Source organism: Halobaculum sp. MBLA0147, assembly GCF_041361345.1.
Classification (GTDB): Archaea; Halobacteriota; Halobacteria; order Halobacteriales; family Haloferacaceae; genus JAHENP01.
The window spans coordinates 1-56,766 of the sequence record NZ_JBGKAD010000001.1 but is presented as its reverse complement, the minus strand read 5'-3'; the positions used below and the strand labels follow the sequence as shown (position 1 = coordinate 56,766).

At 69.7% G+C, this 56,766-nt stretch carries 57 protein-coding genes (1 of these 57 only partly in view); 26 read left to right on the top strand and 31 right to left on the bottom strand.

The window, feature by feature from the left end; translation table 11 throughout:
• On the bottom strand, positions 1-1,703 hold the 5' portion of the coding sequence (locus RYH80_RS00285) for a DUF4397 domain-containing protein (protein ID WP_370901860.1). It extends 364 nt beyond the left edge of the window; 1,703 of the gene's 2,067 nt are visible here — the first part of the coding sequence; its start codon is at positions 1,701-1,703; the stop codon falls past the left edge of the window.
• A gap of 442 nt (positions 1,704-2,145) precedes the next feature.
• Between RYH80_RS00285 and RYH80_RS00280 the strand changes: the two genes are divergently transcribed.
• Together RYH80_RS00280 and RYH80_RS00275 are read left to right on the top strand one after the other, a co-directional pair.
• The gene (locus tag RYH80_RS00280) at positions 2,146-2,424 is read left to right on the top strand and encodes an ArsR/SmtB family transcription factor (protein ID WP_370901859.1); all 279 of its coding nucleotides are present in this window, start codon (positions 2,146-2,148) and stop codon (positions 2,422-2,424) included.
• 69 nt (positions 2,425-2,493) lie between these two features.
• Positions 2,494-2,775 (top strand): DUF8036 family membrane protein, encoded by a 282-nt coding sequence (locus RYH80_RS00275; protein ID WP_370901858.1) that lies wholly within the window; start codon positions 2,494-2,496, stop codon positions 2,773-2,775.
• A gap of 96 nt (positions 2,776-2,871) precedes the next feature.
• Here RYH80_RS00275 and RYH80_RS00270 read toward each other — a convergent pair whose 3' ends face one another.
• Genes RYH80_RS00270 through hisC form a run of 3 tightly spaced genes read right to left on the bottom strand, consistent with a single transcriptional unit; the run spans position 2,872 to position 5,269 of the window.
• Positions 2,872-3,492, bottom strand: coding sequence for a CDP-alcohol phosphatidyltransferase family protein (locus RYH80_RS00270; protein ID WP_370901857.1), 621 nt, complete (start codon positions 3,490-3,492; stop codon positions 2,872-2,874).
• Positions 3,489-4,019: an adenylate kinase family protein gene (locus RYH80_RS00265; RefSeq protein WP_370901856.1), complete on the bottom strand. Its 531-nt coding sequence runs from the start codon at positions 4,017-4,019 to the stop codon at positions 3,489-3,491. The genes RYH80_RS00270 and RYH80_RS00265 overlap by 4 nt, the downstream gene beginning before the upstream one ends.
• Positions 4,016-5,269, bottom strand: a complete 1,254-nt coding sequence (hisC, locus tag RYH80_RS00260; RefSeq protein ID WP_370901855.1) for a histidinol-phosphate transaminase — start codon at positions 5,267-5,269, stop codon at positions 4,016-4,018. Before hisC ends, RYH80_RS00265 begins: the two co-directional genes overlap by 4 nt.
• Before the next feature lie 195 nt (positions 5,270-5,464).
• Between hisC and RYH80_RS00255 the strand changes: the two genes are divergently transcribed.
• A complete protein-coding gene (locus RYH80_RS00255; protein WP_370901854.1) occupies positions 5,465-5,824 on the top strand; it encodes a hypothetical protein in 360 nt (119 codons plus the stop codon).
• Positions 5,825-5,877: 53 nt separating this feature from the next.
• Here RYH80_RS00255 and RYH80_RS00250 read toward each other — a convergent pair whose 3' ends face one another.
• Complete coding sequence (locus tag RYH80_RS00250; RefSeq protein ID WP_370901853.1) at positions 5,878-7,344, bottom strand: pentapeptide repeat-containing protein; 1,467 nt, start codon at positions 7,342-7,344, stop codon at positions 5,878-5,880.
• A gap of 415 nt (positions 7,345-7,759) precedes the next feature.
• On the opposite strand from RYH80_RS00250, the gene RYH80_RS00245 reads away from it, so the two are divergent.
• The 5 genes from RYH80_RS00245 to RYH80_RS00225 all read left to right on the top strand — a co-directional run bounded on the left by RYH80_RS00245 (position 7,760) and on the right by RYH80_RS00225 (position 12,063).
• Positions 7,760-8,554, top strand: coding sequence for a hypothetical protein (locus RYH80_RS00245; protein WP_370901852.1), 795 nt, complete (start codon positions 7,760-7,762; stop codon positions 8,552-8,554).
• Between the two features lie 156 nt (positions 8,555-8,710).
• Positions 8,711-9,703 carry an FKBP-type peptidyl-prolyl cis-trans isomerase gene (locus RYH80_RS00240; RefSeq protein WP_370901851.1) on the top strand — a complete coding sequence of 331 codons (993 nt, stop codon included), beginning with the start codon at positions 8,711-8,713 and terminating at the stop codon, positions 9,701-9,703.
• 129 nt (positions 9,704-9,832) lie between these two features.
• Positions 9,833-10,096: a DUF8049 family protein gene (locus RYH80_RS00235; protein ID WP_370901850.1), complete on the top strand. Its 264-nt coding sequence runs from the start codon at positions 9,833-9,835 to the stop codon at positions 10,094-10,096.
• Positions 10,097-10,216: 120 nt separating this feature from the next.
• Positions 10,217-10,660: a YlbF/YmcA family competence regulator gene (locus RYH80_RS00230; protein ID WP_370901849.1), complete on the top strand. Its 444-nt coding sequence runs from the start codon at positions 10,217-10,219 to the stop codon at positions 10,658-10,660.
• Between the two features lie 320 nt (positions 10,661-10,980).
• Positions 10,981-12,063, top strand: a complete 1,083-nt coding sequence (locus RYH80_RS00225; RefSeq protein WP_370901848.1) for a phytoene/squalene synthase family protein — start codon at positions 10,981-10,983, stop codon at positions 12,061-12,063.
• A gap of 105 nt (positions 12,064-12,168) precedes the next feature.
• Here the strand turns inward: RYH80_RS00225 and RYH80_RS00220 are convergent, their stop codons facing one another.
• The gene (locus tag RYH80_RS00220; protein WP_370901847.1) at positions 12,169-13,059 is read right to left on the bottom strand and encodes a hypothetical protein; all 891 of its coding nucleotides are present in this window, start codon (positions 13,057-13,059) and stop codon (positions 12,169-12,171) included.
• A 97-nt stretch (positions 13,060-13,156) separates the two neighbouring features.
• Between RYH80_RS00220 and RYH80_RS00215 the strand changes: the two genes are divergently transcribed.
• Complete coding sequence (locus RYH80_RS00215) at positions 13,157-14,188, top strand: AMP-binding protein (protein ID WP_370901846.1); 1,032 nt, start codon at positions 13,157-13,159, stop codon at positions 14,186-14,188.
• Between the two features lie 46 nt (positions 14,189-14,234).
• Here RYH80_RS00215 and RYH80_RS00210 read toward each other — a convergent pair whose 3' ends face one another.
• Entirely contained in the window at positions 14,235-14,981 is a 747-nt protein-coding gene (locus RYH80_RS00210; RefSeq protein ID WP_370901845.1) for a hypothetical protein, read from the bottom strand.
• A 98-nt stretch (positions 14,982-15,079) separates the two neighbouring features.
• Here RYH80_RS00210 and RYH80_RS00205 point away from each other — a divergent pair, with 98 nt between their 5' ends.
• Positions 15,080-15,301: a hypothetical protein gene (locus tag RYH80_RS00205; RefSeq protein ID WP_370901844.1), complete on the top strand. Its 222-nt coding sequence runs from the start codon at positions 15,080-15,082 to the stop codon at positions 15,299-15,301.
• An 85-nt stretch (positions 15,302-15,386) separates the two neighbouring features.
• On the opposite strand, the gene RYH80_RS00200 is transcribed toward RYH80_RS00205, so the two are convergent.
• The gene (locus RYH80_RS00200; RefSeq protein WP_370901843.1) at positions 15,387-16,022 is read right to left on the bottom strand and encodes a uracil-DNA glycosylase; all 636 of its coding nucleotides are present in this window, start codon (positions 16,020-16,022) and stop codon (positions 15,387-15,389) included.
• 138 nt (positions 16,023-16,160) lie between these two features.
• Here RYH80_RS00200 and RYH80_RS00195 point away from each other — a divergent pair, with 138 nt between their 5' ends.
• Positions 16,161-16,553 (top strand): PPOX class F420-dependent oxidoreductase, encoded by a 393-nt coding sequence (locus RYH80_RS00195; protein WP_370901842.1) that lies wholly within the window; start codon positions 16,161-16,163, stop codon positions 16,551-16,553.
• Positions 16,554-16,757: 204 nt separating this feature from the next.
• Positions 16,758-17,618 carry a class I SAM-dependent methyltransferase gene (locus RYH80_RS00190; RefSeq protein WP_370901841.1) on the top strand — a complete coding sequence of 287 codons (861 nt, stop codon included), beginning with the start codon at positions 16,758-16,760 and terminating at the stop codon, positions 17,616-17,618.
• A 197-nt stretch (positions 17,619-17,815) separates the two neighbouring features.
• Here RYH80_RS00190 and RYH80_RS00185 read toward each other — a convergent pair whose 3' ends face one another.
• Positions 17,816-18,211 carry a TRAM domain-containing protein gene (locus RYH80_RS00185; RefSeq protein WP_370901840.1) on the bottom strand — a complete coding sequence of 132 codons (396 nt, stop codon included), beginning with the start codon at positions 18,209-18,211 and terminating at the stop codon, positions 17,816-17,818.
• A gap of 161 nt (positions 18,212-18,372) precedes the next feature.
• Complete coding sequence (locus RYH80_RS00180; RefSeq protein WP_370901839.1) at positions 18,373-19,176, bottom strand: ZIP family metal transporter; 804 nt, start codon at positions 19,174-19,176, stop codon at positions 18,373-18,375.
• Between the two features lie 143 nt (positions 19,177-19,319).
• Here RYH80_RS00180 and RYH80_RS00175 point away from each other — a divergent pair, with 143 nt between their 5' ends.
• Positions 19,320-21,449 carry a PAS domain S-box protein gene (locus RYH80_RS00175; RefSeq protein WP_370901838.1) on the top strand — a complete coding sequence of 710 codons (2,130 nt, stop codon included), beginning with the start codon at positions 19,320-19,322 and terminating at the stop codon, positions 21,447-21,449.
• Between the two features lie 68 nt (positions 21,450-21,517).
• Positions 21,518-22,111, top strand: a complete 594-nt coding sequence (locus RYH80_RS00170; RefSeq protein ID WP_370901837.1) for a GTPase — start codon at positions 21,518-21,520, stop codon at positions 22,109-22,111.
• Positions 22,112-22,120: 9 nt separating this feature from the next.
• On the opposite strand, the gene RYH80_RS00165 is transcribed toward RYH80_RS00170, so the two are convergent.
• The 4 genes from RYH80_RS00165 to RYH80_RS00150 all read right to left on the bottom strand — a co-directional run bounded on the left by RYH80_RS00165 (position 22,121) and on the right by RYH80_RS00150 (position 28,252).
• Entirely contained in the window at positions 22,121-22,807 is a 687-nt protein-coding gene (locus tag RYH80_RS00165) for a hypothetical protein (RefSeq protein WP_370901836.1), read from the bottom strand.
• 64 nt (positions 22,808-22,871) lie between these two features.
• Complete coding sequence (locus tag RYH80_RS00160; RefSeq protein WP_370904616.1) at positions 22,872-23,981, bottom strand: M24 family metallopeptidase; 1,110 nt, start codon at positions 23,979-23,981, stop codon at positions 22,872-22,874.
• A 330-nt stretch (positions 23,982-24,311) separates the two neighbouring features.
• Complete coding sequence (locus tag RYH80_RS00155) at positions 24,312-26,786, bottom strand: DUF5059 domain-containing protein (RefSeq protein ID WP_370901835.1); 2,475 nt, start codon at positions 26,784-26,786, stop codon at positions 24,312-24,314.
• Between the two features lie 212 nt (positions 26,787-26,998).
• A complete protein-coding gene (locus tag RYH80_RS00150; protein WP_370901834.1) occupies positions 26,999-28,252 on the bottom strand; it encodes a carbohydrate kinase family protein in 1,254 nt (417 codons plus the stop codon).
• A 156-nt stretch (positions 28,253-28,408) separates the two neighbouring features.
• Between RYH80_RS00150 and gap the strand changes: the two genes are divergently transcribed.
• The 3 genes from gap to RYH80_RS00135 all read left to right on the top strand — a co-directional run bounded on the left by gap (position 28,409) and on the right by RYH80_RS00135 (position 31,090).
• On the top strand, positions 28,409-29,449 hold the full coding sequence (gap, locus tag RYH80_RS00145; RefSeq protein ID WP_370901833.1) for a type I glyceraldehyde-3-phosphate dehydrogenase: 1,041 nt from the start codon (positions 28,409-28,411) through the stop codon (positions 29,447-29,449).
• Between the two features lie 124 nt (positions 29,450-29,573).
• Entirely contained in the window at positions 29,574-29,900 is a 327-nt protein-coding gene (locus RYH80_RS00140) for a hypothetical protein (RefSeq protein ID WP_370901832.1), read from the top strand.
• Between the two features lie 113 nt (positions 29,901-30,013).
• Complete coding sequence (locus tag RYH80_RS00135) at positions 30,014-31,090, top strand: aminopeptidase (protein ID WP_370901831.1); 1,077 nt, start codon at positions 30,014-30,016, stop codon at positions 31,088-31,090.
• A 96-nt stretch (positions 31,091-31,186) separates the two neighbouring features.
• On the opposite strand, the gene RYH80_RS00130 is transcribed toward RYH80_RS00135, so the two are convergent.
• The 11 genes from RYH80_RS00130 to RYH80_RS00080 form a co-directional block, all read right to left on the bottom strand.
• A complete protein-coding gene (locus tag RYH80_RS00130) occupies positions 31,187-31,543 on the bottom strand; it encodes an RNA polymerase Rpb4 family protein (RefSeq protein ID WP_370901830.1) in 357 nt (118 codons plus the stop codon).
• Between the two features lie 6 nt (positions 31,544-31,549).
• On the bottom strand, positions 31,550-31,843 hold the full coding sequence (locus RYH80_RS00125; RefSeq protein ID WP_370901829.1) for a 50S ribosomal protein L21e: 294 nt from the start codon (positions 31,841-31,843) through the stop codon (positions 31,550-31,552).
• A 131-nt stretch (positions 31,844-31,974) separates the two neighbouring features.
• Positions 31,975-33,165, bottom strand: a complete 1,191-nt coding sequence (locus tag RYH80_RS00120; protein ID WP_370901828.1) for a PAS domain-containing protein — start codon at positions 33,163-33,165, stop codon at positions 31,975-31,977.
• 244 nt (positions 33,166-33,409) lie between these two features.
• Positions 33,410-34,666, bottom strand: coding sequence for an iron-containing alcohol dehydrogenase (locus RYH80_RS00115; RefSeq protein WP_370901827.1), 1,257 nt, complete (start codon positions 34,664-34,666; stop codon positions 33,410-33,412).
• Between the two features lie 111 nt (positions 34,667-34,777).
• A complete protein-coding gene (locus RYH80_RS00110) occupies positions 34,778-35,815 on the bottom strand; it encodes a 3-oxoacyl-ACP synthase (protein WP_370904615.1) in 1,038 nt (345 codons plus the stop codon).
• Positions 35,816-35,925: 110 nt separating this feature from the next.
• Positions 35,926-37,116 (bottom strand): branched-chain amino acid ABC transporter permease, encoded by a 1,191-nt coding sequence (locus RYH80_RS00105; RefSeq protein WP_370904614.1) that lies wholly within the window; start codon positions 37,114-37,116, stop codon positions 35,926-35,928.
• 277 nt (positions 37,117-37,393) lie between these two features.
• Complete coding sequence (locus tag RYH80_RS00100; RefSeq protein ID WP_370901826.1) at positions 37,394-38,407, bottom strand: branched-chain amino acid ABC transporter permease; 1,014 nt, start codon at positions 38,405-38,407, stop codon at positions 37,394-37,396.
• Positions 38,404-39,141 carry an ABC transporter ATP-binding protein gene (locus RYH80_RS00095; protein WP_370901825.1) on the bottom strand — a complete coding sequence of 246 codons (738 nt, stop codon included), beginning with the start codon at positions 39,139-39,141 and terminating at the stop codon, positions 38,404-38,406. Before RYH80_RS00095 ends, RYH80_RS00100 begins: the two co-directional genes overlap by 4 nt.
• A complete protein-coding gene (locus tag RYH80_RS00090; RefSeq protein WP_370901824.1) occupies positions 39,138-40,040 on the bottom strand; it encodes an ABC transporter ATP-binding protein in 903 nt (300 codons plus the stop codon). Before RYH80_RS00090 ends, RYH80_RS00095 begins: the two co-directional genes overlap by 4 nt.
• Before the next feature lies 1 nt (position 40,041).
• Positions 40,042-41,394 carry an ABC transporter substrate-binding protein gene (locus tag RYH80_RS00085; protein ID WP_370901823.1) on the bottom strand — a complete coding sequence of 451 codons (1,353 nt, stop codon included), beginning with the start codon at positions 41,392-41,394 and terminating at the stop codon, positions 40,042-40,044.
• Between the two features lie 236 nt (positions 41,395-41,630).
• Positions 41,631-42,803, bottom strand: a complete 1,173-nt coding sequence (locus RYH80_RS00080) for an Mrp/NBP35 family ATP-binding protein (RefSeq protein WP_370904613.1) — start codon at positions 42,801-42,803, stop codon at positions 41,631-41,633.
• 174 nt (positions 42,804-42,977) lie between these two features.
• On the opposite strand from RYH80_RS00080, the gene moaA reads away from it, so the two are divergent.
• The 4 genes from moaA (at position 42,978) to RYH80_RS00060 (ending at position 46,667) form a co-directional block, all read left to right on the top strand.
• Complete coding sequence (gene moaA / locus RYH80_RS00075; RefSeq protein WP_370901822.1) at positions 42,978-43,943, top strand: GTP 3',8-cyclase MoaA; 966 nt, start codon at positions 42,978-42,980, stop codon at positions 43,941-43,943.
• A gap of 95 nt (positions 43,944-44,038) precedes the next feature.
• The gene (locus tag RYH80_RS00070; protein WP_370901821.1) at positions 44,039-44,308 is read left to right on the top strand and encodes a hypothetical protein; all 270 of its coding nucleotides are present in this window, start codon (positions 44,039-44,041) and stop codon (positions 44,306-44,308) included.
• Positions 44,305-45,141: a beta-keto acid cleavage family enzyme gene (locus tag RYH80_RS00065; RefSeq protein ID WP_370901820.1), complete on the top strand. Its 837-nt coding sequence runs from the start codon at positions 44,305-44,307 to the stop codon at positions 45,139-45,141. The genes RYH80_RS00070 and RYH80_RS00065 overlap by 4 nt, the downstream gene beginning before the upstream one ends.
• Positions 45,138-46,667 (top strand): amidase, encoded by a 1,530-nt coding sequence (locus RYH80_RS00060; protein WP_370901819.1) that lies wholly within the window; start codon positions 45,138-45,140, stop codon positions 46,665-46,667. Before RYH80_RS00065 ends, RYH80_RS00060 begins: the two co-directional genes overlap by 4 nt.
• 91 nt (positions 46,668-46,758) lie before the next feature.
• On the opposite strand, the gene RYH80_RS00055 is transcribed toward RYH80_RS00060, so the two are convergent.
• Positions 46,759-49,293, bottom strand: a complete 2,535-nt coding sequence (locus tag RYH80_RS00055; RefSeq protein ID WP_370901818.1) for a tRNA(Met) cytidine acetyltransferase TmcA domain-containing protein — start codon at positions 49,291-49,293, stop codon at positions 46,759-46,761.
• 93 nt (positions 49,294-49,386) lie between these two features.
• Entirely contained in the window at positions 49,387-50,208 is an 822-nt protein-coding gene (locus tag RYH80_RS00050; protein ID WP_370901817.1) for a transcriptional regulator TbsP domain-containing protein, read from the bottom strand.
• A gap of 383 nt (positions 50,209-50,591) precedes the next feature.
• On the opposite strand from RYH80_RS00050, the gene rpl7ae reads away from it, so the two are divergent.
• From rpl7ae to ndk, 4 genes are read left to right on the top strand one after another with little or no spacing between them, the layout of a single operon-like run.
• Positions 50,592-50,954, top strand: coding sequence for a 50S ribosomal protein L7Ae (gene rpl7ae, locus RYH80_RS00045; RefSeq protein WP_370904612.1), 363 nt, complete (start codon positions 50,592-50,594; stop codon positions 50,952-50,954).
• A 6-nt stretch (positions 50,955-50,960) separates the two neighbouring features.
• Positions 50,961-51,188, top strand: a complete 228-nt coding sequence (locus RYH80_RS00040) for a 30S ribosomal protein S28e (RefSeq protein ID WP_370901816.1) — start codon at positions 50,961-50,963, stop codon at positions 51,186-51,188.
• 2 nt (positions 51,189-51,190) lie between these two features.
• Positions 51,191-51,361: a 50S ribosomal protein L24e gene (locus RYH80_RS00035; RefSeq protein WP_370901815.1), complete on the top strand. Its 171-nt coding sequence runs from the start codon at positions 51,191-51,193 to the stop codon at positions 51,359-51,361.
• Positions 51,362-51,367: 6 nt separating this feature from the next.
• Positions 51,368-51,832 (top strand): nucleoside-diphosphate kinase, encoded by a 465-nt coding sequence (gene ndk, locus RYH80_RS00030; protein ID WP_370901814.1) that lies wholly within the window; start codon positions 51,368-51,370, stop codon positions 51,830-51,832.
• A gap of 158 nt (positions 51,833-51,990) precedes the next feature.
• On the opposite strand, the gene RYH80_RS00025 is transcribed toward ndk, so the two are convergent.
• Together RYH80_RS00025 and RYH80_RS00020 are read right to left on the bottom strand one after the other, a co-directional pair.
• Complete coding sequence (locus RYH80_RS00025; protein ID WP_370901813.1) at positions 51,991-53,388, bottom strand: RNB domain-containing ribonuclease; 1,398 nt, start codon at positions 53,386-53,388, stop codon at positions 51,991-51,993.
• A 125-nt stretch (positions 53,389-53,513) separates the two neighbouring features.
• Entirely contained in the window at positions 53,514-54,485 is a 972-nt protein-coding gene (locus tag RYH80_RS00020) for a transcription initiation factor IIB (RefSeq protein ID WP_370901812.1), read from the bottom strand.
• Positions 54,486-54,744: 259 nt separating this feature from the next.
• Between RYH80_RS00020 and RYH80_RS00015 the strand changes: the two genes are divergently transcribed.
• A complete protein-coding gene (locus tag RYH80_RS00015) occupies positions 54,745-55,383 on the top strand; it encodes a DUF84 family protein (protein WP_370901811.1) in 639 nt (212 codons plus the stop codon).
• Between the two features lie 289 nt (positions 55,384-55,672).
• Here RYH80_RS00015 and RYH80_RS00010 read toward each other — a convergent pair whose 3' ends face one another.
• Together RYH80_RS00010 and RYH80_RS00005 are read right to left on the bottom strand one after the other, a co-directional pair.
• On the bottom strand, positions 55,673-56,293 hold the full coding sequence (locus RYH80_RS00010; RefSeq protein WP_370901810.1) for a 30S ribosomal protein S3ae: 621 nt from the start codon (positions 56,291-56,293) through the stop codon (positions 55,673-55,675).
• Positions 56,290-56,766 (bottom strand): KEOPS complex subunit Pcc1 (locus tag RYH80_RS00005; RefSeq protein WP_370901809.1); only part of this gene is annotated, 477 nt, incomplete at its 5' end. The genes RYH80_RS00005 and RYH80_RS00010, both read right to left, overlap by 4 nt.

The window sequence follows — 56,766 nt, the reverse complement described above, 5'->3', positions numbered from 1 at the left end:
TCGCCGGTCGCCGCGAGGGTGTACGGGGTGTCCGACTCGACGCTCACGCTCCCCGAGTACACCGGGGTGTCGCCGCCGGCCGGCGTGATCGTCACCGACCGCTCGCCGGGAGGCACGTCGAGGTACGCCGAGACGGCGCCGAACGGCACGTCCGAGCGGACCTGTGTCCCGTCGACGGCCACGTCGACGGTCGGCGCGTCCGGCGAGAGGTGCGCTACCCTGAGTCGTGCCGGCTTGTCGACGAGACCGCCCGCCGTCCCCTCGTTGTCGTTCGACAGCGCGATCGTGAACGGTGTGTCGCCGGGCTCGTCCTCGGGTGTGAGGTAGCCCCCCGCGAAGGCGGTGTACACCTGCCCGCCGCTCAACTGCACCTCGGAGGTGGCCACCACGTCCCCGTCGTTCGACTCGGTGGCGCCGCGTACCTGTAGCGTGTCCCCGCCGGACGGCACCTCGACCGTCGCCGTCTCCCCGAACGCCACCCCGTCGAAGACGGCCTCGCCGGTCGACGCGAGTGTCACGTCCACCGCCGGTGCGTCCGGCGACGCGTGGAGGAGTCTGATCCGCGCCGTCTCCTCGCCGGGGTCCCCGTCGTCGTCGCGCAACACGACCGGGGCGAACGACTCGTCGGCCTCCTCGCCCACCTCACCGGTCGCGACCAGCGTGTAGTCGACGCCGCTCGTCAGCGGGACGCGGTCGGCGAACAGGTCCGTGCTCGGGTCGTCGGCGGGGCGGATCTGGATCGGCCGACCGCCGGGCGTGAGTTCGCGGTACGCCGTCACTTGCCCGTACGCGAGGTCGTTCACGGCGAGCATCTGGTCGGTGAGCACGTCCACGCTCGGCGCGTTCGGCGCGAAGTGCGCGACACGCACCCGCGCCGGTGCGGGCGCCGCGGTCACCTCCCTCTCGCCCGTGTCGTCGATCAGTTCCACGTCGAACGGCGGATCGTCCGGTTCGTCGTCGGCCGTCAGGTAGCCGGTCGCGAACGCCGAGTAGACCCGGCCACCCGCCAGTTCCACGTCGAAGGCCGCCACCACGTCGCCGTCGTTCGACTCGGTGGTGCCGCGGACCTCTAGCCGGTACTCGCCGGCCGGCACCTCGACGGTCGCCGTCTCCCCGAACGCCACCCCGTCGAAGACGGCGTCGCCGGACGACGCCAGTGTCACGTCAACCGCCGGCGCGTCCGGTGACGCGTGGAGGAGTCCGACGCGCGCGGTGTCCGATCCGGGGTCATCGAGGTCGTCGGTCGTCACGACCGGGGCGAACGACTCGTCGGCCTCCTCGCCCACCTCGCCGGTCGCGGCCACCGTGTACGCCGAGTCCGCCGCGACGCTCACGGAGCCGGAGAACACCGCCGCGTCGCCCCCGACCGGCCGGATCTCGACCTCCCGGTCGCCGGCCGGCACCGCGAGGTACCCCGAGACGGTGCCGTACGGCACGTCCTCCAGGACCGCCGAGCCGTCGACGAACACGTCTACGTTCGGGGCGTTCGGCGAGAGGTGCGCTACCCGGATCGACCCGGTCGGGCCACTCGTCTCCGTCGCCGCCGTCGCGTCGGTCGCGGTCGAGTCGCTCGTCGGGGTCGCCTCGTCCGTGGGGGTTCCGGTCGCCGTCTCGCCGCCGTTGCTCCCGCAGCCGGCGAGCCCGGCGGTCACACTCGCGCCGATGCCGCCGAGCAGTCGCCGTCGCGTCGTGTCTCGGGCCATGCGCTCGAGGCGTCACCCGGGCGGCTCATAGGTCATTTCGGAGATCCGACGAGAGTCTCTCTCAATTTCGACTCGATTCCGTCGTGAGTCTCTCTCGCGTCCGTCTGCGGGCGTTCGGCGAAAGTGCTTTACCCTCGGTCCGGCGAGACGTGTACAGTGAGAGCGGACGGCTCTGGGGGGGTCTCGGCGGGAGGAGACGCCACCACGAGCGACGACGGGACGCGCCACCACGAGCGACGGCGAGACGCGTCCCCACGCGACGACGAGACGCGTCCCCACGCGACGACGGGACGCGCCACCGCGAGCGACGCCCGTCCGCGACGCGGAGCGCGTCCTGCCGGGGGACGGAGACGTTCGGTGGCGGTTCGGTCGCCCGCCCGGCGGTGGTCGTATGTCAGCGTGTCGGTGGATTCTTGTCTCGTCGCGCGGAACGAGGCGGCGAATGGACACGGTCCTCTGGCAGACGCTGGCGGGGACGCGCGGAGGACCGAACCGCGCCCGGCTGCTGGCGGCGCTCGACGAACGCCCACGCAACGCGAACCAACTCGCCGAGGAGTTGGATCTCGCGTACAACACGGTCCGGTACCACCTCGACGTGTTGGAGGACAACGGCGTCGTCACGAGCGGGGACACGGACTACGGCGCGGTGTACCTCCCCAGCGACCGGACGGAGGCGAACTGGGACACCGTCGAGCAGATCCTCTCACAGGTGGACGACTGACATGACCACACGCTACACCACGGAGTACCACGCCAAGACCGCCGACCGACGCCCACGGGGGGAGACCGCGTGAGTCTCCTCTTGGACGCCGCCCGCGTCGCGGCGGGTGTCAACGTCACCCTCCTGCTCGTCCTGTTGGGCATCTGGGCGCGCACCTACCGCGAGGTGCGCGCACCGCTCACGCTCGGCTCGATGGTGTTCGCGGCGTTCCTCCTCGCGGAGAACCTCGTCGCGCTGTGGTTCTACCTCACCGCCCCCGCGCTCCCGACCGTCGCCGTCCGCGTGATGATGGTCCTGCAGGTGTTGGAGACGGTCGGTATCGCCGCGTTGACGTACGTCACCTGGAAGTGAGGCGGTCCGTGCGGTGTCGTCCGAGCGAGTGGCCTGGCTCCGAAGGGTCGTGACCGGTCCCGAACGACTCCGCCAGATCGCACGAACTGTCGCCGACTACGACAGGTCGCGCCGGGCGCCCCAGAACCGTTGGAGTGCGGTCAAGTGGCCGACGACCGCGAACACGGCGAGCAGCAGCGTCACCGGCCCGAGGACACCGAGCAGCGGGACGCCGACGGCGACGCCGGGCACGACTGCGGCGACGACGCCGACGAGGCCGACGAGTGCGAGCCGGTCCGCGCGCCCGAGCAGCCCGCCGTAGTCGCGGCCGATCCCGACCGCCTGGATCTGCGTGCCGAGGTAGGAGGTCATCAACACGCCCGTGACGGCGGCGAAACCGACGCCGAAGCGACCGACGCCGGCCGTCAACCCGACGAGCACGGCGATGTCCGCGTAGCGGTCGAGTACGTGGTCGAGCAGGTCCCCACCGGCGGAGGCGACGTCCTGCTCGCGGGCGAGGGCGCCGTCCACCAGGTCGAGCCACCCGTTGAGGAACACGAGGAGACTGCCGGCGACGTACGCGAGTGGCGTCGCGACGGCGAAGACGACACCCGCGGCCACGGCACAGCCGAACGCGACGACGCTGATCCCGTCCGGCGACAGCCCGAGGCGGTCGGCGGCGACGACGAACGGGTCGAGCCCGCGCTCTGCCACGGGGCGGAGGCGATCCAGCGTCATACGTACTCGACGAAGTCGACGGTGCCCGCCGACGGCTCGCGGTCGCCGTCGATCACGGCTCGGATCACCGCCGCCGTCTCGCTCGGGTCGTGATCCGTCGCGTCCACCTCGTAGACGGCGTCGGCGCCGTGCCGCTCGACCGCCTCGCCGAGCACCACGTCCAGCGCCTCGCTCTCGCGGTTCTCGCGAGCGCTCGCCTCGCTCTCTCCGCGGTCCTGGAGCCGCTCCTCCAGCAGATCCGGGCGACACCGGAGTACGACCACCCGGTCGACAGCGAGTCTGTGTGCGAGGTGCGACTCGACGACGAGCGTGTCCCCGTCCGTCCCGTCGAGCAGGTCGCACTCGCGGTCCGCGACGAACTCGGCGGCGGCGTCCAGGTCGACGACGCGCGAGTCCCGCTCCTCGTCGTGGCCCGTCGTCAGGTCGTGCTCGCGGACGGCGTCGTTGAGGTGGACGACCGGCACGTCGAGTCGCTCGGTCGCGGTCGTCTTCCCGACGCCCGGCGTCCCGGTGACGGCGACTCTCACAGTTCCGCCTCCGGTTCGGTCGAGGACTCCTCCGCGGACGCTCCCGACCCCGTCTCCGCCGGGTCGAGTGCGTCCGCACGCGCCGCCTCGTCGATCGGCCCCGCGGCGGCGGGATCGTAGGCCGTCGCGTCCAGCGCGGCGAACACCTCGTCGAGGACGGCGACCGCCGTCCGCGTCTCCGCACGCGTGCCACAGGAGATCCGGACGTACTCCGGGAGACCGAACGACCCCGTGTCCCGGACGATCACGCCGCGGCGCTTGGCGGCCTCCGCGACCGCCTCGCCGGGTGCGGCGTCGGCCTCCACGCCGGCCACGCCGCTCGGGTCCACGTCACCGACGTGTGCCAACAGGAAGTTCCCGGCGCCGTCGACCGTCGGGACGCCCAGCCGCTCGTGCATGTACTCGCGGGCCCACGTCGCCGACTCGACGGACGTGGTGACGTGCTCGTCGTCGTCCAGGGCCGCGCGTGCCGCCGCGAGCGCGACGGCGTTGGCCGCGAACGGGGTGTTGATCCGTGCGTAGGCGTCGGCCCACGACTCCGGGACGACCGCGTAGCCGATCCGGAGTCCGGCGAGTCCGTACGCCTTCGAGAACGTCCGCGTCACGGCGACGTTGTCGTACTCGTCGAGCAACTCGATGGCGGACGGGCGGTCCGTGTACTCCCCGTACGCCTCGTCGACCGCCACCAGGGTGTGGTCGTCGACCGCCTCGACGATCTCGACCAGCTCCTCGCGTGGGAGTTCCGTCCCAGTCGGGTTGTGTGGCGAGGTGACGTAGACGACCCGCTCCCCGTCGTAGGCGTCCAACACCGTCGCGGCGTCCTGCGCGAAGTCGTCGTCGGCCGACAGCGGGTACGTCGTCGTCTCCCCGTGGTGGTAGCGCGTGCTCATCGGGTAGTAGGCGAACCCCGGCTCCGGCACGAGCACGCGGTCGCCGGGCTCCAGCGTCGCTCGCGAGAGGTAGTCGAGCGCGCCGTCGGCACCCGGCGAGACCCACACCTGCTCGTCGGTCACGTCCCAGCGGTCCGCCAGCGCGGCCGTGAGGTCCGTGTGGGCCGCCTTCGGGTACACGTGCGCGTGGCCCACGGCCTCGCGGGCGGCCTCCATCGCGGCCGGCGAGGGGCCGTGTGGGTTCTCGTTCGACGACAGTTTCACCAGCGCGTCCGGCTCGACACCCAGCTCGCGGGCGACTTCCTCGACACCCCGCCCGGGAACGTACGGCGAGTGGGCGGAGAGATCCCGTGTGTCCATATCTACGGGTTGGTGCGCGGGGGTATAATTCCTCTCGACTCCCGTGGCTCCGACGCGCGACCCTCCTCGTTCGGGACGTGGCACTGCGGCAGTCGCCAGTTGTCGAGCCGCCGGGAGTCGACCCGCTGGAAGGGGGGTGTTCGGATGTGCTCGATTTGCAAACACTCTTAGCGAGAGCCACTGTACGGCGGACGTATGAGTGACGAGTCAGGGTCCGAGTTCGAACACCACGTGGAGGACGGCGTGGTCGTGCAGGATCTGACGCGGTGGAACGGGGCCGACGGGTTGCCGGCGGCAGTCGTGTCCGACTGGAACACGTACGCGTCCGAGGCGGCGGTGACGGGCGCCGCGACCCTGCTGGGGGCGGGGACGGACGCGGCGACGGTGCGCGCGGTGGTCGACGCGCTGGTGGCCGCCGAGGGTGTCGACAGCGTGCGACGGCTGGCAATCTCGGTGCCCGGCGGCCCGACGGAGCCCGTCGCGGTCGAGACGGAGACGGTCGCCGTGCGCCGCTTCGGCGACGAGGAGGGTGCGATCGCCTGGGCGCGAGGGTAGGTGGGCGGCGGTTCTGGGGGTCGTTGGTGTGTGGTGGGAGTCGTGGGTGCGGCTCACCGCGTCGCGCGACGGCCGAGCACGAACACCAGGACGGCGAACAGAGTGACGCCCAGTGCCGACTCCACCGTGGCGAGCACGCGCCCGAACCCGACGGGGCTGAAGTCGCCGAAGCCGAGTGTGGTGAACGTCACTGTCGAGAAGTAGAGGCTGTCCGCGAGGGTGCCCGTGAGGCTTCCGAGGTACGACGGCACCGCGGCGATGTCGGTCGGGGGCGCAGGGTAGCGGACGGCGGCGTCCACAGCCACGTCGCCGGAGGCGTTGCTCCCCAGTCCGCGCTGTGCCGCCTCGACACTGCCAGGATTCGGTGCGACCCAGTCTCCCAACGGGTAGAGCAGCGCACAGCCGACGACACACGCGGCAGATGTCCCGATCACTCGTGAGGGCCGTTCGCCGTAGCCCATCGTCACCTCGAACGTCCGGAGTTGGAGCCAACGAACGTACGCCTGCCAGTCGCGGAGTCCGCGAACCCACTGTGCGACCTCGCGGACGGGGTTCCCTCGTAGGTGTCTTCCGAGACGCTTGAGTCGGCCACCTGTGTTCTGGAGTCGGTCACGGATTCTCTCTCTGGTGAGTGTATCGCGGATGTCACCGGCGTGGCTCGTTATTGCGTCTCGGGTGAGCCTGTCGCGTAGTGTGCCGATCTGGGTCTGGAGTGTGTCGCTGTCGAGACTGTGGTCCGGAATTCGCTCGCGCCAGCTTCCGACGTTCGCTTCCGCGGCGTAGTGGCGCTTGCGGGCGCGTTGCTTCCGGATGTGGAACTCCCGGGCGACGGAACTGAGGGCGTTCTCCTCGTGGAGGCGTTCGAGCCGGCGGTGGACCCAGACGGACGGCGGCGCGGCGTCGTCTGCGTCGTCTCGCTGGTCGCTCGTCACGCTGTCGTCGCGTTCGTAGATCGTCTCGGCGTCGAACGTGGTCTCGGCGTCGATGCGGGCGCCCGTGACATCGGTCTGGTCGAGTCTGGCATCGGTGAAGTCCGCGCCGCGGAAGTCGGTGTCTCTGAAGACGGCGTTTTCGAGATTCGTCGGTGAGTGGTCAGTGTCTGGGTCGCCGAAGAGGGCGTATCGGAAGTTGGTGTTCTTCGCGGTGGTGCTTGAGAGATTGGATCCGGAGAGATTGGCATGTTTAATATTCGCCTCCGAGAGGTCGGCGTCGAAGAGATCCGCCCCCGAGAGGTCGGCACCTGCGAGGTCCGCCTCCGAGACGTCGGCGTTTCTGAGGCTCGCCTTCGAGAGGTCGGCACCTCCGAGGTCCCCCTTCGAGAGGTCGGCATCTGCGAGGCTCGCCTCCGAGAGGTCGGTGTAAAAGAAGTTCGCCCCCGAGAGGTCGGCGTGTAAGAGGTTCGCCCCCGAGAGGTCGGCATCTGCGAGGATCGCCTCTGAAAGGTCGGCGTAGAAGAGGTTCGCCTCCGAGAGGTCGGCGTCGAAGAGGTTCGCCCCCGAGAGGTTAGCATACCGACACACAATTCCCTCTAGCGACGATGTTGGACGTGGTTCGTCTACATTCGCACCATCAAGGACAATCCCAGAACCGCTTCCCGGAGTTTCGTCGTCTCCGGCAACCCCTTCTGCGTGCCAGTCACACAGATCTCGTCCGTCGGTAGTACGACGCCAGCAAACGGAATTACGATACGCCTCAACTGCCTCTGATAGCGTATCAGGTGGTGATGGCACCAATCGAACATCAGCAGCCAACATCTCGAACCCACACCGCTCCTCCGGAACCGCATCCTGATCCTGAACTACGCCTTTACACTCAACCACACTCACTAACTACCAACGCACCACAAAAATCCACCCCACAACCACACACCCAACATCCCACCCACGCCACACCCACACACGCCACCTTCACACCGATCCGGCCCCTCCACCACTCGTGAGCCAGACACCACCGGAACGCTCCCCGAACCCGACGCGGATCGAAGACGACCCGCAGGAACGCCGCGACGCGGCGATCCGCGCGCTGATCGACCGCGAACCCAACCGCGCTGGCGACCTCTACACCCTCGCCGCGCGCGGCACCCTCGCGGGACTCGAAGGCCGCGGACGTGGATACGACACCCTCGGCGCGGACGCCTCGCGCGCCGGCTGGGGACTCGGGAACGTGATCCTCGCGACGTTCTGCTACCGCGCCGCGGGGCGGAAACCACGCGCCACCACCCGCGCGACGGAGGGGATCGCCATCGCCACCGACTACCGCGACAGCGTGCTCCAGACCGACGCCGAACGCGCCTGCGCCGAGGAGTACCGCGGCGTCTTCGGCGTCGCGGGCGGGATCGACACCGGCGGGTTCGACCGCGCCGAGGAACGGTACGAGAGCGTCGAGACGGACGACCCCGTCTCCGTGGCGACCGGCGCGTTCTTCGAGGGCCTCCGGACTGCCGTGGTCCAGACGAGTCGTCACACCCCGGCGCAGTTCGAGTGGGACGACATGCACGGCGGGGACACGAGCGACGCCTCGTACCTCGCCGCGCGACCGCGGTTCCTGCGGCGACGCCTCCCGAAAGTACTCGAACACGTCGAGAGCGCGGGCCGCGTCGCACCGCCGCGGGCGACGACCGAGCACAACAACGACAAGTGGCGGTGCCCCGACTGCGGGCAGTCCGAGGCCCACTGGGTCGCCAGCGAGGTGATCTGTCTCGACTGTGACGTGCGGATGGTCGAGAAGTAGGGCCTTCGCGTCCGTTAGACAGCCCGTCGTCGCGGTCCCCCGTCGTCCCGACACCCGGCCGACGAGATCCCGCGTCGCCGCGGCACCCCGTCGTTGCGACTCGCTGGCTGCGGGGGAAACGTGACTGTTAAGAAGCGGACGGGCGACGTTCGGCGTATGAGCGAAGAAGAGCAGGCAGACGCGGCGGAGGCCGCCGACGCCGGTGCATCCGACGAGACAGAGCAGGACACCGACGCAGACACCGAGGCGGCCGGCGACGGGATCGCCGAGGGTGACTTCGTCGAACTGGAGTACACCGTCCGGACGATCACCGAGGACGACGAGGAGGGACGCGTCGTCGACACGACGAGCCAGGAGGTCGCCGAGGAGGCCGGCATCGACGACGACGAGCACGACTTCTCCCCGCGGACGGTGACCGTCGGCGAGGGCCACGTCTTCGAGTCCGTCGACGACGACCTGGTCGGCCGCGAGGTCGGCGACGGCAACGAGGTGACGGTCCCGGCAGCCGAGGCGTTCGGCGAGTTCGACCCGGACCAGGTGAAGACGGTCACCGCGAACAAGATCCCCGAGGACGACCGCTACCCCGGCGCGCAGGTCACCGTCGACGGCGACCAGGGCTACCTGGAGACGATCGTCGGCGGACGCGCACGTGTCGACTTCAACCACCCGCTGGCCGGCGACGACCTGACGTACGACTACGAGATCGTCGGGCGCGTCGACGACGAGGAGGAGCAGGCCGCCGCGATGATCGGGATGTACCTCCAGGAGGAGCCGGACGTCCGCATCGAGGAGGACGTCGTCGAGGAGGAGGTCACCGTCGACGGCGAGGAGGACGACGAGGAGCCGGAGACGGAGACGGTCGAGCGCGACCGCCGCTCGCTGGTGATCGAGGCGACGCCGATGATGCAGATGAACCAGCAGTGGATGTTCTCGAAACAGCAGATCGCTCAACAGCTCATCGACGAGCTGAACCTCGACCGCGTCGTCGTCGAGGAGGTCATCGACGGCGGTGCCGGCGGGATGCCCGGCATGATGGGCGGCATGGGCGGCGGCGGTGCCGGTCTCGAAGAGGCCGTCGAGGAGGCCGCCGAGGACGAGGACATCGACGTGGACGCCGACGAACTCGTCGAAGAGCTCGACGAGGAGTGACGACGCCACGCGAGGCGTCGGGCGTAGGGCGGCCGAGCGACGCGCACTCGGTGAGTGACGCGCCGGGGTGTACGCTCACCACCCAGTGGCGTACACGCACCACCACGACACGGACGACGAGTCACACACATGAGTTTGGACATCGAGTCGGCGAAACGGGACCTGGTCGTTGCCGCCGCCGCGGCCGCGACGGCAGTGCTCGTGACGGTCGTGACGGAGGTGGTGCTCGGACTGGGTGTGAGTATCCTGTTGCGAGCCGTGCCGTTGTACGTCTACTTCCTGTACCGGTTCACCCGGAAGGGTGGCCCGTACGCCTCCATCGACACCCACCGGACGTGGGCGGTGCTCGCCGCCGTGTCCGGACTCGCGATCGTCGCGTACGGACTGCTCTGAGCAGCGTCCGACTGCAGCGGCGTCGTCGGAGTCACGGGCGACACGTCCGGTTCGACTGCCACGACACCGAGTCGCCGACGAGACGCGTCCGTTAAATCCCTCGCGGCCCGCGTGTGTGACATGAGTGTCGACTCCGACGCAGACGAGAGGACGGTGGCGGACGCGGGCGAAGACGGGACCGCCGGAGCCGCCGCAGACGCGGACGACGTGGAGGGACTCGCGACGGCACTCGGCGAAGAGATCGCCGCCCTGCCGGAGTACCGTGCCTTCGAGGAGGCGAAGGCAGCCGTCGAGGCGGACGACGAGGTGCAGTCGAAGATCGACGAGTTCGAGCGCATCCGCCAGGAGTTCGCGCTGGCGCGCCAGTCCGGCCGCGCCGACGAGGACGCCGTCGAGCGTGTCCGCGAGGCACAGCAGGAACTCCACTCGATGCCGACGATGGCACGGTACCTGGAAGCCCAAGAAGAGCTCGAAGAGCGACTGGAGACGCTGAACCGGCTGATATCCGACCCGCTCGCCGTGGACTTCGGTGGGGAAGCCGGCGGCTGTTGTCGCGACGAGTAGGACCGCGGTCGCCCGAGTGATCGCTGCGAGTCGGCGTGTTCCACCGCGTGGGTCGGTGTGTTCTACCGTGGGTCGGCGTGTCCCGCAGATCGGCGTGTCCCGCAGGTCGGCGTGTCCCGCGGCGACTCGACGTGTTCGCCGCAGCCGGGAGTGTTCCACTACGGGTCGGCGTGTCCGCTGGTGTCGTGGAGTGTCCGCTGCGGTCGAACACGAGTCGGCGAGCAGCGGTAGCGACGCGTCACTGCGGTCGGTCGCGCTCGCGGAGTGCGGTCGCGCCCCGCACGACTTTTGACCCACCCCGGCTTACGTCCCACCGTTCGATGTCAGAGGATGTTGCTCGGCCGGCCGCAGACGATCCCGACGCCGATCTGGACTGGTGTCACGACGCGGTCCAGGGGGTCTCGCGGACGTTCGCGTTGACCGTGGACGTACTCGACGAACCGATGTCGTCGTACATCTGTCTCGGCTACCTCGTCTGTCGTGTCGCGGACACGGTCGAGGACGCGGACCACCTCCCGCCGGCCGACCAGGCGGCGTTGCTGGAGACGTACGACGCCGTCTTGGACCCGACCGACGAGACGACGGCCGACGAGTTCCGCGCCGCGGTCGACGAGTACGTCCCCGCCGCGACCGAGCGGTCCGACGACTGGGAGACCGTCGCGGAGGTCGAGCGTGTGATCGCGACCTTCGAGTCGCTGCCCGAGGACGTTCGCGAGGCGATCACCCCACCGGCACGGGAGTTGGTCGGCGGGATGGCGGAGTTCGTCCGCCGGTACGCCGACGACGGCGGGTTGCGGATCGACGACGAGGCGGAGTTGGAGGAGTACTGTTACTACGCCGCCGGCACCGTCGGCAACCTCATCACCAACTTGGTCACGCGTGGGGACCACCTCCCCGAGGAGCGCGTCGAGACGCTGTACGACACGGCCGAGGAGTTCGGGCTCCTCTTGCAGTTGGTCAACGTCGCCAAAGACGTCCACGACGACTTCACGGAGGAGAACAACGTCTACCTCCCCGCGAGTTGGCTCGCGGAGGAGGGGGTCACTCAGGAGGCGGTCACCGCACCGGAGAACCAGACTGCCGTCGGGCGGGTCGTCGGGCGGACGGCGACGTTCGCGCGGACGTTCCTGGACGACGCGCAGACGTACCTCGAACACGTCCCGTTGGTGGACGGGAACACGCTGGAGGCGTGGGCGATCCCCTTCCTGCTGGCGGTGGGGACGCTCCGGGAACTGTCGGCGGCACCGGAACGCGCCGTCGACGGCCGCGGTGTGAAGGTGAGTCGCGAGGAGGTGTTCGCGGTCGTCGCCGCCACCTCCGAACACGGGCGGGAGTCGCTCCCCGAGTTCCGCGAGCGGATCGCCGAGCGCCCGTTCCACCGCACCGCGCCGACGGCCGACTGACGCCGTCGGACGGGCGTCGCGCCGCAGCGACTCTCGGTCGGTGTCTCACGTCCGGTAGTCCGGTCACCGGTGGTCTCGTGTCGGAGCAACACGCGCAGTCGCCGACTACGACGCTCGTTCGCGCTCGCGCTCGCGTCCGGTGTCGGAGGCCGTGTGGTCCGTCTCCACCCGTTCCGCACCCGTCGTCGTCGACTCGTCACCGACGACGCGGTCCAGCGCGTCACGGAGCCGGTCGCGCTCGTCGTCGTCGAGGTCCGCACAGTCGAACGACAGGTTCGGGTGCATCCCGCCGCGTTCGATCCGGAGTTCCTCGTCCGTGAGTTCGTAGTCGGCGAGTGTCTCCGCCGGGCGGAGCCAGTCGTCGGTGACGATCCCTTCGTCGGTGACCGTCAACTCCGTCTCGTCGTCGGCGAGTGCGGTCACCAGCGTCCCGAGTCCACCGATAGCGGTGAACACACCCGTCGGGAAGTCGAACTCGACCGCCTCGAGAGCGAACACACCGACGATCACCGTCGCGAACATGGCGACGCCGGCGAGGATCGGTGCCCACGACGGGACGCTCAGGCTCGTGCCGTCCTCGGCATCACCCACGGTAACCGAGAGGAGGTCCGTCGCGTCCGCGCGTCGCCGTCGGTTCCGTACCGCGAGACCCAGTGTGGCGACGACGACTCCGAGCCCGGACCCGGCCAACCCGAGCACGCCGAGGAGACCGAGCGGCGGACCGGGGTCCGCCGCCAGCAGGTACGCCAGGTACCCCAGTGGCGCGACCGTGAGTAGGCCACCCCACTCGGCCGTCCCGACGACCTCGTGCAGGTCGGAGACGCCGGTCGCCGCGAGGCCACCCACGAGCGCGACGGCGACCCAGGCGGTCGCGAGGACGGCGAGGCTCGGCACCGCGCCGCCACTGGCGACGCTCGCGACCACCGCCGCCGGGACGAGGACGGTCGCGAGGTACGACCCCGCCGCTGGCGAGAGGAGTGACTCTGCGTAGCTCACACGGTGAGTTCGAACGGTCGACGACAAGAGTGTTCGGGGAGCGTCACACGCCCAGAGAGCCCGAACGACTCTTGACTCCGCCCGCCGGAACACGACCGTGACTGACCGGAGCGACGAGACGGATCGATCCGCGGCCGGCGACGAGACGGAGGCGATGTCGGACGGTGACGGGACGGAGACGCCGTCGGCCGGCGACGAGACGGAGACGCCGTCGGTCGCGTCGACGGCGACGACGGTCGGCGACCTCGTCGCGCGGGACCGGCGACGACCCGCCCCGGCACTCCACGCGACGACCCGCGACCGGACGTACAGCTACTTCGACCTGTGTAACACCGCGGCGAAGGCCGGCAACGTGCTCCGCCACGTCGGCGTCCGGCCGGGCGACACCGTCGCCGTCGACCCCACGGCGCACCCGGAGTCCGTGTTGACGGCACTCGGTGCCGGACTGATCGGCGCGACCGTGACCTTCGACCCGGCAGTCGGCGAGCACGGCGACGCACGAGCACTCGTGGTCCACACCGACCGCGAGGAGGCCGTGACCGCTCCGCCGGGAACGAGTCTCGTCGTGTTCGGTGCCCAGCCGACCACCGAGGGTGCCACACACTGGGAGACGGAGGTGTGGAGCGAGAACCCGATGGCACCACCCGCGCCGACGGGGACCGACGATCCGGCGGTGGCCGTCGCCGACGAGACGGTCTCACACCGGACGCTGCTGGCGACGGCCGGCGAGCCGGCGCCGGACCCGGACACGGCCGTGGTGCTCGCGACGGGTCGACTGGACGCGACGACGTACGGCGCCGGCGTGATCGCACCGCTCGCCGCGGGTGGTGTCGCAGTCGTGACACCCGCCGGTGATGGCGAGGAAGACGGAGGTAGAGACACGAACGACGCGACGAGGGATTCTGCAGGAGACACCGACGACCCGGCAGGGAGTCTCACAGCGGACGGCGACGACTCGACGGGGAGTCTCACGGACGACGGCTCCCCGTCCGTCGCGGACGCGGTCGCCGCGGCAGCCGGCCTGGCGGGTGTCGAACGGGTCCACGTCGTCGGCGGGACCGAGACGGGTGTCGGAGACGGGGCGGACGGCTTCGGAGTGCCGGTCGAGCGTGTGACCGTCGACGAGTGAGGGAGTCCACCGTCCCGACGGGAGCCCCCGCTCCCCGACCCGTTCGTCACTCGTCGAGAACCAACTCGCCGTCGCGGACGCGGAGCCCGTGGTCGTCGACGAACAGCGCGGTGTCGGCGGGGGCGACCCGCTCGGCGCGGACGCGTGCCCGGACGAGCGAGACGACGGCCCGGAGACCCGCCGGGTCGTCGACCGTCGGCTGCACGTCCAGGAAGTCCACGTCGAGGTCCGCGTCGCGGGCGCGCGCCGTCAGTGTCTCCGTCGCCGGGTCGGTGAGGGCGTCCGCGAACTCGACGGGCTCGGTGAAGCCGGCGTGGTACACGTCGCCAGTCGCCGTCGGCCCGAGCACGACCGAACTCGACCGGAGCTTCATCGCCCCGCCGTCCACGTCCGCGCGCTGGACCAGCGGCGCAGTCGGCCGGAGGATCGCGACGGAGTCCGCCGCCTCCTCGCGCAGCAGGTGCGTGACGGTGTTCCCGACGCGCGCCGCGGTCGTCGACCCGACCTGGCGCTCGAAGCGAGCGGCGGTCACGTCCGAGAGTGCCTCACTCGCGAGCGTCCGGACCTCCGCCTCCGGCGTGGTGTCCGTGTGGTACTGCTCGGGCAGTTCCGCCTCCGGGAGGTAGTTGACGAGGAGGTCTCCACCGGCTCGCTCGGCGGTCCGCAGCGTGTCGCGCAGCGACGCAGCGTACAGCTTCGCGGCCTGCGCGGCCGACAGCGGTGTCGCGTCGACGAGTCGGTCACAGACGAACCCCTCGCGCGGCGGCGACGCCAAGACGACGACGGTGCTCATACGACGCACTCGTGTCGGCGACGGTTTCAGTCTTCCAGTTCCGTCCGCTCCCCACTGCGGAGCGAACGACTTACGTCCCGCGTCGCCGAGGCACGCACGTGAACGCCGACCGTCCGCTCGCGTTGTTCGCCACCGGTGGTGTCGTGACGCTCGTCGTCGGCGCGGTCCTCGCCCGCCTGCTCGGGTGGCCGGCCGGGGTCGGCCAGCCGCCGTCCGCGACCGGGATCGTCGCGCTCGCCGGGCTCCTCGTCGTCGCACTCGTCGCCGCCGTCGCGTGGGGCGTCCGTGGCACCGCCTCGCCGGAGCGTCGGTACTGGTGACGGAGAGTGTCGACACCACGTCGGTGTGATCCGATCGGGTTCGCCTGGTCGTCGAACCCGTCTCACCGCGTCCCCGACCCGGTGGTCACCGCTCGCGGCGTCCCTTCGTCTGTCGATAGTCGCGGGCGAGGACGTTCTCCAGCAGGTGCTCTCGGAGCGCGTCCGTCTCCGCCTCCGTCTGCTCGGCGAACGGCTTCGCCGGGACGAGTTCGAACCCACGGCCGCGGATCGTCGTCGCGTGTTCGGTCGCTACGTCGAAGCTCTCCGGACTGCGCGTGGTGTACGCGACTGCCAACGCCTCCAGCGCCCGCTGGCCGACGGGGAGGATGATCTCGGGGTTGATCATCCGCACCTCCGCGTTGAGGAACGGCTCACACGCCCGTACCTCCTCGTCCGTCGCCGCCCGCTCCGGGTGACGGCACCGCGTCAGGTACGTACAGAAGACGTTCTGGAGCTCCGGTTCGTCCGCGTCCGGCGGCGACCGCGACAGTCCCAGCTCTCCCAACAGCGACTGGAGTCGTCGCCCGGCAGCGTCACCCGTGAACGGGACCCCGGTCGCCTCGGCCCCCGCCGAGGGTGACTCGCCGAGTACCAGGAACTCCCCGCCCACGTCGCCGTAGCCGTGGACCACCCGCTCTCGACACTCCGCCAGAGCGGGGCAGTTGCGACAGTCCGTGTCCATCCCGAACGGGTTCGCGAGGTCGCGCTGGTCGGCGTCCACGGTCGCCGTCGGGACTCCGTGGGCATAGGTCCCTCGGAGCGGGTGGCGGGGCCCCCGGAGTGGGTCGAGACCTCGACCGGAACGACTGTCGGTTCGGGGACGCGAACCGTTTTGTCCGTCGGCGGCGACCGGGGGAGTGTGATCCCCGAGTCACACGTCGACATCCTCGAGAAGGAGTCGTACGCACAGATCGCCACGGTGATGCCGAACGGCACGCCGCAGGTCACGCCGGTGTGGGTCGACCACGAGGACCGCGAGTACGTGCTCGTCAACACCGCCCGCGGCCGACAGAAGGAGCGGAACCTCCGCGAGAACCCGAAAGTCGGCGTGTCGATCTACGACCCGGACGACCCGTACCGCTACGTCTCCGTCCGCGGGGAGGCGGAACTCACCGAGGAGGGCGCGGTCGAACACATCGACGAACTCGCACGCCAGTACATGGGCGTCGACGAGTACCCGCACCACGGCGAGGAGTCCGGACCGCGCGTGATCGTCCGCATCCCGGCCGAGAACGTCGTCACCAGCGGCTGATCGAAACGGCATCACCGAGGGGGGTCGGCACGTGGCGCGCCGGCGGTCGGTCGGCACGTGGCGCGCCGGCGGCGTCGGCGCGGACTCCGAGGTGGTACGTCGCGACCACTCGTCGCTCGACCCCCGTCGGGAGCCTCGGTGGCGCCTCGCTGGCCGGCACGTATCGGTGCGGTTTTCATTCTCGCCCGTGGAGACGCGCACAGCGTGAAGGGACAGGAGTGGTACCAGGACGACTCGGTCGCCCAGGAGTACGAGGACAAGCGGTTCTCCGGGGGCGGCCGGCTGATCGACCGCCGGGAGAAGGAGGCGGTGTTAGACGCCGTCGGCCCGGTCGACGGCGAGCGCGTCCTCGAGATCGCCTGTGGCACCGGCCGGTTCACGGTGATGCTCGCAGAGCGTGGCGCGGACGTCGTCGGCCTCGACATCTCCGACGCCATGCTGACGCAGGGCCGCGAGAAGGCCCGCCGTGCCGGTGTGGCCGACAGTATCGAGTTCATGCGCGGAGACGCCGGTCGCCTCCCGTTCCCGGACGACCACTTCGACGCGGTGATGGCGATGCGGTTCTTCCACCTCGCAGACACCCCCGAGGCGTACTTGACGGAGTTGGCTCGGGTCGCCCGCGAGGTCGTCTTCTTCGACACGTTCAACGACGCGTCGCTACGCGTGGTGTACAACTGGGCCTTGCCGATGGGGTCGCGGCTGTACGGCGGCGACGAGGTGCGCTCGCTCGTCGCCGACGCCGGGCTGACGCTCACCCGCGCGGACCACGACTTCGTGTTCCCGTACGGGTTCTACCGGAAGCTGCCGAACGCCGTCGCGGCCCCGTTCCGGGCCGTCGACACCGCGCTCGGCGGGACCGGCGTCGGCCGGCGACTCGCCTCCGTCTCCTACTGGACGACCGCAGTCGACACGGCCGGTGAGACCGCCGGAGAGGCAGGGACGAGCGACACCGGCGAGGCGACGGACGGCGACGGCGAGACGGAGGAGCCCGAGACGACGGCGGACGCGGACGAGACGGCGGCTACGGCGCGGCCCACGAGCGCCGACGGCGGTAAGTCGGAGTAGGTGGCGACCGGTCGGAGTAGGTGGCGACCGGTCGAAGTTCCGGCGAGGAGGCGGGGCGGAGTCTGGACACGTGGACGACACCTCGGTACGGACGGGTGCGTTCGACCGGTGAGACGACACGAGTGACTCGGCGGCGTTCGGAGTCGAGCGTCGGACTCGGTCGGCGGGGGCGGTCCGGGCGGACCCCCCACGTCGGCTCAGAGATCCTCTTCGATGATCTCGCCGACCGCGAAGTTGGACTTCACTTCGGTGACCTCGATCTTCACGCGCTCCCCGACCTCCGCGCCAGGGACGATGATGACGTAGCCGCGCTCGACGCGGGCGATGCCGTCACCCTGCTTGCCGAGGTCCTCGACCTCGACGTAGCGGATCTCGCCCTGGTCGACGGGCGGCTGGGGGCCGTCGCCGGTCGGTTCGCTCTCGGACTCGGACGACTCCGAGGCGGAGCGGTCGATCAGTGCCACACGGTGGATGTCGCCGGGCGTCACGCTCCCGGTGTCCACCTCGCGGCGGGGCACTTCGACGACGTAGCGGTCGCCGTCCTCTTCGATCTCGGCGCTGAACAGACAGACGAGTTCCTCTGAGATTTCCACGCGAGAGACCTCCGTCAGTCCGGTAGCGACGGCTCCGTCAAATACTTACCGCCCTCCACAGGTGTAGCCAGCCGCACGACGACTCGTCGAGGAGCCCCAGATCGAGATACGACCACGCCGAGAGACGAACCCAGTGAGAGACGAACCCAGTGAGAGGTGAGTCACAACACGAACAACGGCATCATCCCGAGGGCGCCGACGGCGATCCCGGCCGCCAGCTCCGGGACGCCACCTCGTGGGAGGTCACGGCCGGTCGCGAGCGCCTCCGGGAGGAACTCCGTGACCACGAGATACACCATCGCTCCGGCGGCGAACCCGAACCCGGCGGGGAGGAACGCCCGAGCGGAACGGACGGAGGCGAACGCCAGCGCGGCCCCGATCGGCTGCGGGAGCGAGGAGAACACCGCCCACCACACCATCTTCGGCTCGGAGACACCCATCGACCGGAGCGGGATCGAGATCGCCACCCCTTCGGGCACGTTGTGGATCGAGATGGCGACCGTCATGAACACCCCCAACACCGGGACGGAGAACCCGAGGACCGACACCCCACCGTCGAGTCCCAGTTCCGCGAACGAGACGCCGACGGCGACACCCTCGGGGAACGAGTGGACGGTCAACACCCCCAGGATCAACACCAACTTCCGAACGTCCGCCTCTGCGTACTCCCGCGGGTCGATCTCCGTGTCCACCAGCACGTCGTGGGCGACGACGACCAAGACGACCCCGGCGAGCACGCCCGCCCCGACCACGAGGGGGCTGCCACCGGCCTCCCGGAGCGCCTCGACGAGGAGTCCGAACACCGACGCGGACAACATGATTCCCGACGCCACACCCCAGAGTACGACGTTCCACCGATCCGACACCTCCTCGACGAGGAAGAACGGCACCGCTCCCAGCCCCGTCGCGAGTGCCGTCACGAGCCCCGCGATCCCGACGAAGACGAGGTTCTCGACGGTGACCACGTCGACGGCTTCGTCTCCACCGGCGGTAAACGTATCGGGTATCTTATGTTTTAGGTGGACCCAAACCGTCGCTGTGTACGGTGTGGCGACTACTCACCGAACGGCAACGTTTTTTGATCCACTAGCAGTTTAGGTAGGACAGCATGGTCGGTGGGACCGGGCCGGAAGACGACGCCGTCGACGAGCACCGGCGGAGTGGTGAGGACAGTGCCGGTGTCGAGACACGGTGGTCGCGTCACCCGGCTGCCGGCGCGGGAGCCGACGACGGGACGACCGGAGCCACGTCGCGAGTCGGACGGGCCTCCGGAGACTCGGACGGCGGCGAGCGGCTGGCCGTCGCGGTCGTCGGTGGTGATCGGGGCGTCACGTGGCTCGCCAGCGCCGAGTCGCTGCGAGTCGAGCGTCTCGACGTTGACGGTGGAGCGGACGCGGGCGCAGTAGACGACGGATCGAACCTGGATACGGGCGGCGACAGAGCGAACCCAGGTGGCGGTGACGACCCCGCGGATCTGGACGCCGGCGACGACTCCGACGACCCACTCGTCGTGGGACCCGAGTGGGACTGTGTCGTCGCGGACGCCGCCGGTGTCGACCCGACGGACGTGTGCGCCGCTGCCTCGTCGTCGCCGCCCGTCGTCGCGGTCGTCGAGGTCGACACGGACGTGGCGCCGCTGTTGGAGGCGGGTGTCACCGAGTGTGTCCGGGCGAGTGATCCTGCGGCGGAGCGACTCCTCCGTGAGCGCACTCGCCGGGTCGCCGAGGAACACCGCGCTCGTGCGAGACGGGTCCGACAGCGCGAGTGGTTCGACACGGTGCTCGAGTACTCGACGGACTCGATGAGCGTCGTCGACGAGGACGCGGTCGCACTGTACAACACCCCGGCGGTCGAAGACCAACTCGGCTACTCGCCCGCGGAACTCAGAGGCGAGAACGTCTTGGAACACGTCCACCCGGACGACAGGGCGGCCGTCAGAGAACAGTTCGAGGAACTCGTCGAACAGCCGGACGGGAGCATCGCACACGCGACGTACCGACGCCGGCACGCGGACGGCTCCTGGCGGTGGATCGAGGCCGTCGGGAACGTCCAGTTCGACAACCCCGCCGTCGGGGGGCTGATCGTCAACCGACGCGACGTGACGGAACGCGAGCGCCAGCGGGAACGGCTCCGCGAACAGGAGGCGTACGTCGCGAGCGTGCTCGACGCCCAGCCGGACGTGTTCTACGTCCTCGACGACGCCGGGAACTTCGTGGAGTGGAACGCCCGCCTCCCCGACGTGGTGGGGTACGACGACGGCGACTTGGAGGGGATGCACGCGACGGAGTTGGTCCCGACGGACGACCACGAGGAGATCCTCACGGCGATGCAACGGGTCTACCTGAACGAGGAGTCACAGACGGTCGAGTCCACGTTGGTCACGGCCGACGGCGAGGAGATTCCCTACCAACTCAACGGTGCGCCGCTCACCGACGGCGACGGGGAGGTGACCGGACTGGTCGGAACCGGGCGCGACATCTCCGACCGCGTCCGCCGCGAGGAGCGCCTCTCCGTGCTCAACCGCATCCTCAGGCACAACCTCCGCAACCGGACGAACGTGATCGTCGGCCACGCGGCGGCGCTGGTGGAGACGCTCGAGAATCCGACGGCGACCGACCACGCGAGCGAGATCCGCCGCGTCGGGATGGAGCTCGACCGGTTGGGGGTCCTCGCCCGGAAGGTCGACCGAGTCCTCGGCGAGAGTCACGAACCCGTGGCGCTCGACGTGGAGGAGGCGATCCGGCGTGCGGTGTCGGATCTGGACGCCTCGCCCGCCGGCGAGGCCGAGACGGAGTGCGAGCCGACCGTCGACCTGACGGTCGCGGAACCGCCGGACACCGCCGTGACGGCCGTCGACGCGTTGGCCGACGCGATCAACGAACTCCTCGACAACGCGGTGCGTCACAGCGACGCCGAGACGCCGCGCGTGCGGATCGAGTTCGAGGTGACACACGATCCGCCGGAACGGCCGGTGACCGCCGGCGACGGCGGGACGAAGGCGTCCGAGTCGGGCGATCGACCGACGGCAGTCGTGATCCACGTCGACGACGACTGCGAGCAGATCCCACCGGGCGAGGTGGAGGCGCTGGGTGGCGCGGAGAGTCGGCTGGAACACGCCGGTGGGTTGGGACTGTGGTTCGTCAACTGGATCGTCACCGTCTCCGGCGGCGACCTCTCGTTCGCGGAGAGCCCACTCGGCGGGAACCGGGTGTCCGTCCGGTTGCCGACCGCCGACTGAACGATCGGGTGAAACAGCTGCTACGAAATAAAATAAAACCTTATATGTAGCAGTCAACAAGTCGTGGTATGCACACAGTCGTCGGTGGCCCTCCGAACTCTGGGAAGAGTACTATTACCGCAGCACTCGTCAAGTTGTGTCGAGAACGGAAGCGTAGACGAGGGTACAATCCAACGTTCAGTTGGTCGACCCTCGACATCACCGACACGTCACTCCCGGCGATGCTACAGAGTTCGGACGAGTACGATCGAGATGTGGACTGGACGATGGAGCGTGCCCAAGAGCGGAGGGCGATGTTCGCAGCACGAGACGAGCAGTTAGTTCTCGCCGATACCCCCGGTCTCATCGACGACAAGACGGAGGTCCTCGTCGAACCGGCAGACGCGATGATTCTCGTCGTCAGCGACGAGCGGCTAGACGACGCTGCCGAGTGGCGGGCGTTCGCGGCGGAGAACGACCTGGAGCTGTGCTTCGAGTTGACGACTGTGTTGGACGAAGACGAGACGGTCGAGTGGACCGACCGCGATGCGGGAGAGGCGGTCGTTCGGAGCGTTCACAACGCCGACTTCGAGAGCGACGAGACGGCCGCGTACGACGACAAGACACGTCGAATCCTGAAGACGGTAGCCAAGGACCTACTGTCGATGTCGGAGCGTAGGTAGAGTGGTCTGTCACTCGTCGAATCTCGGGTACTCGTCGTCGAGACGTTTCGCGACACGTCCGATAGTCTCCAGACTCGTGTGGAGTGACGAACAGCTGTAGACGAGGCTCGCGGTGACCACCTCCGCAGCCTCGCTCAACTGATCGAACGTCTCTGGGTCCGGTCCTGCATCACCCGAGTTCCCGGGACGACTACGGAGTCGCTCCCACACTCCACCACTGTCTGTCAGGTCGACCGTCGCGCCGACTCGCTGTGCCGCTGCACACATGTTCGCGTACCGGGAGTAGTCGTGTGTGACGTCGACTGGATCGCCACGGATCGTCACGTTGTTGACGACGTTGTTGTCGATGTGTGACTCGGAGTCAACCTCGACTGCGACCGATCCGCTGTCGGTGCGGTAAGTGAGGAACCACTCGTTACGATTCTCGTCGACGTACTCGTCCGTCTTCGTCCATCCGTGATCGGCAGCGAATCCCACCAACTGCTCGTAGTCGAACCCGGCTGGAATATCACTGATCTCGAACGACACGTCGCCGTCGGTCTCGACGACGGTGACCTCGACCTCCGTCTCTGGGTCGAGATTGTAGGCCGTAGCGAACGACGACCCGAACTCTAACGACACCCCGCTGCCCCGATCTCGAAGCCTCTTTTTCACTGTTCGGACCGACTCTGTTCGGTCGTCGTCGAACCGTGGCATGAGTGCGTCTTGACTGTCTCATGTTATAAAAGTTGGCTCTGGAGTGGCACTGGAATTCCTTCTTTTATAAACAGCCACGGTCCGTCTCGTTGAGCCGCTCGGCCCCGTCCTCTGTGACGATCACCAAGTCCTCGATCCGGACGCCGAACTCCCCCTCCAGGTACACGCCCGGTTCGACGCTGAACACCATCCCGGGTTCGAGTTCGCGCTCGCTGCCGGCGACGAGGTACGGCTCCTCGTGGACCTCCAGGCCGACCCCGTGCCCGGTGCGGTGGAGGAACGCGTCGCCGTAGCCGGCGTCTGCGATCACCTCGCGGGCCGCCGCGTCGACGGCACCGGCCGTGACCCCCGGTTCGACGGCGTCGACACCCGCCTGCTGTGCGCGCCGGACCACGTCGTGGGCCTCGCGGACGCGCTCGCTCGGCTCGCCGTCGAAGACGAGCGTCCGCGTCTGGTCGGAGGGGTAGCCGTCCACCCACGTCCCGAAGTCGAGAACCACCGGCTCGCCAGCCTGGATCTCGCGGTCGCCGTGTGTGTGGTGTGGCATCGCCCCGTTCGGTCCGGAGCCGGCGATCACCTCGAAGGAGACACCCGTGCCGCCGTGGGCCGCGAGGCGGTCCGCGACCTCCGTCGCGAGTTCGCGTTCCGTCCACCCGACCACCTCGGGGCCGAGCGCTCGCAGGTCGTCGACGACGGCGTCCGCGACCGCGGCGGCACGCCGCAGCGCGTCCCGTTCCGTCTCGTCTTTCCGGACGCGCAGCGGTGCCAGGATCTCGCTCGCGAGCCCGAACGTCGCGTCCGGCGCAGCCGCACGGAGGTCCTGCGTGAATCGCGCGTGCATCGTGTCGTCGACCAACAGGTGGCCACCGTCTAGATCCAGTTCCGTCACGATCCCGGCGACGCGAGCGGTCGGATCGTCGGCGTCGGCCCACGTCCGCACGTCCTCGATCCACGACTCGCGGCGCACCTGTTCGTCGTACAGCTCCGGGACGAGCAACGTCGGGTCTCCCTCTGCGGGGAGGAACGCAAGCAGGTGTCGTTCGCTCGGCTCCTCGTCGAACCCGGTCGTGTACCGCAGGTTCGGACTCGGGAACAGGACCAGCGCGTCCGCACCTCGCTCGCGGAGCCGCCGCTGTGCGTCTCGCGTCCGTCGCCGCTCCGGTGTGGTACCCACGTCGTCTCCGTTCGCGCCGTCGGATCCCTCTCCGTCGGCTCCGTCTGTGCCGTCGTCTCCGTCGTCTCCGTTCGCGCCGTCGACTGTCACGACTCGCGGTTCACGCGCGGCGAGAAAGAAGGTTCGCGTCGAGGCGTCCCCCGGTGATGCCCAGTCCCGAGGGCTCACACCCGCCGTCGACGCGACCCACTGTCGAGGGGCGCTGCCGACCGCCCGCGGTCGGCTGGGTGACACCCCCGTGGCCACCTGCGCCCACGGGAGTGTCTGGATGTCGAGTGTGTGTGCGACGCGGCGGCGCGCCCGAGACCGCCCCGTCGCGGTGCCGCTCGCCTAGCCTTCGACGATCACCGTGCCGACCATGCCCGCCATCTCGTGGGGCACGCAGTAGTACTCGTGTTCACCCGGCGTCTCGAAGGTCCGGACGTACGCCTGCCCGGAGACGACACCACCCTTCTTCTCCGCGTTCCACGCCTCGACGGCCGCCGCCTCGGAGTCGGCGCCAGCGGAGTTCCACTGCGGCGCGTCCGAGGGGATCTTATCGGCGTACGCGACGACGTTGTGCGCCTCGCCGCCCTCGTGGACGAACGCGACGGTGTCGCCCGCCGAGACCGTGACCTCCTTCGGCTCGAAGGCGACGGCCTTCATGTCGACGACCGTCGCGTCGTCGGACACCTCGTCGGCCGAGACGACGTTGGGTCCACCGTTCACCTCGGTGCTCTCGGACTCGCCGCCGGCGTCCGTCGAGCCGCCAGAGACGGACGGCGCCTTCCCGAGGCCGCCGACGACCGCGAACTGTGCGCGGGTCGCGTAGTCGGCGAACGTCGTCAGCGCCGGGCCCGTCTCGCCGCCGTCCTGCACCGCGCCGACGAAGTCACCGAGCGCGCCCTCGAAGGACTCGTAGGTGCCGCCGTCGGCCTCTTCCAGCGTCTCGTGGACGCGTGCGTTCTCGAACGCCTCGAAGGTGTCCTGTGCGGCGGCACCGGGCAGTTCGCCCAGCGACCCGCCGCCGGCACCGACGACCGCGTAGGCGGCGGCGACCGCCTGGTCGTGGAAGGCGAGAGAGTTGTCCCCGACCTGCTCGGTCTTCCCGTCTTCGATGGCCGAGCGCACGGCGGCCAGTTTCGACTCGTACGTCTCGTACGTCTCCGCGTTCGCCTCTTCGAGCGCCTCGTGGAAGCCGCCGGCACCACCCTCGAAGTACTCGAAGGCCGAACCGACGAGCGTCGTGCCACGCTCGGCGTCCCCGAGGTAGTACGCCGTCGCGCCGTCGAAGACGCGAGCGGTCGTGTAGACCGCGCCGGCCGCGGAGACGGCCGTCGTGCCGGCGAACTGCGTCTGGAACTCGAACAGCGCCGACTGGGTGCCCTCGTAGTGAGTGGCGACCGCCTCGTCGTCGCCGTTCCGGAACGCCTCGATCAGTGCGGAGAGGTGCTCCTCCTCGAAGGAGGTGTACAGCTCTTCGCTGGTGTCCTCGAGCGCCTCGTGGAGGTTCGCCTCGTTCTGCTCGAACCGCTGGAACAGGCCCTCCGCCAGCGTCGCGGCGGCCTCGCCGTTCCCGAGTGCGTACGCCTGCCGCGCGTCGGAGAGCCGTGCGCGGAAGAACGCCGCCTCCAGCGTCGTCGCCTGCTCGCCGGCCAGCGCCGTCACGCCGGCGAGCAGACTCTCGTCGACGGTCGCCAGCGGCTCGCTCGTGTCCTCGCCGTTCTCGATGGCCGAGCGCAGCGCCGAGAGCGCGCTCTCGAAGGACTCGTACGAGTCGCCGTCGGCCTCCTCGAACGGGTCGTGAGCCGTCGCACCCTCGAAGTCCGCGAACACCTCGCGGATCACCTTGCTCGCGACGCCGGGCTGACCGCCGTCGGCCATCCGGACCGCGTCGTACACCTGCGCGCGGTAGTTCGTGAGCGTCGTCGCGTGTGCGAGTCCACGACCGGGCCCGCCGAGGTTCGACACCGCGGTGGCGTCGAACGCGCGAGCCTGCGCGACGGCCAACTCGCCGGCGCCGGCGGTCTCCGCACCGGCCAACGCGTAGGAGCCGTCGATCGCCGCCGACAGCGACGCCTCGCTGGCCTCGCGGGCCCCCTGGCCGTCACCCGCGTTCGCCGACTCGATCACGCTCTCCAGTTGCCCCTCGAACGTCTCGTACGTCTCCGGGGCGGCCCCCTCGATCGCGTCGTGGACGGCCGCCTGCTCGAACGTCGCCAGCGTCGCCTGCCCGACCGCGGCGGCACCCTCTGCGTGGCCGGCGGCCGCGAGCAGCCCGGCGTTGCGGACGCGTGTCCCGAGCAACTGCAGTTCGAAGGCGTGAGCCGTCTGTTGATCCGTCCGGCCGACGATGGCCGCGCGGAGGTTGTCGCTCGCGGCGACGGCGTCCTCGCGTGCCTCCGCGACCTCACCAGCCGAGAGCGACTCGCGGAGCCCCGAGAGGTTCTCCTCGAACGTCTCGTAGTTGTCCGCGTTCGTCTTCTCGAGCTGTTCGTGTGCGCCCCACTCGCCGGAGGCGTTCTCGAAGCGCGCGAACACGTCCCGTGCCACCGAGCTCCCGGCACCGGGCCGCCCGGCCGCGCCGAGCGCGACCGCGTCGAACAGTCGTGCCCGCATCGCGTTCCACTCGGCCGCGACGGCCGTCGCGGGGCCGACGGACGCCGGCGTGGCGGTCTCGTCGCCCGCCGTCGCCGTCGGGGTGTCCTCCTCGCCCGAGGCGGTCTCCTCGGGCGTCGACTCACCACTCTGCGTGTTACAGCCCGCGAGGGCCGCGGTCAGTCCGACTCCGGCACCGTACAGGAACCGTCGTCTGTCGCGTTCCATACCTGTTTTAGGGCGGCCTAAAGTTCAAGAGGCTTTCGAAGTTTAGGCACACCGAAAACGCGTGTCACGGGTGGTGGATACTGTCGAGTAAGAGGGTGTCGTCTCGGGGTCAGTGTGAGGGTCGTGGTCAGGGGCCGAACGAGCTACTCACACGGGAACGGGTCGGTCACTCGCGTGGTGACGGAGCGGTCACTCCCGTGAGGACGGGGCGGTCACTCCCGCAGGAGACGTTCGACGGTGTCTCGGTCGGGGAGCGCAGCCATCGCGCCGCGGGCGGTCGTCGAGTGTGCCGCGACCGCGTTCGCGAACCGGACGGCCGCAGCCAGCGCTGTGTCGCCGTCTCTCGGTCCGGCGTCCGTCGTGGGAGTCGTGGTGGCCTCGCCCGAGAGCGCCGCGATCAGGCCGGCGGTGAAGGCGTCGCCGGCACCCGTGGTGTCGACGGCGTCGACCGCGACCCCCTCGTGACTCGTGGTCGCCGGCCCCCACGGCGCACTCTCCGTCGCGTGTGCGACCGCACCGGCGTCCCCGCGGGTGACCGCCACCGTGTGCGGCCCCGAGCCGTCGAGGGCACTCTCGACCGCGGCGGTCTCCGTGTCCGGCGTCGTCGTCCCCCACGTCGCGTCCGTCAGGATCCGTGCGAGGTCGCGCGGCGCCCCCTCGTAGCCGGCGGGTGCGAGATCTTCCGTCGAGGCGACGAGCACGTCGACTGCCGGGAGCACGGCCGCGAGCGTCTTCGCGTAGTCGAAGTCGGTCCACAACTGCGGCCGTGCGTTCGGGTCGAAGGAGACGGTCGTGTCCGGGGGCGCTCGCGCGAGGAGATCCAGGACGGCCGAGCGGGCGGGTTCGTGTGCCAACTCCACGCCGCCGACGTGGAGCCAGTCGACCGTCGCGAGTCGCTCGTCGGCGACACGCCCGGGCTGGAGTCGTGTGCTCGCGGTGCCGTCGAGGTAGAGGACGAACTCGCGGTCCGCGTCGGCGTCCAACGACACCACCGCCAGCCCGGTCGGAGCCGACGGGTCGCGTTCGACCAACGTCGTCGGGGTCCCCTCCGCGGCCAGCGTCTCGACGAGGAAGTCTCCGAACCCGTCGTCGCCGACACGCGTCCAGAACGCCGGGGGCGCGCCGAGCCGCGCGAGGCCGACGGCGACGTTCGCGGGTGCCCCACCCGCCCGTCGGTGGTAGGTGTCGCGCTCGGCCAGCCCGCCGGGACCGTCCGGGTGAGCGTCGACGATCATCTCGCCGACGACGAGCGTCGTGGGTGCGTGCTCGGGGGCGTCGTCGCCGGTCGCCGCGTCCTCACCCGCCGCGTCGCCGATCACTGCGTCTCCGCGCGTCGCGTCCCCGCCCGTCGCGTCGCCGGTCGCCGCGTCTCCGCCCGTCGCGTCCCCACCCGCTGCGTCTCCGCTCGCCGCGTCTCCACCGGTCCTGGGCGTGTCGTGGTCCGCGCCTGCGTCGCGTCCGTTCACACGAGCACTCGACCGCGCGGCCACTTCACGCCGACGACGCTGCGTCTCGACCCCGCCCGAACGTTCAAGTGGAGTGGTCGGAAACCTCGTGCGAGTCGGTGTCCCCCTCGTGCCGGAGGGGAACGTTCAAGTGACGCAGCAAACGACCATTCGGACATGAGTAAATATGGACTCACGGCGGCAGACGACGTGACGGATCCGGTGCGGGTCGGCCTCAACGGGTTCGGACGGATCGGGCGGAACGCGTTGCGAGCGGTGCTCACCGAGCCCAGAGTGGAGTTGGTCGGTGTCAACGACGTGATGGACCCCGAGGACATGCGGTACCTCGGACGGTACGACACGGTCATGGGCCGGCTGGAGTTGGAACTCGACGACGACGAACTCGTCGTCGGCGACACCTCCGTGCCGATCCACGACGAACAGGACCCCGCGGCGCTGCCGTGGGGAGACCGCGACGTGGACGTGGCTCTGGAGGCGACGGGCGTCTTCCGGACGCGCGAGGACGCCGCCCGCCACCTCGACGCCGGGGCGGAGAAGGTGCTGATCTCCGCGCCGCCGAAGGGCGAGGAGTACGTCCAACAGATCGTCTACGGGGTGAACCACGACGAGTACGACGGAGACCGGATCGTCTCGAACGCCTCCTGTACGACGAACTCCGTCACGCCCATCGCGAAGGTGTTGGACGCCGAGTTCGGCATCGAGTCGGGGACGCTCACGACAGTCCACGCGTACACGGGGAGTCAGAACCTCGTCGACGGACCGAAGGGGAAGACTCGCCGCGGGCGCGCGGCCGCCGAGAACATCGTCCCCACCTCCACCGGCGCGGCACAGGCCGCCACGCAGATCCTCCCGCAGTTGGAGGGGAAACTCGACGGGATGGCGATGCGCGTGCCGGTGCCGAACGGCTCGATCACGGAGCTCGTCGTCGACCTGTCGGCGAACCCGACGGCGACGGAGATCAACGACGCGTTCCGCGACGCCGCCGACAGCGGGCCGCTGGCGGGTGTGCTCGGCTACACCGACGACGAGGTCGTCTCCTCGGACATCGTCGGCCTCCCGTTCTCCTCGTACGTCGACTGCAACTCGACGAACGTCGTCGGCGACGACGGACTGGTGAAGGTGTTGACGTGGTACGACAACGAGTTCGGCTTCTCGAACCGGATGCTCGACGTGGCGCAGTTCGTCACCGACTACTGAGCGGCACCACCGGTCACTCGCCGCGCTCGTCTCGCGACGCCTGCCTGCCGGGTCGAGGAGCGTGCCCGACACGTCCTGCGGTCGTCCCGACACCTTCTCGACGCGTCCGTGTCGAACCAGTCTCGTGACACGCGAGTACGACAAGCTCGTCAGAGACGAGATCCCGGCAGTGATTCGTGCGGACGGCGAGACACCCGTCACGCACACGGTCGACGGCGAGGCGTACGCAGAGCGACTCGCGGCCAAACTCCGCGAGGAGACCGAGGAGTACCTCGCGGAGCGGGAGCCAGCCGAACTCGCCGACGTGGCCGCGGTCGTCGACGCACTGGTCGACGCCGTCGGGCGCGAGGAAGTGACCCGACTCCGCGAGCAGAAGGCCGCAGAACGCGGCGAGTTCGACGACGGTGTCGTCCTCGAACGGGTCCACGAACACCCGCCCGAGGAGGACTGACCCGTCTCGGCGACCACGACCCGTCGTCCGAGACCAGTCCGATTACCACGGCTCCCGCCGTCCGTCTATCCGAAACTCGTAATCCGGTGGGCCCGTTCCAGTGTGACGAACGAATGGACCCACGAGTACGCGAACACGCCGAGACGGTCGTCGACCACTCGCTGGGACTCGAGTCGGGCGACGACCTCGTGATCCAGGTACCGGCCGTCGCCGAGGACTTCGCCGTCGCGCTCCACGAACTCGCCGGCGACCGAGGTGCGAACCCGATCTACCTCAACAACTCCGAGCGCGCCGAACGCGCCTTCCTCCGGGCCCGTGGGGAGGACTTCGAGACGCCAGAGCACCAACTCGCACTCCACGAGGCCGCCGACGCGTTCGTCATCTCTCGCGGCGGCCCCAACGCCACGGAGCGGTCCGACGTGCCCCCGGAGACGACGGCCGACTACAACCGCGCGATGCGGCCGGTCCAAGACGAACGACTCGCCTCGGACTGGTGTCTCACCCAGTTCCCGACGCCCGGACGCGCGCAACTCGCCGGGATGTCGACGGAGGCGTACGAGAACTTCGTCTACGACGCCGTCTCACTCGACTGGGAGGCCCAACGCGAGTTCCAGTCACAGATGGTGGAGATCTTGGACGACGCCGACGAAGTCCGTATCCGGTCGGGCGAGGAGACGGACGTGACGATGTCCGTCGCCGGCAACTCGACGCTCAACGACTTCGGCCGCGCGAACCTCCCCGGCGGCGAGGTGTTCACCGCACCGGTCAGAGACAGCGTCGAGGGGACGGTCCACTTCGACCTCCCGTTGTACCGACAGGGGCGCGAGATCGAGGGGGCCCGCGTCCGCTTCGAGGCGGGTCGCGTCGAGTCGTTCTCGGCGGATCGCAACGAGGACGTCCTCGCGGGCGTGTTCGACACCGACGAGTCCGCCCGCTACCTCGGCGAACTCGGCATCGGGATGAACCGCGCCATCGACCGGTTCACCTACAACATGTTGTTCGACGAGAAGATGGGCGACACGGTCCACATGGCCGTCGGCGCGGCCTACCCGGAGACCGTCGGCGAGGAGAACGAACGCAACGAGTCCGCCGAACACGTCGACATGATCGTCGACATGAGCGAGGACTCCGTCATCGAGGTCGACGGCGAGGTCGTCCAACGCGACGGAACCTTCGTCTTCGAGGAGTAGTCACACGAGAGCCACTCGTGAGAGCGGGGTCGCGACGGACGCCGTCCAGTGTCGGCGGCAGTGAGACGGCGTCGAGTCGACGGGACCGCCGTCGGCTCAGGCGTACTTCGCGACGACGTTCAACACGTCGTCGAGTTCGTCGCCGGACATCGCGTACCGCTCGTTGGCGAACACCGAGCGGAGTTCCGTCCGGTCGCCCGGGAGGATGTCTGCGATCTTGATCGCGGTGCCGATCTCGATCTTCTCCAACTCCGAGAGCTCCTCGACCAGTTCGCGCGACTCCTCGGCCTCGAGGAACGCGAACGTGTTGACGTGCTCGACGGCGCGTGCCAGCTCGTAGCGGAGTTCGCGGTCCTCGTCGGCCGCACGCTCCGCCTCGACCGTCTCGAGGATCTCCTTGGCCTCCGAGACCGTGAGGTACTCCTCGTCGAGCGTCTCTTTGAAGATCGTCATCTGCGGTCAGTCCTGCTGTGCCTTGAGGTGGGCGGGCTTCGCGAGGATCGTCTTCGTGACGCTGTCGTCCGTGATCTCGACCTTGTAGGCGTCGCCCTGCGTCCCGGCGACCGTCCCGGTGCGGCCGTTGAAGCGAGCGTGGAACTGACCGTCCGAGACGGACGGGTCCAGTGCGAGGTGGACGGTCTCGCCCTCCTCGAACTCGGCGATGGCGCGCTGTGGCGGCGAGGTCCCGGCGTCGCGCGGGTCGTTCTTCAGCTTCCCCTTCGTCTTCGACAGTGGCCCGTTGGAGTTCGGCATAGTCGTGCAGTGGGATTCTGCGGGTTCACGTATAAATCGTGCGTTCTGGTGGGGCCGTAGAGAGTGTGCTCGCCCTGGCGTGTTTCCGCAGAGGTTGTGTTCACGTCTCCACGGGTCGGCCGAGAGGCGCGTCACCCCGCGGACTCGTCGACACCCGCGACGACGATCAAGGCGGTGGGGTCCGTCAACACCGTCACCGGTTTGACGCGGAGGTCCGCGGTCGTGTCGGTCCCGGGGAGGCCGACGGTCTCGACCACACGCGACCCGGTCGTTCCGCCGTCCGCCGGGCGCGACGGGCCGTCGTGGCCCCGGACCCCGCCGTCCCCCCGTGCTCGCCCGACGACGGTCTGGACCGCCGACGCCACCCGGTCGGCGTCCGGTTCCGCGACGACGGCACCGACCCCCGGACCGGAGCCGTCTCCCGGGTCCGCCGTGACGCCGAGTCGTCGCGTCGCCGCCTCGTTGGCGAAGACGACCTCCCCGTCGCCGTCGGCGATCAGTGCCGGTGTCCCGACGCCGTCGGCGACGGCCGCCAGACAGTCGCGGCGTTTCAGCGTCGTCTCGTCGTCCGGCCGGTGGACGTAACAGATCACGCCACCGTCCTCGTCCGGGAACACGCGAACACGGGACGGGACCCCCTCCGGTCCCTCGGTAGTCACGGTCTCCGGTTCGCGCGTCTCCCCGACTCGGCGACAGGCCGACTCCACGACAGTCTCCGCCATCGACGGCACGACGCGCCACAGTCGTTCGCCCGCGATCCGGTCGCGGTCCACGTCGTAGTAGTCGCCGAACCGGTCGTTCGCGAACACGACCCTGTCCTCCGGGTCCAGTGCCACGACACCCTCCGCCGTCCGCTGGTAGGCGCGTCGCAGCTCCGTCGCGGTCGCCTCCGCGCGGCGTTTGGCTCGGTACCCCTGTGTCACCGACCAGATTCGCTGGGCGAGCAACTCGAAGTTGTTCTCGCCGGCTCTGACGGGGACGTACGCGCTGACTCCCGCGGCGATGGCGTCGGCCGCGACGGACTCGCTGCCCGCCCCGGTGAACAACACGAACGGGAGATCCGGAAACTCGACGCGGAACGACTCCAGGAACGACACCGCGTCCCGCCGAGCGAGCGTGTACGCCGACACGACACAGTCGAACGCGGGGTCGTCGCTGTCCCCGATGGCGTCGAACGCCGCGTCTGCCGACTCGACGTGACGAACCGACACGGTCGGGTCGAGCCGCGTCAGCGACCGTTCCACCAACTGCGCGAAGTCCGCGTCGCTGTCGACGTACAGCACGCTCGTCGGAGCGACCGGTGACTCCGCGCGCTCCCGCATGTCAGACTCTCTCGGGGTCACGGTGTTTCTATCTACCGCTCGGAAGAAGGGTTGTAAGTGTTGTAACAACTGTTTGTCCTCCTGTACGTACCTCCGGATACCCGGTCGCCCATTCGTACCGACAACTGTCTAGTAACATTTCCAAAAAAGGTTGCGGACCAGTCGCGTCGCCGCGAGACACGACGCTCGGTCGCTCCGTCCTCGCAGCGATCGACCCTCGTCGTGTCGTGGCGACGCCGTCGCGTCACCAAGCGGCCTCGAGGACGCGTCGGGCCGTCGCCGCGTCGAGATCCAGCGCGGGTGGCGCGTTGGCGGCCAGCGAGTCGGCGGCCGTCGCCGCGGCGGCCTCGTCGAGCGCGGCGGCGACCCGCTCGTCGTCCGCGGGGGCGTCGAACGCCGTCACCGTCCGGATCTCCGTCGGGAGGTCGAGCGCCGCGCGGATCGTCTCGACGCGCTCGACGACGGCGGTCACGTCCGCCACGCCGAAGGCGTCGACCAGTGGGTCGAGGTCGACACCCGCGTCGGTCATCGCACGCAACGCCGCCGGTGCGATCACGGCGTGGCCGACACCCTGCTGGACCCCGAAGGTGTCCCGCAGCGCGTGACCGAACGCGTGGAGGACGTTCAACGTCGTGCCGTCCGGGCGCGAGATTCCGTACTGTGCGAGGACGACCCCCGCGACGGCGCGGTCGACGGCGTCGGAGTCGTACCGGTCCGCGTCGTCGTCCCGGTCCGTCCGGTCGCTCGACGCCGACGGCTCGTCGCCGTCTCCGAACAGCCGCGACAGCCCGTCGTCGAGGTAGGCGACGGCACGCCGTGCGGTCGCGTCCGTGAGCGGTGTCCCGTTGGCCGCGTACGTCGACTCCAGCGCCTTGTCGAAGCCGTTCATCGCCGAGCCGGCGAGCACGCGCCGTGGTGTCGTCTCGAACAGCGCGGGATCGTACAGCACCGCCGCCGGCATCAGTGCCGGGTCGCCGACGCCGGTGGCGACGACCCGGTCGTCGAGTTCGACGGTGATCCCCGCCAGTGTCGAGAGGTCCGCACCGGCCAGCGTCGTCGGCACCGGCACGAGCGGCGTGAGTCGGTCCGTGTCGTCGGGCAGCGGAATTCCGCCCGTCTCGGCGACCGTCTCGCGTACCTCGGCGAGCGCCCGGTCGCCCGCCCGGAGCACGCTCGCGACCGTCGCCACGTCGAGACTCGACCCACCACCGACGGGGACGAACACGTCGGCGTCCGTCTCCTCGGCGCGCGCCGCCACCGCGGCGGCCGTCTCGAGGCGTTTGTCCGGCGTCGTCCCGACGTAGCTGTCGACGTGTGTCTGGCCGAGCCCCTCGTCGATCGGCGTCATCAACGCGTCGTTGGCGCCCGTGTTGTGGCCGCAGACGACGAGCGCGCGGTCGCCGCCGTGTCGCCGGACCACGTCGCCGAGGTCCGCCGCCCGCCCGCGGCCGTACTCGATCGCCGCCGGCGTGTACTCGAAGCTGAAGGCGTCTGTGTCCATCCGACTCGACGGTGGTGGGCCGGCGTCGTAAGGCTCGCGCCCGACGAGGGTGTCGCCGGCCAGGGTCGAGCGGTCCACCTCCGTCGGAGAACTGTCACCCAGAGCGACGCGTCAGCCGGTCCACTCCAGCACGGTCGCGCTCCAGGTGTACCCCGTGCCGGCGGCGAGGAACAACACCACGTCCCCCGCCGAGAGCGTCCCCTCGTCGAGCCCCGCCTCGACGGCGAGTGCCTGGTCGACGCTCTGGACGTGCCCGTACTCGTCGAGGTAGTGGTGGCCCTCGCCCACGCCGAGTTCGTCGGTGAGGTAGTCGTGGAACGACCGCTTCATGTGGGTCAGGGCGACGAAGTCCAGGTCCGCGCGGTCGTACCCCGACGCCGCCAGCGCGTCGTCGGCGACGGCGCAGAACGCCGGCGCGCTCACGTCCGCGAGTCGCTCCTTCATCCCGTCGGGGTCCGGCACGTCGAGTGTGTGTCGCCCCTCGCGGACGGTCTCCTCGCTGGGCGGCTCGACGGAGCCACCCGCCGGCATCACCACGTCGTGTGCGAAGCTCCCGTCCGTCTCCGCCGCGGACGCGCGTACCGTCGCCCGCGCCCGCTCCGCGACGGGTGGCGAGTCGGAGTCCTCGGGAGCCGTCGTCCCGTCGGCCTCCAACACGACGGCGGCACCGCCCGACCCGAAGTTGAACATGAACGAACTGTCCTCGTTCTCGTAGTCGACTAGATCCTCCTCGCGGGAGGCAGTCACCAGCAGCGCGCGGTCCACGTCGCCGATCCGCAGCTGCGCGGCCGTGTGTCGCATCGCGATCGGCGCACCGGCACACAGTGTGTACGACTCGTGTGCGTAGGCGTTCTCCGCGCCGAGGCGTTCGCACACGTCGGCGGCGGCCGACCAGACGACGTGGTCCTTGTACTCGCTGCCGTGGAACAACACCAGGTCCAGCGCCGAGGCGTCGAGGTCGGCGTCCGCCAGCGCCCGCTCGCCCGCCGTCACGCACATGTCCGTGACGTGGTCGTCGTCCGGCGGGCAGACGCGCTTCTCCCGGACGCCCATCTTCTCGACCACTACGTCTTCGGGGATGCCGCTCTGGGCGGCGATCTCAGCGCCGGTGATCGTCTCGTCGGGGACGTACGTCGCCAACCCGGTCAGGTGGACCGACCGGCCAGTGCGCTGCTCGGCGGCGTCGGCCGTGTCGGTCGCGTCTGTCGCGTCGCTCCCGCCGGTCGCGTCGGACGTGTCGGTTGCGTCGGTCGTGTCGCTCACCGGAACCACCTCCGGAGCGCGGGGATGCCGGCCGTCGCCAGCGTCCCGCCGGCGCGGTCACGCAGCGTGCCGAGCAGACCGTTCGGGACGTACAACACGAACAGGACGAACATGATCCCGACGTACAACTCTGCGTGGCCGTTGAGGAACGTGTCGATTGCCTCGGCGACGGTGACACCGCCGACGAGGTCCATCTGCAGAACCCCCTCCGGGACGGTGGCACGTAGCCACGGGAGCAGCCCGCCGCCGGAGCCGGACTTCGAGAGGAACTCGCGGACGGTCTCGTCGAACAGGCGGCCGTACAGCGGCCCGACCAGCGTGCCGAAGCCGCCGATGATCGACGCCAACAGCGCGTCCCCGGCGACGAGGAAGTAGAAGCCGTTCTCCGGCGTCACCGACCGGCGGAACGCCGCGAACAGCGCGCCGGCGACCCCGCCGAAGAACCCGGAGATCGCGAACGCACCCAGCTTGTAGCGGTACGTGTCGTAGCCGATGGCACGGGCGCGCTCCTCGTTCTCGCGGATGGCGATCATCACACGGCCGAACGGGGAGTGGACGAGTCGCTGCATGACGAAGTACGAGACGAGCACGACGACGCCGATCATGTAGTAGGACACGTCCGTCGTCGAGAACGTGATCGCCTCGCCCAACAGCGCCACCTCGTCGCCGGCCAACACGCCGACCGCGAGGTTGAGTTGGTCGACGAACGGGACGCCGATCTGGAACCCGCTCGTGCGACCGGTGACGGCGACGCCGTCCCGCGGCGCAGAACTCACGAAGTCCCAGTCGCGGACGAACACGTACAGCACCTGCGAGAACCCGAGGGTGATCATCGCGAAGTACACCCCCGAGAGCCGGAAGGAGACACTCCCGATGACGAGTGCCAACAGCGCCGCGAACAACCCCGCGAGCAGCAACAACACCATGAACGATGTCTGTGAGCCGAGGACGGTCCCGACCACCGGGAGGGTAACCGCGAGTTTCCCGTTCGCGACGAGGACGGTGAGGTACGCACCCGTCCCGTAGAAGGCCGCGTGGCCGAACGAGAGGTAGCCGGTGTACCCGGAGATGAAGTCGAACGACATCGCGAACAGCCCGAAGTACAACACCGCGATCATCGCCTCCACCTCCGGCAACACGGCGACGAACTCACCCGAGAGCGGCGAGTTCACCAGCAGCTTGTACAGCGGTGGGTACGCCGCCAGCGCCAGGATCGTCAGCAGGTGCACCCGGTGCTCGCGGGCGTACTGTCTGTACCACGGCTCCGTCCCGTCGTCGAGGATCGCCGCCGCGCCCGACTCGCTGGCGACGGCCTCGCCCGCGTCCGAGGTCGCCGTCCCGCCGTCCGTGGCGGCTCGATCGGCCTCGTCCGGCGCAGTCGCCGCTCCGTCCTCACCCGGCGCAGTCGCCGCTCCGTCCTCACCCGGCGCAGCCGTCGCGTCGTCGCCGGGTCGATCGGGGTCGCTAATGGCCCCCCACCTCCGAGACGCCGAACAGCCCCTGTGGACGCACGATCAACATCACGACCAACACGAGGAAGACGGTGATCTCCGGCAGCCCGGTGAACGCGACGTGGTTCTGGAACCACCACGTCATCGTCGCGTCGGTCAGCCCGACCAGCAGCGCCGCGACGACCGTCCCGCGGAACGTGCCGAGACCGCCGACGATGACGACGACGAACGCCGGCAACAGCGTCTCCGCCGCCAGCGGCACCGACGCCGCCCAGTTGGCGTCCCACGCCAACAACACGCCCGCGACGCCGGCGAGTCCGGTCCCGAGCGCGAAGACGACGGTGAACACGCGTCGGACGTTCACGCCCAGCGCCGACAGCATCTCGCCGTCCTCGCTGCCCGCACGGACGTACAGCCCGTACCGCGTCCGTGTCAGGAACGCCCAGACACCGGCGACGGTGAGCACGCCGAACAGGATCTCGAACAGCGCGAGTCCGTCGACGGAGACGCTCCCCAGCGCGAGGCTCTCGCCCAACACCGCCGGGCGCGTGCTCAGTGCCTCCTGCCAGTCCGAGATCGGCTGGATCCCGTAGAACAGCAGGACGATCCGCGCGAGTTCCTCCAGGATCAGCGTCACCCCGAAGGTGAGCAGGATCTGGTACAGCGGCGGGCGGTCGTAGATCGGCCGGATCAACGACACCTCCATCGCGCCGCCGAGCGCGGCGAGCGCACCGAAGGTGACCAACACCGCGAGGAAGAACGCCGCGAACCGCAGCGGGTCGCCCGCCCCGGTGCCGACGAGCAACACCGTCACCAGCCCGCCGAGGTACGCGCCGATCATCGTCAGGGCACCGTGGGCGAAGTTCAACACGCCCATGAGCCCGAAGATCAGCGTCAGCCCGGCGGTGATCATCACGTACAACGCCGCCAGCGACAACCCCTCCAGCGCGATACCGGCCAGCGTCGACGGGCGCAGGAACTCGCCGACGGCGTCCAACAACAGCGGCGCGAGTGTGAGTGGTGTCATGCAGAGAGGTACCTCCTGAGTCGGTCGGAGTCGGCCGACACCGCGTCGGCGTCGCCGCTGTCGACGACGGTGCCGTGATCGACCACGTAGAAGCGGTCCGCCAGGTCGAGTGCCAGCGGCAGGTTCTGTTCGACGAGCAACACGGTCGCCTCCTCGGCGGCGTCGGTCAGCGCCTCCGCGACCGCCTCGACGATCATCGGGGCGAGTCCCTCGGATGGTTCGTCCACCAACAGCAGGTCGTTGTCGCCGACCAGCCCGCGGGCGACGGCGAGCATCTGCTGTTGGCCGCCGGAGAGGTCACCCGCGTTCGCGTTCTGGCGGTCGCCCAGATCCGGGAACCGCTCGTACACCCGGTCGAGTGCCTCCTCTACGTCGCCGCCGTCCGGCACGGCCGCCCGGACGTTCTCGGCGACGGTCAACTGCGAGAAGACGCGCCGGTCCTCGGGGACCCACCCGACACCGCGTTCTGCGACCTCGTGGGTCTCCAGCCCGACGAGTTCCTCCCCGCGGTAGGTGATCGACCCCTCGCGTGGCGGCGTGAGCTGGAGGATCGACCGCAGCGTCGTCGTCTTCCCGACGCCGTTGCGCCCGATCAACGCGACCACCTCGCCCTCGTGGACCTCCAGGTCGACCCCTTCGAGGACGTGGCTGTCGCCGTAGTAGCTGTGGACGCCGTCGACGGACAACAGCGGGTCGCCGTCCGGCGTCGTGTCTTCCACAGTGTCGTCGCTCACGGCGACGCACCTCCGGCGTCGTCTTCGCCGTAGCCGCCGAGGTACGCGCGTTGGACCGCCTCGTCGCCACGCACCGCCTCGGGTGGTCCGTCGGCGATCACCGACCCCTGGTTGAGGACGACGACGCGATCGGAGACGTTCATCACGATGTCCATGTTGTGTTCGACCAGCAGAACGGCGTGATCCGTCGCCACGTCCTCGATCAAGGCGACGATCTCGTCGACGCTCTCCGAGGAGACGCCCGCGTTCGGCTCGTCCAACAGGAGCACGTCCGGGTCGCCCGCCAGCGCGATGGCGACTTCGAGTTTCCGCTTGGCGCCGTGTGACAGCGCCGACGCGGGTTCGTGTGCCCGCGCGGCGAGCCCGACCCGGTCGAGGATCTCGGCCGCCTCCTCGCGGTAGCGGTCCAGTTGCCCGGCGTTGCGCCAGACGTTGGCCGCGTCCGGCCCCGCCGCCTGCGCCGCGACGCGGACGTTCTCCAACACCGTACTCGTCGGGAACACGTTGGTGATCTGGTACGACCGGTGGACGCCCATCGCCGCCGTCTCGTGTGGCGCCGCGTCCGTCACGTCCGTCCACTCGGCTCCCGGGGGCGCCGCTTCCACGCCGCCGTCGGTCGCGCGCCCGTCGGTCGCGTCGCTCTCGGCAGTCGCGCCGCCGTTCCCCTCGGCGACGGTGCCGCCGTCGGCGTACGCGGCCGACCCCGCGGACTCCGTGGCGACCTCGACGACACCCGCGGACGGGGCGAGCGTCCCCGTCAGGAGGTCGAAGAAGGTCGTCTTCCCGGCGCCGTTCGGACCGATGAGCGAACACAGCTCGTCGGCGCCGAGCTCGAAGTCCACGTCGTCGACCGCGGTCAGGCCACCGAACCGCTTGGTGAGACCGCGTGTCCTGAGCATCCTACAGCGAACAGTCCACGTCGCTCTCTGGGATCGTCGCCTGGTCGCCGGCGACGGTCGACAGCGGTGCCGTCGGCTGGATCGCGGCCGCCCAGTTGTCGGCCCACTCGTCGGCCGTCGGCTCGACGCCGGCGACCGTCATCGACGAGCGCGCCTGGTTGTTGAACTCCTGGAACGTGTAGCCGTCCGCACCCTTCGGCGTCTCCGCGACCGTCATCCCGGTCAACTGGTCGACGATGTCGTCCGGCGCCGTCGAGCCGCTCTCCTCGACCGCCTGCACGAGCGCGGAGGCCGCGGTGAACGTCCCGGACGTGAACAGGTCCGGCACGGTGCCGTACGTCGAGGTGTAGGTGTCGACGAACGACTCGTTGATCTCGTTGTCGTACTGGTTCCAGTGGTACCGCGTCGTGAACGGCCCCGCCTTCACGCCGTCGAGTTTCTCCTGCGTGAGCGGCTTGCCCAACACCTTCTGGAGGATCTGCCCGACGACCGCGTTGGTGATCCGCGTCGCCAACCCACCGAACAGCCGGTAGGAGTAGTCGCCCTGCAGGAACGCGGTGAACAGGTTCGGCAGCGTCGCGACGGTGAACCCGCCGACGATCCCCTCCGCGCCCGCCTCCTCGGCGTTCGAGAGCAGGCCGTCCCACTTACTGTATCCACGCGGGACGAACTTGCGCCCGACGATCTCCACGCCGTTGTTCTCCAGTACGGTCTGGTAGTTGTTCACGACCGCACGGCCGAACGAGTAGTCCGCGCCGAAGAGGTACACCTTCGACACGTCCGTCTCGTTGGCGACGTAGGTGCCGCCGGATCGGGCGTCCATCGCCGTGTTCTCGGAGGCGCGGAACACACGCTGGTCACACGTCTCGCTGGAGCGTGTGATCGACGCCGACGCCGCCGGACCGACGAGGTACGGCGTGTCCGTCTGTTTGACCACCTGTTTGATGACGCGGTCGGCGGCCCCCGAGGAGGCACACCCGAACAGGATGTCTACCTCGTCGTCCGTGACGAGGTTCGTCGCCACCGTCTGTGCCGTGTCGGCGGAGAACTTCGAGTCTCGGACGACGAGGTCGTACGTCACGTCGCCCATCTCGACGGTCTTCTCGCCCGTCGAGGCGTCGCCGATCGGGTCGTCGCCGGACTTGTGTGCCAGTCCGGAGTAGAACCCGTACAGCGACTGTGCGCCGTAGTACTTCAGGTCTCCCGACACCGGTTGGAGGATGCCGACCGTCACCGTCCCCGAGGCGTCGTCGCTCGATCCCGTACTACTCCCGCCCGTACACCCGGCCAGTCCGGTGACGCCCGCTGCGCCCATCGCTGTCAGTGCCTGTCGTCGTGTCACGCGGTCGCTCATGTACGACTGTGTCCATCGGGTCGCCCGGCAAATACTGCGGGGTTCACATGTGAACCAGCCGCGTGTCGCTGTCGTGGTACGTCCTCGAACTGCGTTCGGTCGCCGTGGTGACCGTGCCCGTTCGCGTGACTTCGAACCGCGGTCAGTGGCCGTGGTGCCCGTGCCCGTCCGCGTGACTTCGAACCGCGGTCAGTGGCCGTGGTGCCCGTGCCCGTCCGCGTGACCCCGAACCGCGGTCAGTGGCCGTGGTGACCGTGCCCGTCGGTGTGATCGTGGCCACCCGCCGCGTGGTCGTGGCCGCCGCCGGCGTGGGGATCGCCGGCACCCGGCTCGCCACCCAGGTTCCCGTCGGGCGTGATCGCGCCGTTCGTGCTCACCTCGCGGCGGTTCACGAGTCCGGCGTTGTTGGCGACGTTCTCCGTCACGACGCGGAAGGCGTCGGCCGTCTCCGAGTGCTCCTCGAGGACCACCGGTGCGCCGTCGTCGCCCCCCGTCCGCACCGCCGGGTCCAGCGGGACGCCGCCGAGGAACGGGAGGTCGTTGGCCGCCGCGAACGCCTCGCCGCCGCCGCTGTCGAACACGTCGTGGCGCGAGCCGCAGTCCGGACACTGGAACCCCGACATGTTCTCGACGATCCCCAACACGTTCGTCTCGTGTTTCCCGAACATCCGTAACCCCTTGCGTGCGTCGTCGACGGCGACCTCCTGTGGGGTGGTGACGATCACCGCGCCCGTCAGCGGGAGCGTCTGGAGGATCGTCAGCTGCGTGTCGCCCGTCCCGGGCGGGAGGTCCAAGACGAGGTAGTCCAACTCCCCCCAGCGCACGTCCTCGACGAGTTGGGTGAGCAGCTTGTGGACCATCGGCCCACGCCAGATCACCGGGTCGTCCTCGCCGACGAGGAACGCCATCGAGATCAGCCGGACGCCGTGCTGTTCCGGGGGGATGATCGTCTCGTCTTCCGTCGCGCGCGGCCGCTCGTCGGCGTCGATCATCCGCGGGACGTTCGGCCCGTACACGTCCGCGTCGAACAGCCCGACGCGGGCACCCAACTGCGAGAGTCCCGCCGCGAGGTTCACCGCCACCGTCGACTTCCCGACGCCGCCTTTCCCAGAGGCGACGGCGATCACGTTCTGGACGCCCGGCAACACCTGTTCGTCGGCCGACAGCGTCGTCGGCACGCTCGCCGAGAGATCCACCTCGTACGAGAGGTCGTCGAGGGCCGCGCGCACGTCGCCGGCGATCTCCGTCTCCGTCGGTGCGTACGGTGCCCCGAGCGCCAACGAGACCCGCACGACGCCCGCCTCGTCGTCCACCTCGACCGCGTTCACGAGCCCCAGCGAGACGAGGTCGTCACCCAGATCCGGGTCCGTCACCTCGCCGAGCCGCTCGCGCACCGCGGTCTCCGTCACGTTCATACCCACAGTCGGTCCCTGGCGCGAATAAGGATTTCTCACCACGCCCCGCGACCGGCCGCGTGTGGAACCCTCGAACCGCTCGCTGCCCGACTCGGCGTAACCGGCGGTCGTTACACACCACCGCACTGGACCCACGAGTTGAAGTGTGCCGCTCGGGTACGTCGGGACGTGTCTGCGCCGCTGTCGGACGACTTCGGTCGCGAGGTGACGGGGGTGCGCGTGTCGCTCACCGACCGGTGTAACTTCGACTGTGTCTACTGCCACAACGAGGGACTGGGCGACACGCGCGGTCCGATGGCGGCCCGCGACGACGAGATGGACACCGACGACGTGGTGCGGTTCCTCGAAGTCGCCGCCGAGTTCGGCGTCGACTCCGTGAAGTTCACCGGCGGGGAGCCGATGTTGCGCGAGGATCTAGAAGAGATCGTCCGGCGGACACCCGACGGGATGGAGACCTCGCTGACGACGAACGGGACGTTCCTCCCCGGTCGTGCGCCCGATCTGGTGGACGCCGGTCTCGACAGGGTGAACGTCTCACAGGACGCGCTGGACCCGGAGACGTTCGCCGCGGTGACCCAGTCCGGCGCCTACGAGGAGGTGTTGGAGGGGGTACGGTGTGCGGTCGAAGCCGGTCTCGACCCGGTGAAGTTGAACATGGTCGTCTTCGAACACACGGCCGGGTACGTCGAGGGGATGGTCGAACACGTCGCCGAGACGGACGGGCTCCAACTCCAGTTGATCGAGTACATGCCGGAGTTGACCGGGCGGCCGGAGTGGAACGTCGACATCGACCGGGTTCACGACTGGCTCGCTGAGATCGCGGACCGCGTGGAGCGCCGCTCGATGCACGACCGGCGGCGCTACTGGGTCGACGGTGGGATGGTCGAGATCGTCGACCCGGTCGAGAACGAGACGTTCTGTGCGAACTGCGGCCGAGTGCGCGTCACCCACGAGGGGTACCTGAAGGGGTGTCTCAACCGCAACGACGACCTCCGCTCGATGGGCGAGATGACGAAGCCGGAGATCCGCGAGACGTTCCGCGAGACGGTCGCCGAGCGGGTGCCGTACTACGGGGAGTACCTCGTGGAAGACGACGACGGCGCCTACGTGCTCGACGAGGAGTACGTCGGGTGAGGTCGGCCGGGTCGGCTGCTCGCTCCCCGCTCCCCGGTCCCGGTCGCGTTCGCCGCCGCGGGTACGGTTAAGCCGCCGCCACGACAGTGTGTCACATGGCCTGTCCACACCTGTCGTATCGCGAGAGCGACGCGGACCACGACTTCGACACGGAACGGGCGTACTGTACCGTCGTCGGGCGGTTCGTCCAGCCGATGCGCGCGGACGTGTGCAACGAGCGGTACGGCCTCTCGCCCGCGGCCGACTGCGAGTTCTACCGCGACCACCACGGACTCGCGTGGGACGAGTCCGGCGCGGAGGCGCCGGGTGGCGGAGACGACTCGAAGAGGTCGGGAACGGAGAATTCGGGCGCGGAGGAGTCGTGACGTACGACGACTACCTCGCCGGCGAGCCGGTGATCGTCACGGCGGCGCTCACCGGCGGCATCCAGGGGAAGGAGGCACACCCGGAGCTGCCGGAGACGCCGGCGGAGATCGGTGCCGCCGCGGCCGCCTGCGAGGCGGCCGGCGCGAGCGTCGTCCACCTCCACGCGCGCCGCGAGAGCGGGGAACGAGCCTTCGCGACGGAGCGGTTCCAGGCGGTGACGGACGCCGTCCGCGAGGCGACGGACGACGTGATCGTCCAGCACTCGACCGGCGGCACCGGCGCGCCGCCGGCGGTACGCGCCGAGCCGCTGCGGACGGACCCAGCGCCGGAGATGGCGAGTCTGGACCTGGGCCCGCTGAACCGCTACGACCGGCTCACGGCCGAGAACACCCGCGACACGGTGGCTGGGCTCCACGCCGAGATGCGCGAACGGGGGATCAAACCGGAGTTGGAGGTGTTCAACGACGGCCACCTGAACGAGGCGCTGTCGGTGCTCGACGAGTTCCAGTCGCCGCCGTCGCTGACGCTGGTGTTCGGCCCCGGGACGACCGCGCCGCCGACGCCTCGCTCCGTCCTCGGAAGCGTCTCGCACCTCCCCGAGGGGGTCGAGTTCCACGTGCTCGGCTTCGGACGCCACCAACTCCCACTGACGACACTGTCGGTCCTGCTCGGCGGCCACGTCCGCGTGGGGCTCGAAGACAACCTCTACTACCGCGAGGGGGAGTACGCGAGCAACGAGCAGTTGGTGGCGCGGGCGGTGCGGATCGCCGAGGAACTCGGCCGCCCGGTCGCGTCGACCGCCGAGGCGCGGGAGATCCTGGGGTTGTCGTGACCGACCACGGAGGTGGCTCCGGCGACGGAGGCGGCGACGGAAAGGGTCGTGTGGACGGCGACGGAGAGGGTCGTGTCGACGAGTCGGATAGCGACGAGGGGGACGTGTCCGGGCTCGTCGCCGCGCTCGCCGAACGTGCGGCGTCGCTGAGAGACGACGGAGGAGACGGATCGGCTGCCCCGAGCGCCGCGACCACCCGGTTCCCGTCGGTCACACCGGTCTCGGACGAGACCCACGCGAGCGGATCTCGGGACTGGACCGACGAGTACGGGGTGTACGCGACGCGAATCGCGGACGCGCCGGCGGCGGAGACCGGGCCACTCGCCGGGCTCGCGGTGGCCGTGAAGGACAACGTCGCCGTCGCGGGTGTGACCCACCAGTTGGGACTCGACGGCCTCGACTGGGCCCCGACGCGAGACGCGACCGTCGTCCGCCGGCTCCGTGCCGCGGGGGCGACCCTGCGCGGGACCACGCGGATGGACGCCGCCGCGATGGGCGCCACGGGCGAGTCGTCCGCACGCGGGCGAACGGAGAACCCCGAAGCGCCGGGACACGTCCCCGGTGGCTCCTCCAGCGGGTCGGCAGCGGCGGTCGCAGCCGGCGCGGTCGACGCCGCGGTCGGGACGGACACCGGCGGCAGCGTCCGCGTCCCGGCGGCGTTCTGCGGGGTGGTCGGGATCAAACCCACCGTCGACCGCGTCCCGCGGACCGGCGTCGCGGACCTCGCGCCGACGCTGGACCACGTCGGGGTGCTCGCGTCGGACGTGGCGACCACCGCGCGGGTGCTCCGGGAGGTCTCCGGCGCAGATCCGCGACGACCGACGACAGCCGGCGCGACACCGCTCGGCCCGCTCCCGGACCTCGATCCGGCCGACCTGGCGGTCGTCGTGCCGGAGTCGGTCCTCGCGGTCGCCGAGCCGGGTGTGACCGACCGGTTCGAGGCGACGCTGTCGCGACTCGGCGAGCACGGGGTGACCGTCGACCGCGAGCCGTTCCCGGAGCACGCCGACGCCGAGTTCGCGAACCAACTCCACACGCTGCCGGAGTTCGCGGCCGTCGTGGACGGACGAGTGCCGGGCGGGACGGCCGCACAGACACCATCGCTGCGAGCCGCACTCGCGGCGTTCCCCGAACGGCGGTTCCCCGAGCGCGTCCGACGACTGTTGGCCATCGGCCGGGGACTCCGCGCGGAGGCTCCCGAGTCGTACGCCGCGGCCTGGCGGTTCCGCGAGCGGCTGACCGAGCGGACGCGACGGCTCCTCGCGGACGCCGACGCGCTCGTCACACCGACCGCCCCGACACCCCCGCTGCGGTTCGGCGCCGTGGGAGACGGCGACGACACGCCGTACACCGTCTCGGACCTGTTGGCGAACACCGCACCGTTCGACTGCACCGGGCAGCCGGCGGTGACGGTGCCCGCCGGCCGCGTCGACGGCCAGCCGGTCGGCGTGCAGGTGGTCACGGAGGCTGGCACCGACGAGCGTGCACTCGCCGTCGCTCGTGTTCTCGAGTCTGTGGTATCGTGAGGCGACAGCCCGTCGTGTCGTGAGGAGACGTGTCGTCGGGGCGTGGGGCGCGAGTGCCGGGAGTGGGCCACGAGTTCCGGTCGTCACTCCCTCACTCGTACCGTTCTCGCTCGCGCCGTGCGGTCTCACCGCCGAGAGCGTCCACGACGGCGACGTACGCCTCGCCGAGGGCGCGCATACACTCGCCGGTCGAGACGTACTCCAACGCCGCGGCCACGTCGTCCCAGGGCCGCGCCTGGAGCACCTTCCGCACGAGGAGGCGCTCTTCGCGCGCCGAGAGCGGGCTCGCCGTCTCTCCAGTGTCGTCGCTTCCGTCGGCGGCTCCCCGTCTCCGGGGGCCACCCAGCAGCGCCGCGACCGCGAGCCGGCGGAACGGTCGCGGGTCCGTCCCGTACAGCCCCGGTCCCGTAGCGGCCCCGACGACGATCCGCCACTCGTAGTCCGTCAACTCCGCCAGCGGCGCCGGGTCGGCGTCACAGGCCCGCAGCGTCGCGCGTACCACGTCCGGGTCGACGTTCGAGAGGCCGTCCGCCAACACGGAGCCGATCCGGTCGCGGAACCCGTCCGCGTGGCGACGGGTCAGTGCTCGACCCGCCTCTGACACCGGACGCAGCAACACCGCCGAGTGTTCGCCGCTCGTGTCGTTGCGGGTCGTCGAGAGGTGGACGGTCCGGTAGCCGTTCGTCCGCCAGAAGTCGACGACACCCGGCGTCGCGCCGAACCCGGTCCCGAGGTAGTCCGCCGGCGGGAACCCCGGGCGGTCGTCGAGGCCGTCCGCGAGGTCGGCGCGCAGCTCCGCGAGCAACCGCGAGCCGAACCCGGACCGGCGAGCCGCCTCGTGGGTGGCGATCCGCATCACCCGGTAGCCGACCGGCGCCCCCGCGTCCGGATCGCGGAGCTGTCCGGTGAGCAGGTCCGGGAGCATGTTCCCCCTGATCCGCTCCCCGCGGAAGATCGCGTCGCGGCGGGCGGCCGAGAGGCCACCCTCGCGGGCGACGAGCGCCACCGAGACGACGTGGCCGCGATCGTGTCGCTCGCCACCCTCCGAGCCGCCGGTGACGCCGCCGGGGTGGCGGCGCTGGCCGCCCACCGAGCCACCGTCGCCGCCGCTGCCGCCGACGGTCAGGGCGTGGACGGAGAGGTTCGGCGCGTCGAGCAGGCGCGCGAGATCCGTCGGCTCCGTGCGGTAGTGGGCTCGCACGAGGAGGCCGAACACCTCCCGGAGCAGGTGCTCGTCGCGCCGCAGCGCGGCCGTGTCGAGTCGGTGGTACGTCGCGGTCTCCGGGTTCGCGTCGGCGACCAGCGAGTCGGCCGCCGGGCGGGCGTCCAACACCAGCGTGCGGAACGCCCACGACTCAAGCGGATCGTCCGGCGCGTACCGGATCGGCTCGCGGAGGTGTGTCTCCGTCACGTCGTGGTCGGCGTCGGCGAGGCGGTCGCGGAACCGCACCGCGAACCCCCGACCCGCCCCCTCGTAGCCGTGGACCGTGGTGACGAACGCGACGGCGGGGGCGGCGAGCGTCTCCACGAGCCGTGCCACCGGCAACGCCGCCGCCTCGTCGACGATCACGGCGTCCGGCCCCGTCTCCGAGATCGTCTCGGCCAGCGCCGGCGGCGCGACGTACCGGACCGACCCACCCGCGTCGCTCTCGATCCCCTCGATCGGGTCCGGTGTGGTACTCTCCACTCCCGCTCGTCCGTCTGCACTGGCCCCCGCACGTTCTCGTCCGAGCGTGTCGAGCAGTTCGGCCGCCCGCTCGAACAGTGGCCCGGCGTTCGCGACGCTCGGGGCGGTGACGACCACGTCCGCGCCCGCGGCGGCCAACGAGCCCGCCGCCAGCCCGGCGACGCTCGACTTCCCACGGCCGCGGTCCGCCTCGACGACGACGACTTCGCCCGACTCGCGGAGTCGTTCGAGTCGGCGGAGCGTGCTCCCCTGGTCGGCGGTCAGGCACGCCTCGTAGGCGGCCGTCGGGAACGCCGCCGTCTGCGGGAGGGTCCCGGAACTCCGCGGCGGTTCGGTGGTCTCCCCCGTCAGCCCGTCGCGCAGGAGTCTGTCTCCGTCGGCGTCGTACACCGCCACGCCGGGGTGATCGTCGACCGTCGCCAGCAGTCGTTCGCGGAACGCGCCGCCCACGTCCGTCTCCGCGAACGGCGGGACGGTCAACCGCTCGCGGAGGTCGTCGACGGCGTCGACCCACTCCTCTGGCGGGGGAAGGACCACCACGTACAGCCCGCCGCCGGCCACCGCGCCGACCGTCTGCCCGATAGTGTTCGGCTCGACGCCGGAGAACCCGTCGACCACGATCACGTCGCGTGTCGTCCCGAGGAGGTCGTCGGCCGCGTGTGGTTCGTAGCGCGCGACTCCGTGCGGACCCCCGTCGGCGTCGGTGATCGCCGCGATGTCGACCGTGTCCGGCTCTCCCACATCGTCGTGCGCGCCTGTGTCGTCGTGACTGCCCGTCCCCCTCGCGTCGTCGTGCGTGGTAGACTCTCGGGCGGTTCTCGTGATCGTCGCGACCGCGTCACGACACGCCGACTCGTTGCCGTGACAGACGAGGAGTCGCCGCTGGTCGGTCGCCCGCGCCTCGGCGAGGAGTGCCGCGACCGCGGCATCGAGATCCATACCTCGGCTACCGCGGCGGTCCTGTTACCCCTTCCGCTCGTCCGCTCCCGTTCCGCCGCGTCCTCGCGCGTCGGTCACTCGATCTCCTGCGCGTCAGTGCAACACGTTCTGTGCGAGAACCGCCAACTGGTCGGCGTCCGCGTCCCGGTGGCGGTCGTCGGCCAGCGTGAGTCGCTGCCGCGGCCGGCCCACGTCCGTCGGCGACTTCTCCGTCTCGACGACGTCCATCTCTTCGAGGTCGTTCTTCCGGCGAGAGAACGTCGCCTTCGAGGCGACCCCGAGATCCTCGCCCCACTTCGAGACGTCGTACAACAGCAGTTCGTTCTTCGCGGCGACCAACAACGAGACGATCACCTCGTCGAGCTCGCGCGAACTCCGATCACCCTCGATGGCGTCGACGACCGTCTCGAAGTCCTCGCGAGCGGTGGCACCGAACTCGTCGGTCATCGTCTCGCGGATCGTGGTCCGACCGGGCGTCCGGAGGTCGAACGACTCCGCGTCGGCCCACTGGCCGTCCAGCGTCTCGTAGACACCGCCGACGAACGACTCCGCCGTCTCCCGCAACGCCCCAGTGTGCTCGCCGACGGCCACCGGACCGAACAACCGGTCGCCGTCGGTGAACAGCGTGCTCTCCGACACGTCGTCGGCCGCCCGGAGCGACACGTCACCCGCCTCGACCAAGTCCGCCAGCTTCGACCCGACGGTGAAGTCCTTGCGTGCGGCGCGGAGCGTCTCCGCTCGCGCCAACACGCGGACCACCGGGAGGTCGGCGTCGTGTTCCCGCCCCGCCGCCGCGAGTGCCTCGAGGAACCCGACCCACGGGTCGATCACGTACGTCACGCCCGAACACTCCCCGAGAGCGGTCGCCAGTGTCTCCCCCAGTCCCGCTCCGTGGACGTTCGTTTCTCTCTCCATGCGACAATGTACGTGATGTAGAAAGTTAAGACCATTGGGGGACGAGACGGTCTAACGGATCGAGAGTGACACGTACGCGATACGGACGAGCGTGTCTGCGGTGGCGTGATCCGAGGCGTCCGACCGACCGTCACCGTCCACCGTCGACGCACGGGAGGACACGTACACGTACCGACCGGGTCCACAACACGTCCCCGGACGACCGGCTCGATCCGCCGGACGACGGCCGTGTCGACGGTTCACAGGGGTCTCTGGAGACGAACAGTCTTTTAACCCGACCCGGCCAACCGGTGTAGTACAACCCGGGCGGGGCCGTGACCCTCTCCGTCGGTAGGGACCGACGAGCGGCGGGGAAGTCGAGCCACCCCCGGGAGTCAGCAACCATGTCAGTCTACGTCGACTACGAGACCCCGGCAGACCTCGCGGACCGAAGCCTCGACGCGCTCGAGGTGGCCCGCGACACTGGTACAGTCAAGAAGGGAACCAACGAGACCACGAAGGCGGTCGAACGCGGCAACGCGGACCTCGTGTACGTCGCCGAGGACGTCGAGCCGGAGGAGATCGTCATGCACCTCCCCGAACTCTGCGACGAGAAGGGGATCCCCTACGTGTTCGTCGAGACGCAAGACGACGTCGGCCACGCCGCCGGCCTCGAGGTCGGCTCGGCCGCGGCCGCCATCGTCCACGCGGGCGACGCGTCCGACGACGTGGAGGACATCGGAACGAAAGTCGAGGAACTCCAGTAACGAACGATGTCCGCCGAAGACGGAGGAGACGACGGCTCGCAGTCCGCCGAAGTGATCGAGATCGTCGGCAAGACCGGCATGCACGGTGAGGCCATGCAGGTCAAGTGTCGGATCCAGGAGGGCGGCAACCAGGGTCGCATCATCACCCGCAACGTCTTGGGTCCGGTCAAGCAGGGCGACGTGCTCCAGCTGCGCGAGACCCAACGCGACGCGGACTCCATCGGAGGTCAGTGACGATGCCACAGGAACGACACTGTGACTACTGCGGTGACGACATCGAGCCCGGCACCGGGACGATGTTCGTCGCCACCGACGGAGGGATCACGCACTACTGTTCCGCCAAGTGCGAGAAGAACGCCGACCTGGGTCGCGAGTCCCGCGACCTGGAGTGGACGGACGAGGAGTGATCACACGTGAGTGACACACAGCAGACGTTCGTGATGGTCAAGCCCGACGGCGTCCAGCGCGGGCTGATCGGCGAGATTATCGGCCGTCTCGAGGAGCGCGGGCTGAAGCTCGTCGCCGCGAAGTTCACCCAGCTCGACCGCGAGTTGGCCGAGGACCACTACGGCGAACACGCGGACAAGCCCTTCTTCGAGGACCTCGTCGACTTCATCACCAGCGGTCCGGTGATGGCGATGGTCTGGGAGGGTCAGGACGCTGTCCGGCAGGTGCGCAAGATGATGGGCGAGACGGACCCGGCAGAGTCCGCGCCCGGCACGATCCGTGGCGACTACGGGCTCGACCTGGGTCGCAACGTGATCCACGGCTCCGACCACGAGGACGAGGGCTCGTGGGAACGGGAGATCGACCTGTTCTTCGACGACGAGGAACTGGTCGACTACGAGCGGATCGACGAAGCCTGGCTCTACGAGTAGGGCGCTCCGTGTCCACTCACTCTCCGACACGCGACACCGCCAGCGACGGCGCCGTCGCATCTGTCCCCCCGTCGGCGTCCTCGCGCACGTCCGTCCGTCGGCGTCCGACGGCGAGACCGTTCGGCCAGTGAAGAAGTACTCGGGCCGCCCGCCGTCGGTCAGTTCGGGAGGGTGTCGGGAGCCTCGTGGGTCGCCTCCTCGGGGTCGTCGACGACCTCCAGGCCGCGATTGTTCACCGCGTACGGGTCCAACCCGAGTTCCTCCATGTGCTCTTTGTAGAGCCGTTCGGCCGTCTCGGCGTCCTTCTGGCGGTCGGAGGCGCGGTCACACAGCGCGACGAGGTCCTCGGGCACCTCGTTGGTGTGGACGATCCAGTGGTTGATCAGGTCCGAGAGCCGGCGGATGGGGGAGGTGAAGTGGCCGTAGATGTCGAAGTTCAGGGCGTGGTGGCCGCCGAAGGGGTCGTTCATGTACTTCGCGCGCGGCATCACCTTCAACACGGCCCGCTGGATCTTGTTCAGCGCGCGGCCGGGCGCCTCCTCCATCGCGGCGTTGACGGCCTTCCGCGGGTCGTCCCAGGAGTCGCCGGGGATGGAGACGCCGTTCAACTCCTGGATCTCGCGGAGGGCGTCGTTCCACTGGTCCGGCGTCGGCTGCGGGTGGACGCGGTACATCGCCTCGACGCCGCGTTCCCACATGAGCTCGTGCGTGACCGCCTTGTTCGCCTTCAGCATACACTCCTCGATGATGGTGTGAGCGCGGTCTCGCGAGGGGTTCAAGACGAGACTGCCGTCGGCCTTCCGCTGTTCGTGGAGCTGTTCGGCGATCTCGAACGCCAGCGTGTTCTCCTCGTGGAGCGGAGCCTCGGGGTCCTCCAAGCGGTTCTCACAGTCCGTGTACGTCAGCCGCTCGTCCGAGCGAATGACGGACTTGTAGATGTCCAACTCCTCGAAGGAGAGCGTCTCCTTGTCGAGTCGCATCTCGACGGTGTGTGCGAGCCGGTCCTCCTGAGGGACCAACGAGCAGACGGTCTCGGCGAGCACCGGCGGGAGCATGTGGATGGTGTACCCCGGGAGGTACACCGTGTTGCCGCGCTCGACGGCCTCCTGCCACATCGCGGAGTCCGGGTGGACGTAGTGGCTCACGTCGGCGATGTGGACCCAGAGGTGGTACTCCTCGCCCTCGTCGCGGACGCTGATGGCGTCGTCGAAGTCCTGTGCGTCCGCGGGGTCGGTCGTCCACGTCGTCAACTCCCGGAGATCCTGCCGGTCGTCGAGTTCGGCTTCGATCTCCGCCTCGACGCCCTCGGTGCGTTCTTCGGCCTCCGCGAGTACCTCTGGCGGGAACCCGTCCGCGATGCCGAACTCCTCGAAGAGGTCCTCGCGCTTCTCGGCCAGTGCCTCGTCGAGACGTGGCGTGATCTGCACCGGCCCCTGTGCCTCGGCGGTGCCGGCCGCCGCGTTCGCCTCGTCGGCGTCCGTCTCGGCACCCGCCGTGTCGGCGTCGGCCGCATCGGCGTCGGTCTCCGTCTCCGCGTCGGCCGCTGAGTCGGTCATGACACCACGTACGGCGGAACCACTTGAAGACGTTTCGGGGTGTGTCTCCGGGTGGTGTTCGGAGAAGTTGGCCGTTCGGGGTGGCGTGCGCCGTGGGCCACCCGAGGAGTGAAGACGGTCGGTGCTCAGGCTGCGAGGCCGCTCTCTGCTTCCAGCAGTTCGTGGTAGCGATTGCGGATCGTGACCTCGGAGATGTCGGCCACCTCGCTGACGGCGGCTTGCGTCGTCTTCTCGTTGGTCAACAGCGCGGCGGCGTACACCGCGGCGGCCGCCAGTCCGACGGGCGACTTCCCGGAGTGGATCCCCTTCTCCTTGGCGTTCTCCAGCAGTTCCTTCGCGCGCAGTTCCGTCTCGTCGGACAGCTCCAGGTCGGAGGCGAACCGCGGGACGTAGCTCTCGGGATCGGCGGGCTTGACCTCGAGCTTCAGCTCGCGGACGACGTAGCGGTACGTCCGCGCGACCTCGTCTTTGCCGACGCGGGACACCTCGCTGATCTCGTCGAGCGAGCGCGGCACGTCGGCCATCCGGGCGGCGGCGTAGGTACACGCCGTCGAGACGCCCTCGATCGACCGGCCCGGCAGCAAGTCCTCGTCGAGTGCACGACGGTAGATCACGCTCGCGGTCTCGCGGACGTTCTCCGGCAGGCCCAACGCGGACGCCATGCGGTCGATCTCGCCGAGTGCCTGCTTGAGGTTCCGTTCCTTGGAGTCACGGGTCCGGAACCGCTCGTTCCACTTGCGGAGGCGGCGCATCTTCTGGCGCTGGCGAGAGTCGAGCGACCGCCCGTAGGCGTCCTGGTCGCGCCAGTCGATGTTGGTCGACAGACCCTTGTCGTGCATCGTGTTCGTCGTCGGCGCACCCACACGCGACTTCTCGTCTTTCTCCTTCGCGTCGAACGCGCGCCACTCCGGCCCACGGTCGATGTCGTCCTCCTCGACGACGAGCCCACAGTCGGCACAGACGCTCTCGCCGTGTGCCTCGTCGTTGATGACCTGCCCACCGCACTCCGGGCAGTTCAGGCCCTCGTCCTGTTCCGTCTCTTCGGTCGTCGTCTCCTCGTCCCGACGCCGGGAACGAAGCGAACGTCTCTCAGTCATGGTTGATCACCGGTGCCCGGGTGACGACACGCTCTCGACCCCCCCAGGCTCTTCCGTACTGAATCACCTTCTGGAGACGGACAGTTAAATCGGTCGGAGTGGCCGTGCCGAGTCGTCGGTGATACTACCGAGAGGCCACCCAGAGAGGCCGTTAGTATTATTATTCCGTTCTCTCGGCGGCCACACGCAACCGCCGCCGGTCGGAACGTGTGGTTCCGCGGTCGTCAGACTCTCGCCGGTGGCCGTCGGAGTCGGGTGTATGCACGTCGGAGTCGGGTCGGGGAACCCGGTGAAACGCGCTGCGACGGAGCGAGCACTGACGAGCGACCACGACGCGTTCGGCGTCGAGGCGACCGTCGAGACGGAGCCGGTCCCGTCGGGTGTCTCCGAGCAGCCGCGTGGCCACGAGGAGACGCGCCGTGGGGCGGTGACGCGAGCCGCTGCGGTACTCGCGGCCGGCGAGTACGACCTCGGCGTCGGCATCGAGGGTGGCGTCGTCGACGCCGACGAGGCGGTGGCGCCGGTCGCGGACGCCGTCACCGCGGCCGCCGAGGCGGGCGAGACGGGGGGTGTGGCAGCCGCGGGAGGCGACAGTGGCGACGCCGCCCCGCCGGGTGGTGACGACCTGAGGCTCGTGATGTGGGCGGCCGTCACGGACGGCGAGCGGACCGAAGTCGCCGCCGGGCCGTCACTCCCGCTGCCGCCGGTGGTCGCCACGCGGGTCCGCGACGGGGAGGAGCTCGGTCCGGTGATGGACGACGAACTCGACGAGACCGGCGTCGCACGCGACCGCGGGGCTGCGGGTGTCGTCACCGGCGGGCGTGTGGACCGCGAGGCCGCGTTGGCCGCCGCCGTCGCGGGTGCGCTCGGTCCGTTCGCCGCGACCGAAGTCTGGTGAGCCGGGCCGTCGTCGGGCGGCCGGCGGGTCCGTCGGGCGCCTACCGTCTTCGTCGGGCGCACACTGGCTCTGTCGAGCGCCCACCGCCTTCGTCGGGCGCACACTGGCTCTGTCGACCGCCCACCGCCTTCGTCGGGCGCACACTGGCCCTGTCGACCGTCTCTCGGCGTCGTCACTCTCGGATCGACGCGAAGAAGTGATCGCGGGTCGCGACGCCACGGCGCGTCACCGCACCGCCGTGGTGTCGTCGGTCGTCGAGTGTCGCCGCGCGTTGGCTGTCGCCGACTCGTCACTCGGCGACGTCCGCCGAGGCCTCCTCCTCGGCGGCGATCTCCTCGGGGCGCGCCTCCAGCGTCAGCTTCTGGACTTCGGCGCGACGCAGCGGGTAGACCTCCTTCCCCTCGCCGTAGACGGCCGAAGAGAGCCGTCCCTCGACGACGGAGTCGACGAACTCCTCGAAGTCGCGCTCCTCGGCGGCCTCCTCGACGAGGTCGATCATGATCCGGCGGATGGCCTGCTCTTGGGAGCGGTCGGCCTTCTTCGTCGTGAACGCCACCGGCTGGACGCGGATGCGGTAGTCGTCCGTCGTCCGGACGGTGACGACCGCCTTGATCTTCGAGGCGCCGCGGCGGACCAGCGAGCGCAGGTAGTCGCGGGTCAGCTCGTGCTCGACGAACTCCGTGTACGCCGAGTCACTGCCCACGTCCGTGATCTTGAACGTGAGCTTCGTGTTGTTCTGCCCCTGATCGCCGTCGATGTCGCCCAACGTCGTCTCGACGGTGCGGCCGACGACGTCTTCGGGTTCCGCGGCGAGTGTTTCGCCCAACTCCGCTCGGTCGAACTGTTCCGGTGCCAGGATCGTGTACCACCGCTTGCCCTGGCGCTGTGGTGAGACTGATCGTTCGCTCATGTGTCTGTGTCGTGTGTGTCTGTCTGCGTGTCGGTCGTCCGCGCTGTACCACTCGTCGCCGTCTCCGCGTCCGTCCTCGTGTCTGTCTCCGTCCCCGTGTCGTCCGAGTGCGCCTCATCCGTCTCGCGTGTCTCGGCGTCGACCGCCGCGACGACGGCCCGCGCCGTCTCGAGGTTCACGACGTAGTCGTCGACCGACGACTGGAGCCCGCCGGTCGTCTCGCGGCGTAAGACGGTCCGTACCGTCCCGCCGTCGACCGTCGTCTCCACGTCGGCGGTGTTGTCCGGTGCCACCGCCGCGGCGACGACGCCGGCCGTCGCCGCGTCGCCGTGGTCCGTCTCCACGGTCGCGGTTCGCCTCGGCGGCGTCACACCGGACGCCACGTCGGCGTCGGCGGGCCCCGCGTCGGTGTCGTCGGACACCGCACCGTCGTCGGCACGTCCGTCGACGACGCCGTCGTCCGTCCCCGTCAC

Coding starts and splice junctions, on each gene's coding strand:
- RYH80_RS00055 (WP_370901818.1), bottom strand. CDS start 49,293: ATGGATCTCGATGCCGCGGTCGCGGCACTCCTCGCCGAGGCGCGGGCG.
- RYH80_RS00015 (WP_370901811.1), top strand. CDS start 54,745: ATGCACGTCGGAGTCGGGTCGGGGAACCCGGTGAAACGCGCTGCGACG.
- RYH80_RS00280 (WP_370901859.1), top strand. CDS start 2,146: ATGGACACGGTCCTCTGGCAGACGCTGGCGGGGACGCGCGGAGGACCG.
- RYH80_RS00070 (WP_370901821.1), top strand. CDS start 44,039: ATGGCCTGTCCACACCTGTCGTATCGCGAGAGCGACGCGGACCACGAC.
- RYH80_RS00130 (WP_370901830.1), bottom strand. CDS start 31,543: ATGACGATCTTCAAAGAGACGCTCGACGAGGAGTACCTCACGGTCTCG.
- RYH80_RS00235 (WP_370901850.1), top strand. CDS start 9,833: ATGAGTTTGGACATCGAGTCGGCGAAACGGGACCTGGTCGTTGCCGCC.
- RYH80_RS00175 (WP_370901838.1), top strand. CDS start 19,320: ATGGTCGGTGGGACCGGGCCGGAAGACGACGCCGTCGACGAGCACCGG.
- RYH80_RS00035 (WP_370901815.1), top strand. CDS start 51,191: ATGCCACAGGAACGACACTGTGACTACTGCGGTGACGACATCGAGCCC.
- hisC (WP_370901855.1), bottom strand. CDS start 5,269: ATGGACACACGGGATCTCTCCGCCCACTCGCCGTACGTTCCCGGGCGG.
- RYH80_RS00230 (WP_370901849.1), top strand. CDS start 10,217: ATGAGTGTCGACTCCGACGCAGACGAGAGGACGGTGGCGGACGCGGGC.
- RYH80_RS00210 (WP_370901845.1), bottom strand. CDS start 14,981: ATGAGCACCGTCGTCGTCTTGGCGTCGCCGCCGCGCGAGGGGTTCGTC.
- RYH80_RS00085 (WP_370901823.1), bottom strand. CDS start 41,394: ATGAGCGACCGCGTGACACGACGACAGGCACTGACAGCGATGGGCGCA.
- RYH80_RS00050 (WP_370901817.1), bottom strand. CDS start 50,208: ATGGAGAGAGAAACGAACGTCCACGGAGCGGGACTGGGGGAGACACTG.
- RYH80_RS00120 (WP_370901828.1), bottom strand. CDS start 33,165: ATGCGGGAGCGCGCGGAGTCACCGGTCGCTCCGACGAGCGTGCTGTAC.
- gap (WP_370901833.1), top strand. CDS start 28,409: ATGAGTAAATATGGACTCACGGCGGCAGACGACGTGACGGATCCGGTG.
- RYH80_RS00100 (WP_370901826.1), bottom strand. CDS start 38,407: ATGACACCACTCACACTCGCGCCGCTGTTGTTGGACGCCGTCGGCGAG.
- RYH80_RS00170 (WP_370901837.1), top strand. CDS start 21,518: ATGCACACAGTCGTCGGTGGCCCTCCGAACTCTGGGAAGAGTACTATT.
- RYH80_RS00115 (WP_370901827.1), bottom strand. CDS start 34,666: ATGGACACAGACGCCTTCAGCTTCGAGTACACGCCGGCGGCGATCGAG.
- RYH80_RS00010 (WP_370901810.1), bottom strand. CDS start 56,293: ATGAGCGAACGATCAGTCTCACCACAGCGCCAGGGCAAGCGGTGGTAC.
- RYH80_RS00225 (WP_370901848.1), top strand. CDS start 10,981: ATGTCAGAGGATGTTGCTCGGCCGGCCGCAGACGATCCCGACGCCGAT.
- RYH80_RS00125 (WP_370901829.1), bottom strand. CDS start 31,843: ATGCCGAACTCCAACGGGCCACTGTCGAAGACGAAGGGGAAGCTGAAG.
- RYH80_RS00090 (WP_370901824.1), bottom strand. CDS start 40,040: ATGCTCAGGACACGCGGTCTCACCAAGCGGTTCGGTGGCCTGACCGCG.
- rpl7ae (WP_370904612.1), top strand. CDS start 50,592: ATGTCAGTCTACGTCGACTACGAGACCCCGGCAGACCTCGCGGACCGA.
- RYH80_RS00270 (WP_370901857.1), bottom strand. CDS start 3,492: ATGACGCTGGATCGCCTCCGCCCCGTGGCAGAGCGCGGGCTCGACCCG.
- RYH80_RS00240 (WP_370901851.1), top strand. CDS start 8,711: ATGAGCGAAGAAGAGCAGGCAGACGCGGCGGAGGCCGCCGACGCCGGT.
- RYH80_RS00255 (WP_370901854.1), top strand. CDS start 5,465: ATGAGTGACGAGTCAGGGTCCGAGTTCGAACACCACGTGGAGGACGGC.
- RYH80_RS00040 (WP_370901816.1), top strand. CDS start 50,961: ATGTCCGCCGAAGACGGAGGAGACGACGGCTCGCAGTCCGCCGAAGTG.
- RYH80_RS00135 (WP_370901831.1), top strand. CDS start 30,014: ATGGACCCACGAGTACGCGAACACGCCGAGACGGTCGTCGACCACTCG.
- RYH80_RS00025 (WP_370901813.1), bottom strand. CDS start 53,388: ATGACCGACTCAGCGGCCGACGCGGAGACGGAGACCGACGCCGATGCG.
- RYH80_RS00155 (WP_370901835.1), bottom strand. CDS start 26,786: ATGGAACGCGACAGACGACGGTTCCTGTACGGTGCCGGAGTCGGACTG.
- RYH80_RS00020 (WP_370901812.1), bottom strand. CDS start 54,485: ATGACTGAGAGACGTTCGCTTCGTTCCCGGCGTCGGGACGAGGAGACG.
- RYH80_RS00165 (WP_370901836.1), bottom strand. CDS start 22,807: ATGCCACGGTTCGACGACGACCGAACAGAGTCGGTCCGAACAGTGAAA.